At 71.6% G+C, this 56,322-nt stretch carries 53 protein-coding genes and 1 pseudogene (2 of these 54 only partly in view); 18 read left to right on the top strand and 36 right to left on the bottom strand.

Going from position 1 to position 56,322, the window contains the following annotated elements; translation table 11 throughout:
* A protein-coding gene (locus VKA29_RS20995) for an ABC transporter permease (protein ID WP_324787423.1) crosses the window boundary here: on the top strand, nucleotides 1–80 show its 3' portion. The gene continues 2,257 nt to the left of window position 1, outside the view; the window shows 80 of its 2,337 coding nt (coding positions 2,258–2,337); the start codon falls outside the window, past its left edge; it ends in the stop codon at nucleotides 78–80.
* A gap of 502 nt (nucleotides 81–582) precedes the next feature.
* Here VKA29_RS20995 and VKA29_RS20990 read toward each other — a convergent pair.
* Entirely contained in the window at nucleotides 583–1,587 is a 1,005-nt protein-coding gene (locus VKA29_RS20990; protein ID WP_324787422.1) for a LysR substrate-binding domain-containing protein, read from the bottom strand.
* 133 nt (nucleotides 1,588–1,720) lie between these two features.
* On the opposite strand from VKA29_RS20990, the gene VKA29_RS20985 reads away from it, so the two are divergent.
* Together VKA29_RS20985 and VKA29_RS20980 are read left to right on the top strand one after the other, a co-directional pair.
* Nucleotides 1,721–2,275, top strand: coding sequence for a peroxiredoxin (locus VKA29_RS20985; protein WP_324787421.1), 555 nt, complete (start codon nucleotides 1,721–1,723; stop codon nucleotides 2,273–2,275).
* Between the two features lie 6 nt (nucleotides 2,276–2,281).
* A complete protein-coding gene (locus VKA29_RS20980; RefSeq protein ID WP_324787420.1) occupies nucleotides 2,282–2,821 on the top strand; it encodes an alkyl hydroperoxide reductase in 540 nt (179 codons plus the stop codon).
* A gap of 34 nt (nucleotides 2,822–2,855) precedes the next feature.
* Here VKA29_RS20980 and VKA29_RS20975 read toward each other — a convergent pair whose 3' ends face one another.
* From VKA29_RS20975 to VKA29_RS20910, 14 genes and pseudogenes are all read right to left on the bottom strand, one after another.
* Complete coding sequence (locus VKA29_RS20975) at nucleotides 2,856–4,211, bottom strand: AI-2E family transporter (RefSeq protein WP_324787419.1); 1,356 nt, start codon at nucleotides 4,209–4,211, stop codon at nucleotides 2,856–2,858.
* 148 nt (nucleotides 4,212–4,359) lie between these two features.
* Complete coding sequence (locus VKA29_RS20970; protein WP_324787418.1) at nucleotides 4,360–5,070, bottom strand: transglycosylase SLT domain-containing protein; 711 nt, start codon at nucleotides 5,068–5,070, stop codon at nucleotides 4,360–4,362.
* 477 nt (nucleotides 5,071–5,547) lie between these two features.
* A complete protein-coding gene (locus VKA29_RS20965; RefSeq protein WP_324787417.1) occupies nucleotides 5,548–6,873 on the bottom strand; it encodes a PhoH family protein in 1,326 nt (441 codons plus the stop codon).
* Nucleotides 6,874–7,292: 419 nt separating this feature from the next.
* Nucleotides 7,293–8,066 carry an isoprenyl transferase gene (locus VKA29_RS20960; protein WP_324787416.1) on the bottom strand — a complete coding sequence of 258 codons (774 nt, stop codon included), beginning with the start codon at nucleotides 8,064–8,066 and terminating at the stop codon, nucleotides 7,293–7,295.
* Between the two features lie 1,141 nt (nucleotides 8,067–9,207).
* Nucleotides 9,208–10,032, bottom strand: coding sequence for a methyltransferase domain-containing protein (locus tag VKA29_RS20955; RefSeq protein ID WP_324787415.1), 825 nt, complete (start codon nucleotides 10,030–10,032; stop codon nucleotides 9,208–9,210).
* Nucleotides 10,033–10,220: 188 nt separating this feature from the next.
* Nucleotides 10,221–11,096 carry an LLM class flavin-dependent oxidoreductase gene (locus tag VKA29_RS20950; RefSeq protein ID WP_324787414.1) on the bottom strand — a complete coding sequence of 292 codons (876 nt, stop codon included), beginning with the start codon at nucleotides 11,094–11,096 and terminating at the stop codon, nucleotides 10,221–10,223.
* Between the two features lie 41 nt (nucleotides 11,097–11,137).
* A pseudogene (locus VKA29_RS20945) lies at nucleotides 11,138–11,565 on the bottom strand (dihydrofolate reductase family protein).
* A complete protein-coding gene (locus tag VKA29_RS20940; protein WP_324787413.1) occupies nucleotides 11,562–12,278 on the bottom strand; it encodes a hypothetical protein in 717 nt (238 codons plus the stop codon). The pseudogene VKA29_RS20945 and the gene VKA29_RS20940 overlap by 4 nt, the downstream one beginning before the upstream one ends.
* A complete protein-coding gene (locus tag VKA29_RS20935) occupies nucleotides 12,268–12,894 on the bottom strand; it encodes a hypothetical protein (protein WP_324787412.1) in 627 nt (208 codons plus the stop codon). The genes VKA29_RS20940 and VKA29_RS20935 overlap by 11 nt, the downstream gene beginning before the upstream one ends.
* 95 nt (nucleotides 12,895–12,989) lie before the next feature.
* Nucleotides 12,990–14,345 (bottom strand): hypothetical protein, encoded by a 1,356-nt coding sequence (locus tag VKA29_RS20930; RefSeq protein WP_324787411.1) that lies wholly within the window; start codon nucleotides 14,343–14,345, stop codon nucleotides 12,990–12,992.
* Nucleotides 14,342–14,659, bottom strand: coding sequence for a hypothetical protein (locus VKA29_RS20925; RefSeq protein ID WP_324787410.1), 318 nt, complete (start codon nucleotides 14,657–14,659; stop codon nucleotides 14,342–14,344). The genes VKA29_RS20930 and VKA29_RS20925 overlap by 4 nt, the downstream gene beginning before the upstream one ends.
* Nucleotides 14,660–14,806: 147 nt before the next feature.
* On the bottom strand, nucleotides 14,807–15,835 hold the full coding sequence (locus VKA29_RS20920; RefSeq protein WP_324787409.1) for a hypothetical protein: 1,029 nt from the start codon (nucleotides 15,833–15,835) through the stop codon (nucleotides 14,807–14,809).
* The gene (locus VKA29_RS20915; RefSeq protein WP_324787408.1) at nucleotides 15,823–16,482 is read right to left on the bottom strand and encodes a hypothetical protein; all 660 of its coding nucleotides are present in this window, start codon (nucleotides 16,480–16,482) and stop codon (nucleotides 15,823–15,825) included. Before VKA29_RS20915 ends, VKA29_RS20920 begins: the two co-directional genes overlap by 13 nt.
* A 142-nt stretch (nucleotides 16,483–16,624) precedes the next feature.
* Complete coding sequence (locus tag VKA29_RS20910; protein WP_324787407.1) at nucleotides 16,625–17,380, bottom strand: A24 family peptidase; 756 nt, start codon at nucleotides 17,378–17,380, stop codon at nucleotides 16,625–16,627.
* Nucleotides 17,381–17,508: 128 nt separating this feature from the next.
* Between VKA29_RS20910 and VKA29_RS20905 the strand changes: the two genes are divergently transcribed.
* On the top strand, nucleotides 17,509–17,892 hold the full coding sequence (locus VKA29_RS20905; RefSeq protein WP_324787406.1) for a DUF192 domain-containing protein: 384 nt from the start codon (nucleotides 17,509–17,511) through the stop codon (nucleotides 17,890–17,892).
* A gap of 30 nt (nucleotides 17,893–17,922) precedes the next feature.
* Here VKA29_RS20905 and VKA29_RS20900 read toward each other — a convergent pair whose 3' ends face one another.
* Nucleotides 17,923–18,813 (bottom strand): hypothetical protein, encoded by an 891-nt coding sequence (locus tag VKA29_RS20900; protein WP_324787405.1) that lies wholly within the window; start codon nucleotides 18,811–18,813, stop codon nucleotides 17,923–17,925.
* The gene (locus tag VKA29_RS20895; RefSeq protein ID WP_324787404.1) at nucleotides 18,810–20,897 is read right to left on the bottom strand and encodes a hypothetical protein; all 2,088 of its coding nucleotides are present in this window, start codon (nucleotides 20,895–20,897) and stop codon (nucleotides 18,810–18,812) included. The genes VKA29_RS20900 and VKA29_RS20895 overlap by 4 nt, the downstream gene beginning before the upstream one ends.
* Nucleotides 20,898–21,234: 337 nt before the next feature.
* Here VKA29_RS20895 and VKA29_RS20890 point away from each other — a divergent pair, with 337 nt between their 5' ends.
* The 3 genes from VKA29_RS20890 to VKA29_RS20880 all read left to right on the top strand — a co-directional run bounded on the left by VKA29_RS20890 (nucleotide 21,235) and on the right by VKA29_RS20880 (nucleotide 22,946).
* On the top strand, nucleotides 21,235–21,789 hold the full coding sequence (locus VKA29_RS20890) for a phosphatase PAP2 family protein (protein WP_324787403.1): 555 nt from the start codon (nucleotides 21,235–21,237) through the stop codon (nucleotides 21,787–21,789).
* 234 nt (nucleotides 21,790–22,023) lie between these two features.
* Entirely contained in the window at nucleotides 22,024–22,470 is a 447-nt protein-coding gene (locus VKA29_RS20885) for a phage holin family protein (RefSeq protein WP_420718535.1), read from the top strand.
* A complete protein-coding gene (locus VKA29_RS20880) occupies nucleotides 22,467–22,946 on the top strand; it encodes a DUF3618 domain-containing protein (protein WP_324787402.1) in 480 nt (159 codons plus the stop codon). Before VKA29_RS20885 ends, VKA29_RS20880 begins: the two co-directional genes overlap by 4 nt.
* Nucleotides 22,947–23,041: 95 nt before the next feature.
* Here VKA29_RS20880 and VKA29_RS20875 read toward each other — a convergent pair whose 3' ends face one another.
* The 14 genes from VKA29_RS20875 to VKA29_RS20810 all read right to left on the bottom strand — a co-directional run bounded on the left by VKA29_RS20875 (nucleotide 23,042) and on the right by VKA29_RS20810 (nucleotide 35,314).
* Nucleotides 23,042–23,689, bottom strand: coding sequence for an OmpA family protein (locus VKA29_RS20875; protein ID WP_324787401.1), 648 nt, complete (start codon nucleotides 23,687–23,689; stop codon nucleotides 23,042–23,044).
* Nucleotides 23,690–23,697: 8 nt separating this feature from the next.
* Nucleotides 23,698–24,273, bottom strand: a complete 576-nt coding sequence (locus VKA29_RS20870) for a hypothetical protein (RefSeq protein ID WP_324787400.1) — start codon at nucleotides 24,271–24,273, stop codon at nucleotides 23,698–23,700.
* Between the two features lie 34 nt (nucleotides 24,274–24,307).
* Nucleotides 24,308–24,904, bottom strand: coding sequence for a pilus assembly protein TadG-related protein (locus VKA29_RS20865; RefSeq protein WP_324787399.1), 597 nt, complete (start codon nucleotides 24,902–24,904; stop codon nucleotides 24,308–24,310).
* A complete protein-coding gene (locus VKA29_RS20860) occupies nucleotides 24,904–25,101 on the bottom strand; it encodes a hypothetical protein (protein WP_324787398.1) in 198 nt (65 codons plus the stop codon). The genes VKA29_RS20865 and VKA29_RS20860 overlap by 1 nt, the downstream gene beginning before the upstream one ends.
* A gap of 202 nt (nucleotides 25,102–25,303) precedes the next feature.
* Nucleotides 25,304–26,260: a response regulator transcription factor gene (locus VKA29_RS20855; RefSeq protein WP_324787397.1), complete on the bottom strand. Its 957-nt coding sequence runs from the start codon at nucleotides 26,258–26,260 to the stop codon at nucleotides 25,304–25,306.
* A gap of 61 nt (nucleotides 26,261–26,321) precedes the next feature.
* A complete protein-coding gene (locus tag VKA29_RS20850) occupies nucleotides 26,322–27,809 on the bottom strand; it encodes a sensor histidine kinase (protein ID WP_420718534.1) in 1,488 nt (495 codons plus the stop codon).
* Nucleotides 27,810–28,227: 418 nt separating this feature from the next.
* On the bottom strand, nucleotides 28,228–29,115 hold the full coding sequence (locus VKA29_RS20845; RefSeq protein WP_324787396.1) for a DUF5936 domain-containing protein: 888 nt from the start codon (nucleotides 29,113–29,115) through the stop codon (nucleotides 28,228–28,230).
* A 20-nt stretch (nucleotides 29,116–29,135) separates the two neighbouring features.
* Nucleotides 29,136–30,080, bottom strand: coding sequence for a type II secretion system F family protein (locus VKA29_RS20840; protein WP_324787395.1), 945 nt, complete (start codon nucleotides 30,078–30,080; stop codon nucleotides 29,136–29,138).
* 9 nt (nucleotides 30,081–30,089) lie between these two features.
* The gene (locus VKA29_RS20835; RefSeq protein WP_324787394.1) at nucleotides 30,090–31,427 is read right to left on the bottom strand and encodes a CpaF family protein; all 1,338 of its coding nucleotides are present in this window, start codon (nucleotides 31,425–31,427) and stop codon (nucleotides 30,090–30,092) included.
* A 28-nt stretch (nucleotides 31,428–31,455) separates the two neighbouring features.
* Nucleotides 31,456–31,833: a TadE/TadG family type IV pilus assembly protein gene (locus VKA29_RS20830; protein WP_324787393.1), complete on the bottom strand. Its 378-nt coding sequence runs from the start codon at nucleotides 31,831–31,833 to the stop codon at nucleotides 31,456–31,458.
* Nucleotide 31,834: 1 nt separating this feature from the next.
* Complete coding sequence (locus VKA29_RS20825; RefSeq protein ID WP_324787554.1) at nucleotides 31,835–32,161, bottom strand: pilus assembly protein; 327 nt, start codon at nucleotides 32,159–32,161, stop codon at nucleotides 31,835–31,837.
* A 248-nt stretch (nucleotides 32,162–32,409) separates the two neighbouring features.
* A complete protein-coding gene (locus VKA29_RS20820) occupies nucleotides 32,410–33,663 on the bottom strand; it encodes an AAA family ATPase (RefSeq protein ID WP_324787392.1) in 1,254 nt (417 codons plus the stop codon).
* A gap of 9 nt (nucleotides 33,664–33,672) precedes the next feature.
* Complete coding sequence (gene cpaB, locus VKA29_RS20815) at nucleotides 33,673–34,380, bottom strand: Flp pilus assembly protein CpaB (RefSeq protein WP_324787391.1); 708 nt, start codon at nucleotides 34,378–34,380, stop codon at nucleotides 33,673–33,675.
* Nucleotides 34,381–34,504: 124 nt separating this feature from the next.
* Complete coding sequence (locus VKA29_RS20810; protein WP_324787553.1) at nucleotides 34,505–35,314, bottom strand: hypothetical protein; 810 nt, start codon at nucleotides 35,312–35,314, stop codon at nucleotides 34,505–34,507.
* Nucleotides 35,315–35,700: 386 nt separating this feature from the next.
* Here VKA29_RS20810 and VKA29_RS20805 point away from each other — a divergent pair, with 386 nt between their 5' ends.
* Nucleotides 35,701–37,401, top strand: a complete 1,701-nt coding sequence (locus VKA29_RS20805; protein WP_324787390.1) for a glycoside hydrolase family 18 protein — start codon at nucleotides 35,701–35,703, stop codon at nucleotides 37,399–37,401.
* A 61-nt stretch (nucleotides 37,402–37,462) separates the two neighbouring features.
* On the opposite strand, the gene VKA29_RS20800 is transcribed toward VKA29_RS20805, so the two are convergent.
* Nucleotides 37,463–38,785, bottom strand: coding sequence for an Nramp family divalent metal transporter (locus VKA29_RS20800; protein ID WP_324787389.1), 1,323 nt, complete (start codon nucleotides 38,783–38,785; stop codon nucleotides 37,463–37,465).
* A 219-nt stretch (nucleotides 38,786–39,004) separates the two neighbouring features.
* On the opposite strand from VKA29_RS20800, the gene VKA29_RS20795 reads away from it, so the two are divergent.
* The gene (locus tag VKA29_RS20795) at nucleotides 39,005–40,342 is read left to right on the top strand and encodes a M14 family metallopeptidase (protein WP_324787388.1); all 1,338 of its coding nucleotides are present in this window, start codon (nucleotides 39,005–39,007) and stop codon (nucleotides 40,340–40,342) included.
* A 16-nt stretch (nucleotides 40,343–40,358) separates the two neighbouring features.
* On the opposite strand, the gene VKA29_RS20790 is transcribed toward VKA29_RS20795, so the two are convergent.
* A complete protein-coding gene (locus VKA29_RS20790) occupies nucleotides 40,359–40,928 on the bottom strand; it encodes a hypothetical protein (protein WP_324787387.1) in 570 nt (189 codons plus the stop codon).
* A 167-nt stretch (nucleotides 40,929–41,095) separates the two neighbouring features.
* On the opposite strand from VKA29_RS20790, the gene VKA29_RS20785 reads away from it, so the two are divergent.
* Both VKA29_RS20785 and VKA29_RS20780 read left to right on the top strand, forming a co-directional pair.
* Nucleotides 41,096–42,373 carry an amino acid deaminase gene (locus VKA29_RS20785; protein WP_324787386.1) on the top strand — a complete coding sequence of 426 codons (1,278 nt, stop codon included), beginning with the start codon at nucleotides 41,096–41,098 and terminating at the stop codon, nucleotides 42,371–42,373.
* A gap of 43 nt (nucleotides 42,374–42,416) precedes the next feature.
* Nucleotides 42,417–44,027 carry a D-aminoacylase gene (locus VKA29_RS20780; RefSeq protein WP_324787385.1) on the top strand — a complete coding sequence of 537 codons (1,611 nt, stop codon included), beginning with the start codon at nucleotides 42,417–42,419 and terminating at the stop codon, nucleotides 44,025–44,027.
* An 18-nt stretch (nucleotides 44,028–44,045) separates the two neighbouring features.
* Here the strand turns inward: VKA29_RS20780 and VKA29_RS20775 are convergent, their stop codons facing one another.
* A complete protein-coding gene (locus tag VKA29_RS20775) occupies nucleotides 44,046–44,891 on the bottom strand; it encodes a serine protease (RefSeq protein ID WP_324787384.1) in 846 nt (281 codons plus the stop codon).
* Nucleotides 44,892–45,997: 1,106 nt separating this feature from the next.
* A complete protein-coding gene (locus VKA29_RS20770; RefSeq protein WP_324787383.1) occupies nucleotides 45,998–46,864 on the bottom strand; it encodes a hypothetical protein in 867 nt (288 codons plus the stop codon).
* Nucleotides 46,865–46,991: 127 nt separating this feature from the next.
* On the opposite strand from VKA29_RS20770, the gene VKA29_RS20765 reads away from it, so the two are divergent.
* The 6 genes from VKA29_RS20765 (at nucleotide 46,992) to VKA29_RS20740 (ending at nucleotide 53,302) form a co-directional block, all read left to right on the top strand.
* A complete protein-coding gene (locus VKA29_RS20765) occupies nucleotides 46,992–48,203 on the top strand; it encodes a pyridoxal phosphate-dependent aminotransferase (protein WP_324787382.1) in 1,212 nt (403 codons plus the stop codon).
* 99 nt (nucleotides 48,204–48,302) lie between these two features.
* Complete coding sequence (locus VKA29_RS20760; RefSeq protein ID WP_324787381.1) at nucleotides 48,303–48,743, top strand: hypothetical protein; 441 nt, start codon at nucleotides 48,303–48,305, stop codon at nucleotides 48,741–48,743.
* A gap of 186 nt (nucleotides 48,744–48,929) precedes the next feature.
* On the top strand, nucleotides 48,930–50,003 hold the full coding sequence (locus tag VKA29_RS20755; RefSeq protein ID WP_324787380.1) for a substrate-binding domain-containing protein: 1,074 nt from the start codon (nucleotides 48,930–48,932) through the stop codon (nucleotides 50,001–50,003).
* Nucleotides 50,000–51,169: a toxic anion resistance protein gene (locus VKA29_RS20750; protein ID WP_324787379.1), complete on the top strand. Its 1,170-nt coding sequence runs from the start codon at nucleotides 50,000–50,002 to the stop codon at nucleotides 51,167–51,169. Before VKA29_RS20755 ends, VKA29_RS20750 begins: the two co-directional genes overlap by 4 nt.
* On the top strand, nucleotides 51,166–52,704 hold the full coding sequence (locus tag VKA29_RS20745) for a substrate-binding and VWA domain-containing protein (protein WP_324787378.1): 1,539 nt from the start codon (nucleotides 51,166–51,168) through the stop codon (nucleotides 52,702–52,704). Before VKA29_RS20750 ends, VKA29_RS20745 begins: the two co-directional genes overlap by 4 nt.
* The gene (locus tag VKA29_RS20740) at nucleotides 52,691–53,302 is read left to right on the top strand and encodes a hypothetical protein (protein ID WP_324787377.1); all 612 of its coding nucleotides are present in this window, start codon (nucleotides 52,691–52,693) and stop codon (nucleotides 53,300–53,302) included. Before VKA29_RS20745 ends, VKA29_RS20740 begins: the two co-directional genes overlap by 14 nt.
* Before the next feature lie 610 nt (nucleotides 53,303–53,912).
* Here VKA29_RS20740 and VKA29_RS20735 read toward each other — a convergent pair.
* The gene (locus VKA29_RS20735) at nucleotides 53,913–55,736 is read right to left on the bottom strand and encodes a phosphoenolpyruvate carboxykinase (GTP) (protein WP_324787376.1); all 1,824 of its coding nucleotides are present in this window, start codon (nucleotides 55,734–55,736) and stop codon (nucleotides 53,913–53,915) included.
* Nucleotides 55,737–56,072: 336 nt separating this feature from the next.
* On the opposite strand from VKA29_RS20735, the gene trhA reads away from it, so the two are divergent.
* Nucleotides 56,073–56,322: the 5' end (the start) of a PAQR family membrane homeostasis protein TrhA gene (gene trhA, locus VKA29_RS20730; protein ID WP_324787375.1), read on the top strand. Its footprint extends 497 nt past the window's final position; only the first 250 of its 747 coding nucleotides appear in the window; it begins with the start codon at nucleotides 56,073–56,075; the stop codon falls past the right edge of the window.

Below are 56,322 nucleotides of genomic sequence, written 5' to 3'. Positions count from 1 at the left end.
GGGTCGTCCTGCTGGTGACCCTGCTGAGCCTGCCCCCGCTGCTCAGGCTGATGCGCCCGGACGGCCTGCGCACCGAGTAGCCCCGGCACGGCACCGGCACCGTCCGGGCTCCCGGTCGGCCCCCCGTCGGCCCCCGTCGGGACTTCCGGTCGGCCTCCCGCCCGGACTTCCGGCCGGCTTGCCGTTCGGGCTTCCTGTCGGCCTCCCGCCCGGGCTCCCCGTCGGCCTCCCGCCCGGACTCCCGGTCGGCATGCCGTTCGGCGCCGCCCGGGCTTCCTGTCGGCTTGCCGTTCGGGCTTCCTGTCGGCCTCCCGTCCGGACTGCTGGTCGGCCTCCCGCCCGGGCTCCCCGTCGGCCTCCCGCCCGGACTGCCGGTCGGCCTCCCGCCCGGACTTCCGGCCGGCCTCCCCGTCGGCTCCCCGTCCGGGCCCGGTCGGCTTCCCGTCCGGGCCCGGTCGGCTTCCCGTCCGGGCCCGGTCGGCTTCCCGTCCGGGCCCGGTCGGCTTGCCGTCCGGGCTCCCGCCTGGCCTCCCGTCCGGCCTCGGCGGCCGGGTGTGCCCTTCGCGCCCGCGGGCGCGGGGCTCACCCGGTGGCGCCGAGGACCCGTACGGGAAGCGGGCGCAGCGCCTCGCGCAGGGCTGCCGCCAGTTCGGTGTACTCACCGCCGCGAGCGGCCCCGGCGCGCATGGCGAGGGCGACGCGGCGGGTGGGGGCGGGGTCGGCGAAGTACGCGGTGAGGAGCCGGCTGCTGCGGGTGGTCTCCACCTTCAGCGCGGTGCGCGGCAGCAGGGTGCAGCCGAGACCGCCGGCCACGAGCTGCACGAGGGTGGACAGCCCGGCCGCCGTCGTGGTCACCGGGGCGCCCTCCCGTCGCCCGCCACCACCCTCGGCCGAGGGGCTTCGCCCCGCCCCCTTGATTCCGCGGCCCGCCTCGCGGCAGATGTCGAGAGCCTGGTCGCGCAGGCAGTGGCCTTCGTCCAGGAGCAGCAGGTTGAGCTCCTTCAGGGCCTCGCGCGGGACGCCGTCACGGCCGCCGAGCCAGTGGTCGGACGGCGTGACGAGCACGAAGTCCTCGTCGAACAGCGGCAGTTCGACGATGCCGGGCACGCCGAGGGGCACCGCGAGCAGCAGCAGGTCGAGGCGGCCGCCGGTCAGGCCCTCCAGGAGGCTGGCGGTCTGCTCCTCGTGGACCTGGAGGTCGAGGTCCGGGTAGCGTTCGTGCACCAGGTTCAGGACGGTGGGCAGCAGGTAGGGCGCCACGGTCGGGATCACGCCGAGCCGCAGGGCTCCGGTGAACGGGGCCCGGACCGCCTCGGCCTCCTGCATGAGCGCCGCGACCTCGTCCAGCACCGCCCTGGCCCGCACCGCGAGCCGCTCGCCCGCGGGCGAGAGCAGCACCTTGCGGGTGGTGCGCTCCAGCAGGGTCACCCCGAGGGTGTCCTCCAGCGCCGACACGGCGCCGGAGAGGGCGGGCTGGCTCATGCCGATGACGGCGGCCGCGTCCCGGAAGTGCAGGTGCTCGGCCACCGCGGCGAAGGCGCGCAGTTGCGCCAGCGTGGGTTGCCGCCTCTTGTTGCCCACCGTCACTGATAGCCACCTCCGATCAACACGACCGAGTGTAGCTATTTCCGTAATCAATGCACCCTGTGCCAACATCAGCAGCGTCCAACCCATGGGAAACGCCGCCAAGAGCGGCGGTTCTTCGCTGCAAGGAGAGCACGTGCTCACTGTCGGTGACAAGTTCCCCGAGTTCGAACTGACCGCCTGCGTCTCGCTGGAGAAGGGCAAGGAGTTCGAGAAGATCGACCACAAGACCTACGAGGGCAAGTGGAAGGTGATCTTCGCCTGGCCCAAGGACTTCACCTTCGTGTGCCCGACCGAGATCGCCGCCTTCGGCAAGCTGAACGACGAGTTCGCCGACCGCGACGCCCAGGTCCTCGGCTTCTCCGGCGACTCGGAGTTCGTCCACCACGCCTGGCGCAAGGACCACGACGACCTGCGCGAGCTGCCGTTCCCGATGATGGCGGACTCCAAGCACGACCTCATGCGGGAGCTGGGCATCGAGGACGAGGAGGGCTTCGCCAAGCGCGCCGTCTTCATCGTCGACCAGAACAACGAGATCCAGTTCTCCATGGTGACCGCCGGCTCCGTCGGCCGTAACCCCAAGGAGGTCCTGCGGGTGCTGGACGCCCTGCAGACCGACGAGCTGTGCCCGTGCAACTGGTCCAAGGGCGACGAGACGCTCGACCCGGTCAAGCTGCTCGCCGGGGAGTGACCTGAGATGTCGCTCGACTCCCTGAAGTCGGCCGTTCCGGACTACGCCAAGGACCTCAAGCTCAACCTGGGCTCGGTCATCGGCAACTCCGACCTGCCGGCGCAGCAGTTGTGGGGCACGGTGCTGGCGACCGCGATCGCCTCGCGCTCCCCGATCGTGCTGCGCGAACTGGCGCCGGAGGCGAAGGCCAACCTGTCGCCGGAGGCGTACACCGCCGCCAAGGCCGCCGCGGCCGTCATGGCGATGAACAACGTCTTCTACCGCACCCGTCACCTGCTCTCGGACCACGAGTACGAGAACCTGCGCGCGGGCCTGCGGATGAACGTCATCGGCAACCCCGGCGTGGACAAGGTGGACTTCGAGCTCTGGTCGTTCGCGGTGTCCGCCGTCAACGGCTGCGGCGCGTGCCTCGACTCGCACGAGCAGGTGCTGCGCAAGGCGGGCATCGGCCGCGAGGTCGTCCAGGAGGCGTTCAAGATCGCCTCGGTGGTCCAGGCGGTCGCCGCGACCCTGGACGCCGAAGCGGTGCTGTCCGAGCTCGCGTGACTTCTGCGGACCGGCCGCCGTACGAGGGCCCCGCTCACCCCTGGTGGGCGGGGCCTTCCGCGTCCCCGCCGCCGTCCCCGGCCGCGAGCGGCGCGGTCCCGGCCGCCACGGCCGCTTCCTGGGGCACGGCGGCGGCCTGCCGGACCGGCTGGGCGCGCAGCACCGCCTGTTCGCGCGCGTACGACCGCAGGTAGCCGACCACCGTGTTCGTCACCGCCACCAGCGGTACGGCGACCACCGCGCCGCCGATGCCGGCCACCATGCCGCCCGCGGCCACCGACAGCACCACCGCCAGCGGGTGGACGCGCACCGCCCGGCCCAGGATGAACGGTTGCAGGATGTGCCCCTCGATCTGCTGCACCGCCAGCACGACCGCGAGCGTCATCACCGCCGTGAACACGCCCTGGGTGACCAGCGCGACCACCACCGCCAGCGCCCCGGAGGCCACGGCGCCCACCAGCGGGATGAAGGAGAACAGGAAGATGAACACGGCCAGCGGGACGGCCATCGGCACGTCGAGGAAGTAGATGCCCAGGCCGATGAAGATGGCGTCTATCAGCGCCACGAGCACCGTGCCGCGCACGTAGGCGGTCAGCGTGCGCCACGCCCGCGGTCCGGCGCCGGCGATGCCCGGCCGGGCCGCCGCCGGCACCAGCCGGAGCAGCCAGCGCCAGATGTTCTCGCCGTCGTAGAGCAGGAACAGCGTCGAGAAGAACGCCAGCAGGATGCCGGTCAGCGCCTCGACGACCACCGTCACGCCTTCGAGTCCCGCGGACGTGATCTGGTCGGTGTTGGCCCCGACGGCGTCCCGCAGGTTCTTGGCTATCTGGTTGACCTGCTTGTCGGTGACGTGGAAGGGGCTGTTGAGCAGCCACTTGCGCAACTCGTCGATGCCGTCCTGGATCTGGCTGGAGAGGTTGTCGATGTTCTCCATGACCTGCCAGGTCACGAACCACCCGATCAGCCCCATGACGACGAAGCCGAGGATCGCGGTCAGCGCGGTGGCCGGGCCGCGCGGCACCCCGTGCCGCCGCAGGCGGGCCACCGTGGGCTGCAGCAGCGCGGTGATGAGCACGGCGACCACGAAGGCCAGCACCACGAGCTGAACGGCGCTGATGACCCGCATCAGCACCCATACCGTGCCCGCCAGTACCAGCAGCCGCCAGCCGGCCTCGGCGGCGACGCGCACCCCCCACGGGACGGCCTGCGCGGGGTCGGGGCGGGCCGCGACGACGGTCACGTGGTCGGGGAGCGGGATCTGGTCCTCGGCGGGCGCCTGTTCCTCCTCGACCGACTCCCGCGCCACCTCGGCACGACGCTCGTCGAGCCGCTCACTCACCTCGGTCAGTCCGGCGCCGAGCCGGCCGAGCCACCCTGGCACTCGCGACATGATCCGTCCTCTTCCCCCGTCTGTCCCCATCACTCCCCCCTGGAGCCCCTGGAGCCGCCGTGTCCGACCGTACAGGGCGAAAGCCCCTCCCCCTAGGACGGGGAGGGGCTGCGCGAGGTTGAGGGACGAGGCCGCGGGCCTCGGCGGCTCAGTACCAGTGGTTGGCCTGCCAGAACGACCACGCGTCACACGGGCTGCCGTACCGGCTGTTCATGTAGTTCAGGCCCCACTTGATCTGGGTGGCCGGGTTGGTCTGCCAGTCGGCGCCGGCGGACGAGTACTTGGAGGCCGGCAGGGCCTGGAAGAGGCCGTAGGCGCCGGAGGACGCGTTGACCGCGTGGTAGTTCCAGCTGGACTCGTGGTCCACGATGTTGCTGAAGCACTGGAACTGGCCGCTCGGCACCATCTGCCGCGCCATCGCCTGGATCTCGCCGACGGAGTAGGAGCTCTGGACGGCGAAGGTGGAGGCGTCGCGGGTGGCGTCGCGGCTGGCCGCCGCCTTCGCCTCGGCGCGCTCCTTGGCCTCCTTGGCCGCCTTCTCGGCGGCTTCCTTCTTCGCGATCGCGGTCTCGGCGGCTGCCTTGCGGGCGGCCTCCTCGGCGTCCTTCTTGGCGGTGGCGTCGGCGGCGATGGCCTGCGCGTCGGCCTGCTGCGTCAGGGACGCGGTCTGCACCTGGGCCTGCTGGCCCGCCGGGATGTCCGCGAGAAGCGTCGCGTCTGCTGCCGCCTCTGCGTCGTTGGTCTGAGCGGTGCTGCCCGAGGCAACGCCGACGACGCTTCCGACAGCGGTGACCGCGGTGGCCGAGGCCACTGCGAATCCCCGGACCGAGATCCGGCTCACACGGTTTCCTTCCAGCATCGCCCGCTTCGGTGACCCTGGCGGACGCAATCGTGCCCCTGACGCTGGCCTCCCAACTGCGGGGTCACGGGAGGCACGGGCCCGGTGGGCAACTCCCGCGAGGGGAGCGCCGCGTGGTGCTCGGGCGGCATACGACGACGCTATGGAGTTGGCGGTGGCGCTTCGGTTGTGCCGTACCTCCCCCGGCTCCCGAAGGGGCTGGGGGCACCCACAGGGGGTACAGATACAGATGTGTCGTATGCGGGGCCTGACAGGAGTGAGACTCTGCCGCAAGCGGACGCCGGGTGGCAATTCCGCGTTGCGTGTGAAAGCTCACATCCGTTTTCACCCTCGGTATTTCGAGGAACGGCCACACACGAAGACGCCGCCCGGCTAGGCTCTCGACCTTTGCCGGGCGGCGCCGACTGACGCGCAATTACCCCTTACGGGTTATAGATCATCACATCCGTCAGACCTGTCATATCTGACATATAGCCGTCAGATCTGCCCTTCCTCCAGCATTTCGGTCACAAGGGCCGCGATCTGGGACCTCTCGGACCGGGTCAGAGTGACGTGCGCGAACAGCGGATGCCCCTTCAGCTTCTCCACGACGGCGACCACGCCGTCGTAGCGGCCCACCCGCAGGTTGTCGCGCTGCGCCACGTCATGGGTCAGCACGACCCGCGAGTTGGCGCCGATGCGGGACAGCACGGTCAGCAGAACGTTCCGCTCCAGCGACTGGGCCTCGTCCACGATCACGAACGCGTCGTGCAGGGAGCGTCCGCGGATGTGGGTGAGCGGGAGGACCTCCAGCATCCCGCGCGCGGTGACCTCTTCTATGACCTCGCGGCTGGTGACCGCCGAGAGCGTGTCGAAGACCGCCTGCGCCCAGGGGCTCATCTTCTCGGCCTCGGTGCCGGGCAGGTAGCCCAGCTCCTGACCGCCCACCGCGTACAGCGGACGGAAGACCATCACCTTCTGGTGCTGGCGCCGCTCCAGCACGGCCTCCAGGCCGGCGCACAGCGCGAGCGCCGACTTGCCGGTGCCGGCCCGTCCGCCCATCGACACGATCCCGACGTCCGGGTCGAGCAGCAGGTCCAGCGCGATGCGCTGTTCGGCGCTGCGGCCCTTGATGCCGAACGCCTCGCGGTCACCGCGCACGAGGCGGACGTTGCCGTCGGGTGCGACGCGGCCGAGGGCCTTGCCGCGCTCCGACTGGATCGTCAGGCCCGTGTGCACCGGGAGGTCGGCGGCCTCGGGGACGTAGACGTGCCCCTCCTCGAAGAGGATGTCCACCTGCTCGGCGGGCAGCGTCAGTTCGGACATCCCGGTCCAGCCGGAGGAGTCCGTGATGGCGAGTTCGGCCCGGTACTCCTCCGCCAGGAGCCCCACCGACGACGCCTTGATCCGCAGGGGCAGGTCCTTCGACACGACGGTGACGTCGAACCCCTCGGCCTGCAGGTTGCGGGCGACCGCGAGGATGCGGGAGTCGTTGTCCCCCAGGCGGTAGCCGCTGGGCAGCACGCTGGGGTCCGAGTGGTTGAGCTCGACCCGCACGGTCCCGCCGAGTTCCCCGATCGGTATGGGGGCGTCGAGGCGGCCGTACCTGACCCGGTAGTCGTCGAGCAGGCGCAGGGCCTGCCGGGCGAAGTAGCCGAGTTCGGGATGGTGCCGCTTCGCCTCCAGCTCCGTGACCACCACGATGGGGAGCACGACCTCGTGCTCGTCGAAGCGGCTCAGGGCGTTCGGGTCGGCCAGCAGGACGCTGGTGTCGAGAACGTAGGTGCGCCGGTCGGGCTTGTGGCGCTTTGTGCTGGTCACCACGGAAGGACGTACCCCCTCGGATGAGGTCGGGGAGCGACGAGAAGGAGCTGGACCGGTCGACGGCCGCGTTGCACAACGGGCCGAGAACCGGCCCTCCGCCGCTGCGTCAGTGCTGTGACCGCACGATCGGGCTGGTGCAAAGGGCCTCCCGGGCGGACGGCCCCGTGCCGCCCGCTGAGATCCGACACCCGTGGTTCGGGCGTCGACCTGCTTGCCTTATGCCCTCGATTTCACGCCGCCATGCCACGGCGCGCCACGGCGCCCTGGTGAACTCCTCGTTACTTCCGCCCCAGGAACGGCACTACGCGGCTCCCCCCGGGGGGCGTGGGGGGAGCCTGCCGGGAGAGCGCGGGAACCCCTCGGGAAACCCGTGGTGGGCCCGTGGTGGGCCCGTGGTGGGCCCGTGGTGGGCCCGTGCGTCAGCCGCCGTAACGGCGGTGGCGCATCGCGTAGTCGCGCAGGGCGCGCAGGAAGTCGACCTTGCGGAAGGCCGGCCAGAAGACTTCGCAGAAGTAGTACTCCGAATGGGCGGTCTGCCACAGCATGAATCCGGACAGCCGCTGCTCGCCGCTGGTGCGGATCACGAGGTCGGGGTCGGGCTGGGCGCGGGTGTAGAGGTGGCGGCCGATCATGTCGATGTCGACGGCCTCGGCGAGCTCCTCCATCGAGGTGCCCCGCTCCGCCGCGTTGAGGAGCATCGAGCGCACGGCGTCGGCGATCTCCTGGCGTCCGCCGTAGCCGATGGCGACGTTGACCAGTATCCCGTCGACGTTCGCGGTGGTCTCCTCGGCCTCCTTCAGGGTGCGCTGCATCCCCGCGGGCAGCAGGTCCAGCGCGCCGACGTGGTGGACGCGCCAGCGGCCGTCGGCGGCGAGGGAGCGGACGGTGTCCTCGATGATGCCGAGGAGGGGGACGAGTTCCTCCTGCGGCCGGCCGAAGTTGTCGGTGGAGAACAGCCAGAGGGTGACGACCTTGACGTCCGTCTCGGCGCACCAGCCGAGGAACTCCTCGATCTTGTCGGCGCCGGCCTGGTGACCCTGAGCGGTGGTGGAACCCGCGGCCTTCGCCCAGCGCCGGTTGCCGTCCATGATGACGCCGATGTGCTTGGGCACCTGGGCGTGGTCCAGGTGGCCTTCCACCCGGCGTGCGTAGACCCTGACCAGCAGGCCGCGCAGCTTGTCGCGCAGGTTCACGTGATTGTCAGCCCCTCCGTACTGATCGGACAGGCACGGCCCGGGCTCGGCGCTCGGCCGAGGGCGGGCCCTGTCCGCTGGCGGTCCGGGGGCTCCGCAGGGCGGTCCCCGGAGGCGAAGCCTACCCCCGCCGCGCCGGGTCTCGGCCAACGGGTGCGGGGCCCGAGGGCCCGTGGGACACGGGCTGTTGGCCCGTACGGGGGGTTGCGGAGGGCCGCGGGAGGGGCTGCGGCGGCCTTTCGGCGAGCCGGCGGGGCGGGGGGACGCCTGCCTCGCCTGCGCCCCCCGACCGGAAGGGGACCGTGTGTCCCGAGCGGGAGAGGCTGCGCCTGTCCGATCGAAAGGGGCTGCGCCCGTCCCGAGCGGAAGGGGCTGCGCCTCCTGACCGCCAGGGGACCGCTCCTCCCGAGCGGGAGGGGGCTGCGTCTGCCGACCGCGGGGGACTGCGTCTGCCGACCGCGGGGGACTGCGTCTGCCGACCGTGGGGCTGCGTCTCCCGGCTGCGGGGGATTGCGTCTCCCGCGGCGAGAGGGCGCGCCGACGCCGCACGCCGGAGTCCGTGACGGACGGGCGCTCACGGTCGTCGGTCGGGGCACAAAAAACGGGCCGGTCCGTGGGGGGGAGACGGACCGGCCCGAGGGGGGGCTTCCACCATAACCCTTCGTAAGTGCTCCTGCGTGCATCGGCGGCCCACAATTACTCTCCGAATTCGCGCGGCGACGCCGCGATGCCCGCGCGGTGGATCACGACGACGTCGCACGCCGACCTCGTCCAGCCCGCTCACCAGGGCAGATGCGGCACGACCGGCGGGAGACCCGGGTGGGATCCCCGGTTCTGCCGCACTCCGGGCGCCGTACGACGACTTGCCCCAGCGTCCCTCCGGCGGGTGAACGTCCGCCCGCACCCCGGCGCCCCGAGACGCCGGCCGGGTAACCCGGCACCGCGCAGCCCCCTCCACTGCGCGGTGCCGCCCGCGCAGCTTTGCTGGCGCGAATTACCTTGGTCTGAACTTACGCGAAGAAGGGGGACGGAGGCGAGTCGCCGTCGATAACAATGCGATCAACGCGCGTAGCCTGCGAAACTGCGGGCGCAAGATGTGTGCAATGCCCCGATTCGCCCGACGGTTCCTCGTCCCGCAGCCTCAGCCCCGCCCCAGCGGCTTCCGGGCCTCGATGAGGTGCCGGGTGCTGTGGGCGACGAAGGGGCCGTCGGACTCGATTCGCCGGTGCAGGGCGTGGAGCCGGGGCGCGTACGCCTCGGCGGTGAAACCGGGGACCATCCAGATCACCTTGCGCAGGAAGTGGACGACGGCGGCGATGTCGTGGAACTCCATGCGCAGCCGTTCGGCACGCAGGTCGACAACCTCCAGTCCGGCGGCCTCGGCCCCGGCGCGCTCGCGGTCGGGGTGGCGTGCGTTGCGGGAGGCGTCCGGCTGCGGCCCGAGGAAGTACTCGACGAGTTCGACGGCGCTGCCGGGTCCCACGTGCTGGGCGAAGTAGCTGCCGCCGGGCTCCAGGACACGGGCGATCTCCGCCCAGTGCGGCGTCACCGGATGACGGCTGCTGACGAGGTCGAAGGCGCCGTCCGCGAAGGGCAGCGGCGCGTCCTCGGGTGCGGCGACGACCACGGTGCCGCGCGGCCGGAGCCGGGCGGCGGCCTTCGCCACGTTCGGCGGCCACCCTTCGGTGGCGGCCGTGAGCAGCGGCGTTCTCCCGGCCCGGCCGAGGGCGAAGTCCAGCACCTCCCCTCCCCCGGTCTGCACGTCCAGCGCGGCGTTGGCCCGTGCGAGCCGCCCGGCCAGCGACACGGCGTACCCCCAGGAGGGCCGCTCCTCCGTGGCCCGCCCCTCGAACCAGGAGAAGTCCCAGCCCTCCGTCGGCACGGAGGCGCCCTCGGCCACGAGGTCGTCGAAGGCGCGGGAGGCGCGGGAGGTGTCGGAGGTGCTGGAACTGTCGTCGGCGGCCATGAGGCGATCGTCGCAGGACCAGGCGCGCGGGCGCCGCCGGTTTTCCCCGGGTACGGCGTACCGGGGTGCGGCGCGCCGACGGACGGCGGGCCGGCGTCCCGTCGGCACCGTCTCGCCGGTCGCGGCGGCACCGTCCCGTCCGTCGTGTCGGCGTCGGCGTCGGCGTCGGCGTCGGCGTCGGCGTCGGGCTACGGCACGAGCGGCCGGACCTCCTCGGCCACGAACCGGACGAAGCCCTCGGGGTCTGGTTCGTCGCCCGTCGGCTGGAGGATCACCCGGTCGGCCCCGGCGTCGGCGAGCCGCTGAACGGCCTCCGCGACGGCGCCGGCGGCTCCGGCGGCTCCGAGGTCCGGCACGGACTGCAGTCCCCCGGCGACGAGTTCGGCGTGCAGGCGTTCGGCGGCACCGGGCCCGGTGGCGGCGAGCAGATAGACGACGATCTCGTGCGGATCCGCCTGCCGCCCCGCCGACTCGCGCCCCTCCTCGATGAGCCGACGGGCGTGCCGCACCCCGTCGGGCGAGGTGGACGCCGTCAGCAGCGTGCCGTCCGCGGCCTCACCGGTGAGCCGCAGGGAACGCGGCCCGGTGGCTCCGGCGAGGACGGGCGCGGGACCGGCGGGCGGCCAGTCGAGTGCGACGTCGTCGAGGGTGACGTACCGTCCGCCGCGGGTGACCCGTTCTCCACGGAGCAGGGCACGCAGGGCGAGGAGATACTCCCGCAGCAGGGTGACGGGCGACTCCGCTCTGGCGCCCACCTGCCCCATCCAGTCCTGCACTCCGTGTCCGACGGCGAGGACGGGACGTCCGGGGAACATCCGGTGCAGGGTCGCGGCCTCCATCGCGGTGAGGGCGACGTTCCGCAGCGGCACGGGCAGCAGACCGACCCCGATGCGCACGCGCTCGGTCCAGGCGAGGGCCGCGGCGGCCGCCGAGATGCCGCCCTCCATGAAGCAGTCCTCCCACAGCCAGAGTTCTTCGAGCCCGCCGGCGTCCGCGACACGAGCGACGTCACGGAGTCTTTCGGGAGGCAGTTGGGGCCGGAAAACGGCGCCGAGTCCAGTCATGCGCCCTTCCTAACCCGGTCGGCGGCACAGCGACAACACGTTTACGACCGGGCGCCGCTGCCGCCGTGGAGGTCGGGGGCGTTGCGCTCGTAGTGCAGGAGCACGACGCCGTTGCCGAAGGTGCGGCTCTCCACGAGCCGGAGGGCGGCGCCGATCTCACCGCCCTCCGGGAAGAGGCGCCTGCCCCGCCCGAGGAGTACGGGGTGGACGTAGACCCGGTACTCGTCCACCAGATCCCGGCGAACTCGACGATCGCCGCGGGGGCGTCCGGATCGGCGTCGGCGGTGGGCCAGTACCCGGCCATGAGCTCGTAGGTGCGCCGCCCGCTGAGCAGCCCCCCGAACCGCCGGACGGTGTCGTTGAGGTGCCGGTGCAACTCGTCGTCGACGCGGTGCCAGGAGATGTCGTGCCCGGGCCCCTCGAAGTAACCGTCGAGGGAGACGGACATCATCAACACGATCTTCCTCATGACTGACCTCTCCCGGTACCTGTTCGGTGTTCGCTCTCCGCCCCGAACTCCAGAGGATTGTCGAAGCTGACCGTCTCGGCGATCACGCGGAGGATCGCCCGGTACTGCCGACGACGGGCCACGGCCGTCGTGCTGAGCGTGAGGACGGCGAGACGTCGGCAGTCCGGGTGGGGCAGGTGTGTGTGAATCTGCAGGAGCGCCTGCCGCGGCAGGCCACTGCCCGCCGACGGCGTGAGGATGCTCTCACTGAACGTCGCCGGCCCGCAGGGAAGTTCGGCGTATTCGACACCGGTGTGTCCCTGTGCCGACGTAACCGCGCGCGCTGCTGTGACCCCACGCGGGGCCACAGCCGTGTCGCGCCAGGTAATGGTGAAGAAGGAAAACAGCGCCTGACGGTTGGCCGTGCCCCCTCCCTCCGTGTCGTCCCGGTGCAGACCGACGGCGCAGTGGACGGTGCCGACCACACACAGCGCGGCGAGCAGTTGCTGCGCTCTCGCGTAATCGGCGACGAGCCGCGCGCGGATCAGGTCGCTGGGTGCGGCCTCCAGGAATGGGGTGACCGCGGACCGCAGGGTGTCGGCAGCGGGAGTTCCGACCTCCGGAAGCAAGGCGTCGTGGGGAAGGCTCGTGAAGCCGTCCGGCACGGCGAACCAGATGTCCGCTTCGGGATCCCTGACCGATTCGTCAACGATGAAGCGCGTTTCAGTGTTCATGGAGTTCCTGTCCGGTGTCGGGGGCAGATACCGAATCCGGAATCCGGGCGCCCGCACGGCGGGCACGTTCCAGCGCAGCGGGGCCGGCGTTCCGGTCGCGGGGAGGAATCCGACGGTCCAGGGCCGGACGCTGGTAGAGGAGGTGCAGCCGCTGGGGCGCACGGCCGTCCCGTGCCGGTGCCGCGATCACGGCGAGAAAGCGCGGGTCTCCCGCGAACCACAGGGGCTCGATGCGCGCCTTCACCTCGGGCTTGGTGCGAGGTCCCCCGATTCTCCTCAGCCACCAATACGTGCGCATCGAGCGAAGGAAGATCAGCGGAATGCGCTCCGCGGGATCCTCCGGATTGGCGAACTCGAACCACATACCGTCTTCTTGAGCCTCCGGGTGCCGAGCCAGACCTCGCGGCACACCGGGCAGCACTTGCCAGGGGTACTGCTGCAGAACCCGCCGCATGCGCAGCGACGAGGGAAAGCAGAAGAACTGCAGGAAGGCGCGGAAGAACGCGTACACCAGGAGCGGGAAGAAGATCCAGCCGATCCCGACCGGAGTGGCCACGATGAGGAAGAGAAGGCCGAACGCGGCGGCTGCCCAGCCGATCAGCCGGAGAACGGTCATGGCGACGTGCTGAATCCAGACCCGACGGGTGCGCGGATGTTCCCAAGCGGTTGCGCAGTCACGGACAGACACAGGCTCTTCCCGGTTCGTCACGATCAGGAACGGAGGTGCTGGACGAGTTCGAAGACGGCACCCAGGTCGACAGCGGACCGAGCGCCGTCGATACCCGCCACCGTGCCGTCCTTGATGCCGTCATCGTCGGCGTCCAAAAGGCTATCGGCCAGGCCGAAACCGGCGGTGCCGACGCCGAGGGACGCGGAACCCACCTCGATCGTCCTGATGGACGGTGCCGCCCGCGCGCCTCGGACAGTGAAGGTGAGCAGTGCATTGTCCAGTGTGGCGACGGCACGGGCCTGTTCCCAGCCGGCGGCTCCGAACCGCGTCGCCAGCCGGCCCAGGGTGAGGGCTTCTTCGGCCTGGCTGGCTGCCCGGAGGGTTTCCATGCCTCCTTTCCAGACGGCCCCGAGTCCTGGCAGCATCCCGAGCACGTCACCACCCACCGTGACGAGATTGCTCCAGAAGTCCGTATCGAATTCGTGTCTGGAGAATCCGTCCCACAACGAGGCGCGCAGTTCCGCGTCGCCGAACACCCGTAGCGCCAGGGCCCCCGCACTCAGCGCTGATGCGGTGAGCATCAGCCCGGCCACCATGGCGAGTCCAAGAGGTCCGGAGAAGACGATTGCCACCAGCCCGATGACACCCGCCACGGCGCTGAGGATGTCCGGAAGGTTCTCCCCCAGCCAGTCGAGTGCGTTGTCGAACCACCCGGGCTCGTGCGGTGCGAGTTTCTTCGTCGCGTCGCGGATCCTGACTGCCCGCTGCAGCGCCCGGCTCTCGTGTTCCTCCGCGAGTCGCTTGGCCTTCGCGATGACCTTGTCGAGGTCGGCCTGGGCATCCTCGACAGCCCTGTCCGCGCGGCTCGGGGCTTTCCGGGCAATCCCGCGATGGCCGCCCTCACCGTTCGGATCGCAGTTGTCGCGGGTCTTGCTCGCCCGGCCCTTCGCCGCGTCGATGGCGGCCTGCGCGTCCTCCGCCATCTTCTCCAGTCCCCTGGCACGACGCTGGAAGTCGTCGAGTTCGTCTTCCCAGCGGCCGAGTTGCTTCGCTGCCTTCCGAAGTGAATGCGCGGCGTTCTTCAGGTTCAAGGGGAGGGGGCCGCCATCAAGCTGTTCACGGAAGGCGACGGCGGCGTCGCCCTCCCAATAGCTGCCGTGGAGCAGTCGGGTGACCAATCCGTGTGTGTCCTCGAGGATCTTGGCGCAGCCACTGAGCTTCTTATGCAGTGCTCGGACGGTCTCCGTGTCGCCGGGCACTGGGTTGAATCCCAGATGGGGATAACCGGGGTTCGGGACGTGCGGGGCCGACTTCAGAGCCTGCGGCTGGTCGAGATCTGCCCGGGACAGGGGACCGAGAGCCGCACCGGTACGCTCGGCCGAAGGAGTGACGCTCACTTCCGGCTCCCGCCGCTGTCGTGCCCGGCTTTCCTCAGCGCCTCCTCCAGCGCCCTGTCGACTTCCCGATAGCTGTCCCGGCTCTTTCCGATGATCTCGGCCAGGTCCTCCGTCTGCTTGCCGATCTCGTCGGTGCCGTACCGCCAGTGGTCCTGGAAGCCCTCACAGGCGCTGTCGAGGTCGTCGGTGCCCAGTCCGGCGACGTTCGCGTCCAGCAGCGCCCTGCGGATGCCTACGAGCGCGGTCCTCGACCTCCGCAGCTGTTTCATGAAATGCGCCAGTTCGCCGCCGTCCACAGCCAGTCGATCCGCCATGCGGCGCCTCCTCCCGGTCCATCAGCCCCATTGGGGAAAACGACACGGCCGGACTTTCGTGACGCACACGAAGGCGCTCCCTCCTTCCGGGGGGAGCGCCTCAGCGGGCAGCGGGTGACGAAGACAGTGAAGACGTGGAGCGAATCGTCAGCGGTTGACGGCCTGGATCTCCTGGACGACGACGTCCTGCGTCGCGCCGAAGGTGCCGTCGGGAAGGTCGCCGCCCGCACCGCCGGAGCCGGTCCAGTGGATCTTCCAGGTGACGGTGGCCTTGAGCGGGTACGAACCGTCGCCCGAGGAGCGCAGGTACCTCACCCCACAGGGCGGGGTCTGGTCGGCCTTGCCCCTCGCGTAGGGCTCACCGATACGGCCGTCGTGCATCTCGCACACGCCGGAGGCCGGGTACGTGTCCGCGTCCGCAGTGCCTGGCTCGATCTGGAGAGAGACCGGCTCCGCCGTCGCGGTCGCCTCGATCCCGAGGACAGGCACGGAGGCAGTGACGGAGACCGGCTTGAAGTCGGCGCTGTCCAGCCACACCCACGTGGGGAGATTCACCTTCGTCGTGTGCGCCGGAGCCAGTTCCACTTTTGTGCCCGGAACGCGGATCTCGGCATACGCAAGCTCGGCCAGGACTTCCGGAGTAACGGCGTTCTTGATGTCCGCGGGGGGCTGGTCGCCCTTGTCCACCCAGAAGATGGGTTCATCGCAGGAGTCCCACCCTGGGGGGAAGCCTTCGTTGACGTACGAGTCCCACCAATATCCGTCTCCAGCCTTGTCCTTGTTGAAGTCCTTGTAAGGATGGCCGTTGACATAGCGGTCTCGTTGCTGGGAGTCCCAGTCGGCGCCGGTCGAGCCGGCCTCCCAGATCGGCTTCAGGTAACTCTCGAGCTGCTCGGGCGTATACCTGGGCGCGTACCAGCAGGCCGGCGGCGTCCACGATGTCCTCGACGTCACCGCCCCGGCAGCACTCCCACTGCCGTTCTTCGAACGATCGAAGACGACGCCGCCGACCGTCACCGAAACCGTTCCATCATGGTCGGTTTCTGCGTGCTGCTCCGTATCGCCGTTGTTTCCGTGCTTGCCACGGCCCGCGAATGCTGTCTGAGAAGGGAAGAAGCAGACACACACAACCGCCAGAACCGTTGCAGTCCTTACCGAGTTCCTCACGGCTGGCACTCCTTGGCACCCCTCTTCGATACAATGGCGGTGGTCTGCCAGATGCCGTGAGTGTTCTTGGCGAGCTTAGTGTTGTACAACACGTAGCTGTCCGAATCCGCCGGCGACTTGTCGACCTTCTTGGTCTTCCTGTTCTTGATGAAGGATTTACTCTCGTCGGAGCAGTAGGACACGTATGCCTGTCCGTCTCCGGAGAGCGTCACCTTGCGGTCGAAGTACCGGGTCACCCCGATCCACGTGTCACCGCTGTCGATATACCGCTGCACGTATGTGATCGACGAGCTCAAAGCCTTGTCCGTGTTGTAGAAGCCGAGAGCCTTCGTACTGGTGCTCCCCTTGAAGATGGCCTCATCGACAGAGTTGACGCTGAGTGCGCTGTCCGCGAGAATCGCGTCCTTCGTCGCATCTCCCGTCTTTGCGCCCTCGAAGACGTTCTTGGCACCCGAGGGGAAAGTGATCTCCGGGCGGCCTGCGACGCCCAACTCGCTCGGGCTAGGAGAAGCTGACGCTTCGCCACTCGTGTCGGCTCCCGCGATCTTGTCGTTGGCCTTGTTCTTGGAGCTGTCGTCGCTCCCGCACGCGGACAACGACAGGGCCGCAGCGGCGGTCAGAGCGATCGCTGCGAGCAGGGTTGGGCGGGGGTTCACAGTCGGCTCCCGGTGAGGCGAGGCTTCTCTCGAGCGAACCAACGCTATCCGGGGGGAGGGGGTGACACCAGCGCGGCTGAGGGGAACTGACGTTGTGTCGGATCACAAGTGCCTTTCTCGCCGCGGTACTTGGTGGAAGTTGTCATGAGGCGGCCGCGATGCCGCCGAGCATCAGTCCGGTCAGTGTGCCGGTCAGCATGAACGGGCCCAGGGGGATGGATGACTTGCGGGTGGCTCGGTGGGTCGCGAGCATGGTCGCGCCGTACAGGGCGCCGTAGAGGAGGCCGGTGAGGGCGCCGGTCAGGAGGGTCGGCCAGCCGTACCAGCCGAGGGCCGTGCCGAGGGGCAGGGCGAGTTTGACGTCGCCGAAGCCCATGCCGGACGGGTTGGCGAGGAAGAGGACGAAGTAGGCGGCGCACAGGGCGAGGCCGCCGAGGAGGGCCGTCGGCCAGGAGCCTGCCGCGGCGGGGAGCAGGGCCGCGACGGCCAGGAGGAGCGTGGTCGTGGCGGCGAGCGGCAGTGTCAGGACGTCGGGGAGTCGGTGAACCCGGATGTCGATCAGCGCGAGCAGGATCGCCACCGGGGTGAGCAGGAGCCAGACCGCCGTCTCCGGGCGGGGGCCCGACGCGGTGGCCAGCGCCGCGCAGACCAGGGCGGTCGCCGTGGACGTGGTGGGGGTGTGCGGGCCGTACGCGCCGCAGGGGCCGTTCGGTTCGAGGGTGGGGCAGGTCGCCCGGCCCAGCCAGCCGCCGTACGCGCCGGTGATCGGGTGACCGGCGGGGCAGCGGGAGTTCCAGGGCTCGTCCGGTTCGACGGAGAAGCGGTGGGCGGCGCGGGGCAGTACGAGACCCGTGCCCGCTCCCCAGAGGGTGGCCGCGACGATCAGGAGTACGCGCACGGCGGGGACACTACGGGCCCGGCAGTCGGCAGCGCATGGGTCCGTGGGCCCATGCGGGGCCTACTCGGGCGCGGACGGGGCGGATAGGTTCGGTCGGCGGACGTGGTGGTGGCGGGAGGGGGCCTGGCATGGGGCGGCGTTGGCGGGACGGGCGGGGCAGGCTGGTCGTGCACCGGGAGGGCGGCGCGGGGGCCCCGCTCACCGTGCCGCTGGAGATCGCCACCTCCTATCGGGCCCGTACCAAGGGGTTGTTGGGGCGGGACTCCGTCGACGGGGCGATCCTGCTGTCGCCCGCCAGCGGCGTGCACACCTTCCGCATGCGCATCCCCATCGATGTCGCCTACCTGGACCGCCGCCTGCGGGTCGTCGCGGTGCGCACCATGAGGCCGGGGCGGCTGGGATTGCCCCGGCCGCGTTCACGGCACGTGCTGGAGGCTGAGGCCGGGGCGATGACCGGGTGGGGGCTTCGGGTCGGCGTGCGGATCGAGGTGGTGGAGGAGGAAGCGGGGTGAGGCGCGCGGCGCGTGGTCGGAGGCGGGGTGTCAACCGGCCGGCTGCTCGTCGTCGGTGGGCCAGGGGGTGCGCCTCGGGCGTCTGTGCCACCACCAGCGTTCGGGGTCCTCGGTGGCGGTGGGCTCGGTTCGGTCCAGGAAGGTCCGGTCCAGGAGTGTCAGCGCTGAGCGCAGGGCGTCCGCGTGTGCCTCGTCGATCCGGGTGAGCAGCCGGCCCAGTTCGTTCCGGGATTCCAGGTCCCTGCGGAACAGGTCCTCCCGGTAACGCCCCGAGGGGCCCCAGTCGGCTTCGAGGCGGCGGACCAGCCTCTCCCATACCCGCAGGCTGTAGTGCACACGCCCTTCCATGCTCGCCGTCGTACCCCTCGGGTACCCGGTGAGGAAGGCGTCGGCCACGGGTGTGGGGACGGGCTCCCGGTCCAGGACCTCCGGCAGGGACTCGACCCGTGCGCGTGGCAGGTCCGGCACCGGTTCCTCCACCGCGTCGACCCGGTACGCCGTGCCGTCGGCGGCCTCCGTGTCGACGGCCTCGGTGTCGACGGCCTCCAGGCGGCAGCGGACCGCGCGCCCGTCCGGTACGGCGACCCAGTACGCGCTCGGCAGATCGAGGTCCGCGGGGTCGGCCGGGTACAGGACGGAGCCGTCCAGGCCGGCCGCGAGGCCGTGCGCCAGTCGCGGCTCCGTCAGGTCGCCGGCCGTCTCGCCGGCCACGGTGACGGTGACGTCCAGTTCGAGGGCGAGATCGCCCGGGGGCAGCCGGCGGTAGGTGCACAGCACCGGCGCGTCCCAGTGACGTCCTTCCTGGTCACCGTCCGCGTCGGCCACGTCGACCGACCCCTCCGGGAGCCCGAGCAGGTCCGCCAGGGCCCGCCGGAGACGCGCCGGGTCGCCGTCCGCGACGGTGAAGAGGTTCGCCATCATTTGTACGTCCCGTCGTAGATCTCCTTGGCCTTCTGGACCTTCGCGGGATTGTTGACGAACTTGGGGTCGCGCTGCAATTGCTGCGATTTGCTCAGGTCGCCCTTGTTCCGGGCGATCTCCTTCAGCGCGGCGTACTCGATGCGGTCCAGTTCGACCAGGCCGGGACCGGACTTGGGGAAGACCGTACCGTTGCCTTCCACCTCGTACGTACGGCCGTTGATCTCATACGTGTTGCCGTCGGCCGACAGGGTGGCGCGGCCGTCGGCGATGCCCTCGATGTCGGAGCGGACCAGGTCCTCGTTGCCCCGCAGGATGATGGTGTTGCGCTCCTTGACCTGGCCGCCCGCCGCTCCGCTGACGGTGTGACGCTTGTTCGGAAACTTCAGGGTCTTCCCGCGGGCCGGGCCGGGGATGTCGTCCCGCGCCTTCCACTCGTTCGCCGGCCTGTTCTTCCCGGCGGCGTCCTCGGCGGCCTGCTCGGCCTCGTCGGCCTGCTTGCGGGCCTCCTGGGCCTGCTGCTTGGCCTCCTCGTCGCAGCCCTCCTCGGCGAGGACGACGTAGGGGGAGTCCGCGGGGCCGGCGGCGAGCACGGTCGTGCCGGCGCCGGGTCCGCCCGCGTACGGCACTCCGCCCGCGTACGGCACCCTGCGGGCCGGTGCGGCGATGGTGCAGCCGGACTCGCGTGCCTTGCGTTCGGCCTCGTCCGCGGCCTCGTCGGCCTTCTTCGCCGCCTTCTCGGCGCCCTCGACGTCGCCCGCCTTCGCGGCGCGCTTCGCGTCCTCGGCCGCCTCGCCCGCCTTCTCCGCGAGCCTGCCCAGCTTGCCGAGTTTGCCGAGCACCCCGACCTTCTCGGCGACCTTGCCGATGTCGTAGCCGGGGATGAAGAGGGAGCCGACGTTCCAGAGGACGGTCGTGACGGCACGGGTCTTGTTGCCCTTGTTCCACTGGTCGGCCACGTCGTCGCCGATGAACATGTCGTACAGGACCGTGCCGCCGGTCTTCAGGGACGCGCCGCCCCAGTTCCAGAGGGCGCCGAGGTAGTCGCCCTTGGACCACTTGCCGGAGGCGCCCTCGGAGTTCTTCAGCCAGTCGTCGCCGAGCTGCTTGCCGTAGTCGGCGAGGCCGCTGAAGGTGTCGCCCGGGTGGCGGACCATGTCCCAGATGCCGGTGAGGTCGCCCCAGATGCCGTCGACGAAGAGGCCTTGACCGACCTGTTTGACCTGGTCGCCGGCGCAGCTCAGGAAGGCGCCGAAGCCGCTGAAGCAGCCGTCGTCCTTCTTCTTCTCGTCGCCCTTCTTCTTCTCGTCGCCCTTCTTCTTCTCGTCGTCGGGCTGGTTGTCGTCGTTGCCGTCGTTGTCGGTGCCGTCGCTGTGGTCCGCGGGGTCGTCGTTTCCGGTGCCGGCCGTGGTACCGGTGTTGCTTCCGTCGGCGCCTTCCGTCGTGCCGCCTGTGGACTCCCGGGGGTTGCCGTTGTCGTCCCCCGCCCGGACGTCCGTGCCGCCGCCGTCGGTGGGGGCCGGGCAGGCCGAGCCCGTGACCTCGCAGACCTTCGCGCGGATGCCGCCGTATATCTGGGTGCCGAGGCCGCTGACCAGCAGCGCGACGGTGATCGCGGCGACGATGGCGACGAGCCCGGCGTACTCCACCGTCGTCTGTCCCTCGTCGCGGCGCCAGCGGATCATGCGGGCCAGGGAGAAGGGGCGGCGTTCGGCGCGCTCCAGACCGGGGGTCTCGTACCACCGGCGGCTCTCCCCGCGGAGCAGGAAGACGAGGACGAGGACCGGCAGGACGAGCTGCACGCCACCGCGGGCCGACCCGGCGACGAGGTTGGCGAGGCCGGTGAGGATCAGCCAGACCTGTACGGCGATCAGACCGCGCCGGACCCGCGGCCCGCCCTCCCAGCTGCGCCGGGCCAGCCACCAGCCGAGGGCGCCGGGCGCGGCGGCGTAGACGAGCAGGGCCAGGACGCCGCCGTCGAAGGCGTCGTAGGAGGCCGCGGTGAGCAGCAGGCCCAGGCCGCCGACGACCGTGATCGCGAACAGGGCGTGGACGATGACGAGGGCGGCCGACAACGGTGCGGGCATGCTCCGGCGCCCGCTCCCCGGCTCCCCCGACGGCCACACGGCTGCCCCGCCTTCCGGCACTCCCCCGATCGACGACATGTCCTCCCCCTCGTCAACTCCGCCGGTTCGGGGGTGTGTTCACGCGCCCGCGGACAGTGTCGCCCGGATCCCCGCCGCTCCCCCGCCGCCGGTCCACGACATGGGTCGACGGTAGGGAGGGGACGGCTGGGCCGCATGGGCCCGTGGGCCCAAATCGGCACCCAACGCCGCCGCGTCGGCCGCACGGTCCCGGTGATCGCGCCGACGACGTGGTCCGGGTCGTGGGTGTGACCGGTGATCCGGCGGATACCGGCACGTCATGGGCTGGTTGGCTGAGGTGTACGAGACAGACCGCCGTGTGACGCAGGGACTGGCGGCGCGGGTGCCGTCCGGGTTGCACAAGGTGCTGTCCGCGGTGGAGGAGACGGCGGAGAGCGGCAAGTTGTGGTTCGGCGCCGCCGCCGTGATGGCGTGGTCGGGCGGCCTGCGCGGGCGGAAGGCCGCGGCCGCGGGCCTGGCTGCCCTGGCCGTGGCACAACTCGCCTGCAACGGCGTCGGGAAGCAGCTGACCGGGCGTCCCCGGCCGCCGAAGGACTGGGTGCCGCACGACGAGGCCGACGAGCGTCCCGACTCGTCGTCGTTCCCTTCCGGGCACACCGCGGCGGCGGTCGCCTTCACGGCGGCGGTCGCTCCGTCGTGGCCGTCGGCCGGCGTCGTGTGCGCTGTGCCGGCCGCGTTGGTGGCCGTGGAGCGGGTGCAGAGCGGCGCCCACTATCCCAGTGACGTCGTCAGCGGGGCCGCCGTCGGGCTGCTCGGCGCCTGGCTCGTGCGGGCGGCGCCCGGACTGCTGCCGCGGTACCTGCGGTGGCGGTAGGGAGCGCAGGAACCGCTCGCCGTGAAGTGTCCTGAACTCGCAGGACGGGGTACTCGCGCCTCCATCGGATCCAGCGGATCCAGCGGATCCAACGGATCCAACGGATCCAACGGATCGGACGCATCCGACGGACCGGGCCGACCGGGGACGGGCCCCGCCCACCCGCCAGGACCAGGACCAGGAAAACGAACAGACGCAGGAACAGGAACAGGAACAGGAACAGGTAGACGGGAGGTGATCGTCGTGTCGAGTACGCAACCGCACTCCGTTCCTCGCGGCGGGGAGCCGGACGGTTCCGGCGCGGAACCGGTCAGTGAACTGGTGCAGCGGGCATCGCACCAGCTGACGGAGCTGCTGCGCGGCGAACTGAGGCTGGCGCAGACGGAGATGAAGGAGAAGGGCAAACGGTACGGGAAGGGCGGCGGGCTGTTCGGCGGCGCCGGCGTCGTCGGCTTTCTGACTCTGCAGGCCCTCGTGGCCACCGCCGTCGCCGCGCTCGCGGTGCCGTTGCCGGTGTGGGCCGCGGCGCTGATCGTCACGGCTGTGCTGGGGCTGATCACCGGGCTCATGGCACTGAGCGGGAGGAAGCAGATCCGCGAGGGCGCGCCACCGGCCCCCGAACAAGCCATCGCCGGCGTGAAGTCCGACATGACCGAGATCAAGGAGCGTGCACACCGATGACCCAGCCGCCTCACGACGAGCAGACCGCCGCGAGCACGGAGGAACTGCGCGAGCAGGTCGAGGAGACCCGCAAGGAACTCGGGCAGACGGTGGAGGCGCTGGCGGCCAAGACCGACGTCAGGGCACGGGCGCAGGAGAAGGCCGCTGACGTCAGGGCGCAGGCCCAGGAGAGGGCGGCGGACGTCAGGGCACAGGCCGCCGCCAAGGCCGGGGAGTTGCGGGCCAAGGCGTCCGATGTCGCGCACCAGGTGCAGGAACGGCTGCCCGACCCGGTGAAGGACAAGGCGCTCCAGGCCGCCGAGCAGGCCCGGGCCAAGGCCGTGCAGGCCGGACATCTCCTCCAGGAGAAGGCACCCGAGCCGGTGCGCCAGAAGGCGGCCGAGGGGGCGCGGGCGGCGCGGGACAACCGCGCGCTGCTGCTGGCGGTGACCGCGGGCGCCGTGCTGGCGTGGATGGCGTACCGACGCGGGCGGTGACGGGAGCGGCCCCTTGAGCAGCCGAGCAGCCGTCGGCCCGTCCCTGTCGTCGATCGTTGGGGTCGGGACGGGCCTGCCTCAGGAGTTCGGCTCGCTCAGCCCTCCGAGCGGGGGAAGGACACCTCAACTCGGCGGTTCTTCTTGCGGCCGGCCTCCGTCGAGTTGTCGGCGATCGGGTACTGCTCGCCGTAACCGCGCACCTCGAAGGTGATGCCGGGGTCGTTCAGTTCCTCGTCCAGGACCTCCTGTACGGCGTTGGCACGCTGCCGGGACAGGACGTCGCCGTGCGCGGACGAGCCCAGGTTGTCCGTGAAGCCGAAGACGCGGATCCTCGTCGCGTTCTGATTCTTGATCTCGTCGGCGATCGAGGCGATGCGGGACTTGGCGTCGGCGCTGAGTTTGGCGCTGTCCTTGCTGAACAGCACCTCCGCCTGCAGGGCGAACTTCACGTCGCTGTTGGTGTCCTCGCGCCGTTCGTCGCCGCTCTCGTCCTCGACGACCGACTTGATGTCCAGCACCTTGGGCTCGGCGAGGGTGGCGCCCTCGGGAAGCTTGAGGTCGGGGTCGTTCGGGTCGACCTTGACGGGAGCGGAGGCGGAGGGTTCGGTGCCCGGCGGAACGCTGGGGTTGTCGTCGGCACGGGCCCCTACGGCGCCGACGATGTTGGCGGCGACCATGAGGGATACCGCGGTGAGGGTCACCGCGAGGCGGGGGGCCGCCGTTCGGGTCCGGGTGTGGGTCATGATCGGCCTCACCCGGAGATCTTGATGGTCGCCGAGGCGAAGGTCGGCAACTGGAGGGTGACGTCGGCCGTGCTGGAGGGGGGCGCGGGGAACTGCATGAATACGGGGATGGAGTCGCCAGCCTTGATCCTCGGCATGTCCGTCGTGGTCAGTGGGCGGCCGTCGGTGTCACGCAGGACGTAGTACCGCTTCTTGGTCGAGGAATCAACGAGTGTCGCGCCGCCCAGCGATGACCCATGCCTGATGATTTCGGTTTCGTCGCCCTGTGCACGAATGGGGATCCGGGTCGCCTCGGAGCCGTCGTTCTTGACCTCGCCGTTGACGGTGACGAATCCCCCGGAGTCCCTCGTGGCAGAGGTGATCTTGAGGATAAGGCCTGACTCGCCTTTGAGCTCCGCCAAAGGCTCATCCGTCCCCTCCTGAGGACTCGGGTCAGATCCCCCAGCATTGGAAGCGGAAGCCGACGCTTCGGGCTTCTTGTCGTCACCCCCACCACCGCAGCCGGCCACGCCGAGGGCCAGACCGGCCGCAACGGTCAGCGCGACCACTCTCCTGCGGGCCTTCGCAGTGAACCGAATGCTCATGCCTCTGCTTCCTTCGTCACTCGTCGTTCGCTTGTCAGTCGGCCAGGTGGACGTCGAAGAGGTCCTCGGGTCCCGGCAGGTCGGTGAGGTCTTTCGGGTCCAGCTCCCAGTCCCGGTCCTTGCATGTGAGCTTCGGCAAGGTGTCCTTCCCGGCTTCCTCGCCGGGAAGTCGGAACGTGCAGAGCGGTTCGATCACGGCGGTTGCGGAAGCCGTCGCGTACTTGTTCTCCGTGCCGGGCACGATGGTGTCCCCCACCGGTTTGTCGGTCTCGACGTCGACCGTGAAGCCCAGAAGGCCCTTTGGTGTGCACTTCTCGACGTGGGCGCCGTTCCGCCCGGCAAGGGCGTCGGCTCGCCAGCACGACGGTTCGAGCCCGATCAGGTTCCCGTCGAAGACGTCCTGCCACTTCGTAGGGTCGAGCACGTCCTCCACCCACTTGCCGGCGAGCTTGTCGCGAAGGTCCTGCGCCGCCGCGAGGGCAGCAGCGTCGGCTGCCGTCTGGGCACCGTTCCGGGTTGCCGCGGCCTGGCCGACCGCAAGGTAGGCGAACGCGAGAAAGAGCAGGCCCGCCACCACCGTGATGTAGATGGGGAAGGCCTGCCCTGCGTCGCCGTTCCTACGCAGCCTCATCAGCCGCCGATGACCTCGTCCACCTTGTTCGTGATGGCCTCGAAGATCGACTGCCCGATGTCCGTACCCGTGATGGCCAGCACGATCGCCACGACCACCGCGATGATGCCGAGGTACTCCACGGCCGTCTGGCCCTTGTCGTTGCGGGCGGCGCGGGTCTGCAGGTACGCGACGGTGGTGTTGATCCAGTTGCTCATGGTGTTCCCCTCCCGGTACGGCCGGCCGGGCACCGGCCGACGGCTGCGTCTCTGGGTCGTGGACGTAACCGGCTTCCTCCCCGCCGGTGCCGCTCGCGACACGAGAACCGTACGGTGGGACTTCCCGTCCGTCGGAGGGTCCCAGGACCCAATCCCGGGCCCAATGCGAGACCCGCGCGCTCCCCCGTGATGTCATCACGCCTCACCCCACCCCTCGGCCTGAACCCGGCGCCGTACCAAGCCACTTGGCGGCGGCTTCGGAACGGCTGGTGCTGTGGAGCTTGGCGAAGATGCGGTTGATGTGGTTCTTGACCGTCTTCTCGCTGATGAAGCAGGTGGCGGCGATCTGCTGGTTGTTCATGCCGGACGCGATGAGGTCCATGATCTCCGCCTCCCTCGTGCTCAGTTGGTACCGCGACCTGTCGGGAGCGGCCGGTCGGCCGTTCGTCCATGCTGACGACGACTGTCCCACATCCGGTTGCAGTTGCGAAAGGTTTTCTGAAGAAATAGCCGGAGAGGGAGCGTTGACGGGCGGGAAGTCTCCGAGCGGGTAACGGGGTTGGGTTGATCGGTTGACAGCGGGTGTCGCAGAACCGTCGTGTGCATTCGCATCCGCCCCGCCCAGACCTTCGGGCAGCGGTGCCGCGTTCCGGCTTCCGTCCCGGCGCAGTTGTTCCAGCAGCGCTCCCGCCGCCGTCGGCGTGAAGTGGGCCCGCCCTTCCTTGATGTCCCGTACCGCCGAAACCAGTTGGTCCGCCGTGAACTCGCCGTACACCAGGTAACCGCCCGCACCCCGGCGCAGGGCCTCCTGGACGATCTCCGACTCGCGGCTGTAGGTCAGCATCACCACCGGGGCGATCCGCACCAGGTACGGAAGCGCCGAGATGCCGTCCACGCCGGGCATGCGGACGTCCAGGAGGACGACGTCGGGACGGTGCTGCTGGGCAGCCTCCCAGGCCTGACGGCCGTCCACGGCCTCCGCGACCACGGTGATGTCCTCGCGGCCGGACAGGAGGGCCGTGAGACCCGCGCGCACCACGGGGTTGTCGTCCGCGACCACGACCCTGAGCGGCGCGGGGGGCGGAGCGGACGGGAAGCCGTCGAACGGGTGGGGCGGCGGCTGCGGAGGGCCGGGAGGCGGTGTCGTCGGGTCCGGCATCGGGCGGCCTCCTCTCGTGTCGTCGGGGTTCGGGCGGGACGGCGGTTCAGGGACTCTTGCCTCATGTGTTTGCTGTCGCGACGGCTGCCAGGGGCAGCTCCAGGCGGACTTCCGTGCCCCGGGGATGTCCGCCGCGGCCGATGCGGATGCGGGCGCCCACCGAGGCGGCACGCTCGACCATGCCGACCAGGCCGAAGTGCCCCGCCCTGCGCAGCTGTTCGAGGTTCGTGCCGGGGGGCAGGCCGCGGCCGTCGTCGTACACGCTGATGCGCAGCAGGTCGCCGTGCACGCCGGCGCGTACGTCGACCCGGGTCGGGTCCGCGTGGCGGTGGGCGTTCTCCATGGCCTCCGAGGCGATGGTCAGGAGTTGGCGGGCCACCGCCGGGGGGACCGGCGGCACCGCGTGCTCGCCGGTCGGCCGGTAGTCGGCGCTCAGGCCGGTGCGGGCGCTGAAGTCGTTCGTGCGGGCGGCCAGTTCGACCAGTACGTCGGTGCCCTGGCCGGGGTCCGACTCGCGGCGCAGGTCCGCGAGGAGTTCGCGGGACTCGGCCGCGGCGCGGCGGGCCGAGCGGGCGACCAGTTCGGCCTGCTGCCTGACCAGCAGCGGGTCCATCCGGGCCGCGCCCGCGGAGCCGGCCAGGCCGTCCGCGGCCAGTGCCACGCCGTGCAGGGTCTTGGCGACCGAGTCGTGCATCTCCCGTGCCAGCCGGGCCCGTTCGGCGCTCACCGCCTCCGTGACCGCCAGCCGGGCCTGCACCGTGGTCAGCGCCTGGGTGGCGGCGCCGAAGCGGAGCAGCAGGTTGCGCAGCGCCGAGCCGACCGCGCCCGCGACGACGCAGAGGCCGGGCAGCAGCAGGGACTCGGCGGGGCCGGTGTGCAGGTCCTTCGCGGTCTGGTGGACCAGCAGGAGGATCAGGGACTGGAGGGAGGCGAAGACGGCCGCGCCCCGCCAGCCGTAGACGATGCCGGCGAGGAGGGGGGTGCAGACGCTGACGTAGGCCAGGGTGGTGTCGGGGCCCGCGGAGATGAGCAGCAGCGAGCCGAAGAGGGTGTCCACCGCCAGGAGGGTGGGGTGGCGCAGGAGCAGCGGGCCGAAGCGCTCCCAGTCGCGGAACAGGACGTACGAGCCCATGAACGTGACGACCACCGCCGCGCCCACCAGGCGGGTCGCCAGGCCCGGGGAGGCGTTGAGCAGGGCGGAGGGGGCGGCCAGGGCGATCATGGCGAGGCGGAAGCCGAAGACCTGCCGGCACATCGCCTGGAGGGCGTTGATCTGGATGGGGATGGTGGCCGAGGCCGGATCGGCGGGTGTCAGGGCGGACGCGGCGGAGGCAACTGGGGCGGCGGAGGGAGTCCGGGGGGAACGGTCGGGGTGGGCGGCTTCCGCGCGCGGCGTCGGAGCCGTTGAGGCCGTCGGAGGCGTTGAGGCCGTCGGAGGCGTTGAGGCCGTCGGAGGCGTCGGAGCCGCCGGGGCCGTCCCCTCAGGTCCGCCGCCCGCTACCCGGCGCCGCTCCTGCGGTGACTCCGGCCACGGCGACCCGGGCTGCACCGACCCCGACCGCACCGACCCCGACCGCGGAGCCGACGACCGCAGAGCCGGTGACCGAGGAGCCGACGACTGCCGAGCCCCTGGCTGCCGAGCCCCCGACCGCGGAGCCCCCGACTGCCGAACCCCCGACTGCGCCGGAACCGCGGACACGTCAGGGCCCGAGGCGTCCGTGGGCGCCCCAGCCCGAGGCACCGCCACCGCCCCGGCGCCCCCCGCCCGAGCCCCGTCCGCCCGTTCCCACCCCGGTGGCAGGGCCGGGGTCACCGAGGTCACCGGGATGTCGGGGGCGCCCGTGCGGACGTGGGCCGGGAGGACCGTGCCCGCCGGAGGGGTGGTGATCTCCGGTGTCTGCGGGCGGCGCCGCCGTAAACCGAGGCGTTCCTTCGTCGTCGTCATCGCCAGTACACCCACCCGCCGTCTACTTGCCCGTGATCGAGCCGAAGTCCGTGCCGGAGCCGAGGATCAGGCCGGCACCGAGGAGGATCATGGTGGCCGGGACCATGAAGGTCGTGATCATCATGGTGGCCTTGGGGACCGCGCGGGCCGCCTTGCGGCGGGCGTTCTGCGCGTCCGTGCGCCGCATGTCCTTCGCCAGGGCCACCAGGGTGTCCACGATCGGCGCGCCCAGTTCCTCGCCCTGCTGGAGTGCCGTGACGAACATGGCGACCTGCTCCGACTCGTTGCGCCGGCGCAGTTCCGCGAACGCCTGGCGGCGGCTCATGCCCAGGTCCATCTGGCGCAGGGTGATGCGCAGTTCGTCGGCCCACGGGCCCTCGTACTTGGCGGCGACACGGTCCAGGGCCTGGCGGAAGCCGAGGCCCGCGCTGACCACGACGGCCAGCACGTCCAGGAAGTCCGGCAGCGTCCGCTCGATGACGTCCTTGCGTATGCGGATCGCGGACCAGATGCCGACCTCCGTCCAGAACGCGCCGAAGGCGAACAGGACGACGGCCAGGATGAAGTCGCCCTTCATCAGGAACACCAGGCCGCCGACGCCGCCCAGGAAGCCGTAGACCGCGCGGCGGGCGGCGTACCGGTCGATGGTCAGGCCGCCCGGGTTGCCCGCCAGGTCGATCTTGCGGCGGTACTTGGCGACCATCTTGGGGCCCATCAGGCGCAGGATCGCGGGTGCGTAGCGCATGCCGAGGCGGTCCACCACCGAGTCGACCGCGCCGGTGCGGGTGGCGCCCACCTCCAGCGCCAGGGCCAGGTCGCCGGGGAGCTTGGCGTCCGCGCGGTACATGCGGATGCCGGCGAAGACGCCGTACACGCTGAGGCCCGTCACCAGTGCGAGCAGAAGTGCCATGGTCGTCCTCCCTCCGGGTCTCAGACGTCGATGCGGGACAGGCGGCGGATGAGGACGAAGCCGACGGCGTAGAGCGCGAAGGCGACGATCACCGCGCCCTGGCCGACCGGTGAGCCCGTCATACGGTCCAGTGCTCCGTCCTTGACGCCGTTCATGAGGAACAACGAGCCGATGCCCAGGACCGGAACGGCGTACGACGTCATGTTCACCTGGGAGAGCTGGGTGCGGACCTCACGCCGGGTCTCCTTGCGCTCCTCCAGCGTCTCGGTGAGGTTGCGCAGCGCGCTGACGACCTGGCCGCCCGCCCGGTTCGACAGGACCAGCGTGGTGACCAGGACGACCAGTTCGCGGGAGGGGAGCCGGTCCGCCATCTCGCCGAGGGCGTCGTCCATGGACGCGCCGAGGGCCAACTGGTTGGCGACCTTGCCGAGTTCCTCGCCGGCCGGGGCCTCCAGCTCCTCGGCGGCCATGCCGATGGCGGTGCGCAGCGCCAGTCCGGCCTGGGTGGCGTTGGCCAGGATGCGGGACATCTCCGGGAGCTGGTTGATGAACTTCTCGATGCGCTTCTGGCGCTGCCAGTTGAGGAACTGGACCGCCAGCCAGATGCCGAGCAGCCCGGCGAGCGGGCCGAAGAAGGGCGCCAGGGCGGCCTGTCCGACCAGCCACAGCCCGGCGACCACGGCGAGCATGGTGGCGAAGAACTCGCCCGGGGTGACGTCCAGGCCGGTGGCCGCCAGGCGCAGTTCCAGCTTCCTGCCCAGTTTGGTGCGGCGCAGGCGGCGGTCCAGGCCGGGGAAGTGGCGCCGACGGCCGGCCACCGGGATCTGGCCGGTCGCCGACAGGCGGTCGACGAGCGCCTGTCGCTGCGCCTTGCCGGTGGCGTAGGCGTGCAGGCCCGCGACGGCCAGGACGCAGGTCAGCAGGGTGATCCCGGTGGTGAGCGTGATGAGCGTGTGCAGATCCATCGGTCGGTCCTACCTGGCTTCTCGGGTGGCTAGCTGGTCTGCGGACTGGGCGACGCCGAAGGCCTGGGGGACGGGCTGGCTCGCCATGTAGAGGCGGTCGGCGGTGCGGCGCGGGAGCGGGAAGTACTCGAACGCGCCGTAGATGCGGCCGTCGGCGGCCATGGGCCGGGCGTGGAAACGGGCCACCGTCGCCAGGCGGTACGGGTCGCTGCCCTGGCTGTCGAGGATCGCGATCTCGGTGATGCGGCGGGCGCCGTCGGCGAAGCGGGTCAGCTGGATGATCACGTCGATGGCGCTGTTGATCTGGTCGTGCAGTGCCTCGAAGGGGATCTCCACCTCGGACATCGACGCCAGCGTCTTCATGCGCATCAGGGCGTCCTCGGCGCTGTTGGCGTGCACCGTGGCGAGGGAGCCGTCGTGGCCGGTCGACATCGCCTGGAGCATGTCCAGGGACTCGCCGCCGCGGACCTCGCCGACGACGATGCGGTCGGGGCGCATCCGCAGCGAGTTGCGGACCAGGTCGCGGATGGTGACCTGGCCCTTGCCCTCGACGTTCGGCGGGCGGGACTCCAGGCGGATGACGTGGGCCTGCTGGAGCTGGAGCTCGGCGGAGTCCTCGATGGTGATGATGCGCTCGCCCTCGGGGATCAGGCCGGAGAGGGCGTTGAGCAGCGTCGTCTTTCCGGTGCCGGTCGCGCCGGAGACGATCACGTTGAACTTCGCCTGCACCAGGCCCGCCAGCAGGTACAGCATGTGCTCGTCCAGCGAGCCGAAGCCGATCATCTCCTGGAGCGTGAAGGAGCGGGGGAAGCGGCGGATGGTGAGCGTCGCGCCGGTCAGGGACAGCGGCGGGATGATCACGTTGACGCGCTCGCCGGACGGCAGGCGCGCGTCCACCATCGGGTTGGACTCGTCCACCCGGCGGTTGACGGTGGAGACGATGCGCTCGATCGTCTGCATCAGCTGGTCGTGGGAGGGGAAACGCAGCGGGAGCTGCTCGACCCGGCCGCCGCGCTCCACGAAGATCGCGTCGGGGCCGTTCACCATGATCTCGGTGATCGACGCGTCCTCCAGCAGCGGCTCCAGGATGCCGAGGCCGAGCGCCTCGTCGACCACCCTGCGGATCAGCTGTGAGCGCTCGACCGTCGACAGCACCGGGCCCTCGCGGCTGATGATGTGCCCGAGGACGCGTTCCAGGCGGGCGCGGCGCTCCGCCGCGGCCAGCGACGACATCTCCGCGAGGTCGATCTCCTCCAGCAGCTTGGCCCGGTAGGAGGCGACGAGGTGGCCGTCCTCGCCCCGGTGGCCGTTCTCCTCGGGGGAGTTGATGCGTGCCCGCAGGCTCATGGTCGGGTGCTCCTCGCGCTGTCCTCGTTCAGTGGTCGAGCGGCATGGTGGCGGTCTTGTGGGCCGGGCCGAAGTCCCAGCCGGGGACGATCGACGGGATGTGCACGGTGGCGGTGACGGTGACCTCGTCGCCGCCGAAGGCGGACGCGCAGCTGGTGTCGTCGGCCAGGAAACCGCTGACGGCCTGGTCGCAGGCCGCGTCGGCGCCCCGGTCGAGGGAGGCGCTGCGCGCCCCCGCCCGCGCGGCGGTTCCCGCCTGCTGGGCGGTGTAGGCGATCAGGCCGAGCTGCACGACCGCCATGCCGACGATGAGCAGGACGGGCAGGAAGCCCAGGTATTCGAGAGCGACCTGGCCGCGGTCGCGGGTGGTGCGACGGCGCGGCGTTCTCGTGGACCGGTACGGCATCTCAGTGCGTCGCCTCCTCGACCGCGCCCGCGTGCCCCTTCACGGTGAACGGGAAGCTGACCGTGCCCGGGAAGAGGATGGGGACCTCGATACGGACGTCCGCGGTGACAAAGCCGCCCCCGGCACCGCACCGCACGTCCGCACCCCCCTGCCACGCGCCCGACAGGTCCTTCAGGCCCGCCTCGGCGCACCTGGCCTGCATGTCCCCCTCGGCGGCGGTCCCCGCCCGTACCGCTTCGTCGGCAGCATTCCCCGCGAGCGTCCACGTGTACCCCACCAGCACGAGCTGCCACAGCACCACCAGTGTGATCACGATCGTCGGGGTCATGCCGAGGAACTCGATGGTGACCTGGCCGCCGTCCCGTCGTCCCCGGGCCCGGGCCCGGGCCCGGCCCCACTCCTGGTCCCGCTCCCGGTCCGGCCCCAGGCCCGACCCTCGGCCCCACTCCCGGTCCGGCCCCAGGCCCGGCCCTCGGCCCCACTCCCGGTCCGGCCCCAGGCCCGGCCCGCGGCCCCACTCCGGGTCCCGCTCCCGGTCGCTTCTCCTGTCCTTTCCCCGCGGATCCGTCCGCATCCTCATCCCCCTGCCTCCCTGCGGCGCCGGAAGCTCACCGATCCGCGGTCGCCCCGCAGCCGTCCGCCCTTCTGGGCGCCCTCCGCGGGCTTGACCAGGCCCAGTTCGCCGGCCAGGCCCCACAGTGCCTGCTTGACCGCGCCCTTGCTGTCCAGCTCGTGGATGCGGCCCGCGTCCACCGCGCCCTGGAGTTCCTTGAAGTTGGCGGGGATCGCGATCCCGGCGACCGCCGTGCCGGTGATCTTCTGGATCAGCGGCGGCTGGATCTCCGTGGCGCGGGTGTGCCGGTTGACGACCACCGTCGTCTCCTCCGCCTTGCGGATCTGCAGCCGGTCCCACATCCGCACCGTCCGCTTGGCGCCGCGCACGGCGACCACGTCCGGGGTGGTGACGAGCAGCGCCCGGTCGGCCATCTCCACCGCGGCCGCGCCGGCGCCGCCCAGTTGGGCGCCGCAGTCGATGACGACGACCTCGTAGCGGGAGCGCAGCGCGCTGACGATCTGGCGGGCGGCGCGGTCGGTGACCTCCTCGCCGCGTTCGCCCTCGCCGGGGGCGAGCAGCAGCGCGACGCCCGTGTCGTGGCGGAAGACGGCGTCCGCCAGCACCCGCGGCGAGATGTCGGTGATGGCGGCCAGGTCCACCACCGACCGGCGGAACTGCACGTCCAGGTACGACGCCACGTCCCCGGTCTGCAGATCCATGTCCACCAGCACGGTGCCGCGTCCCGACGCCTGTGCCGCGAGCGCCAGCTGGATCGCCACGAGCGTCGCCCCGACGCCGCCCTTGGCGCCGCTGACGGTGACGACCGTGCCGCCGACGCCGGTGAACACGTCGCCGCCGCTGCCCAGATGGCGCCGTACGCCGACCGACCACTGGGCCACCGCCTGCACCCGGCTCGCCAGTTCCTCGTAGCTGAGCGGGAGGGCGACCAGACCGCGCGCGCCGTAGTCCATGGCCGCCTGGAACAGGCCGGGGCTCGCGTCGGAGGTGACCAGGATGACGCCCACCGCGGGGAAGCGCAGCGCCACTTCGCGGATGAGTTCGAGGGCCGGGACGGGGCCGATCCGCTCGTGCACGACCACGACCTCGGGCAGTTCGTCGATCGACTCGGCGGCCAGCCGGGCGAGGGTGTCGACGAGCTGGGTGGAGTCGACGACCGGGGCCACCGGCTCGGCGTCCGGGAGCTGGCTGAGCAGGGTCGTGATGGACCGGACGGCGTCCGCGTCGCCGGCTGCCGGGAGGATCCTCGTGGGCATGCGGGCCTCTCACTTGTCCTTCGCGAGCTGGTACGTGCGGTCCCGGTCGGGGACCGTCGTGTCGCCGCCGGGCGCGACCAGCGCGAGCCGGACCCGCTGGGCGAACGACTCGGCGTAGGTGATGCGCTGGGCGTCGAGGGTGGAGAGCGCGAAGGTGATCGGGACGGCGTCGGTGGTCTGCCGGTTCTTGCTGCTCTCGGTGGGGTCGAGCGCGGTGATCCGGCCGACGTCCAGGACCTTGGCGTTCGTTACGATGATCTTGGACTGTGCGGGGTCGCCCTCCCGCTCGCCCGCGAAGGTGGCGTACACGTTGACCGTCGAACCAGGCGTGATCTTCCCCGCCACGCCGGTCGCCGCGTCGATCATGATGGCGACCTCCTGCTGCCCCGGCTGCAGGGCGGGCTGGTCCACGATCATGTCCCGCTGGAGCAGGGAGCCCGCGCGCAGGGTCGTCACGGCGATCTTGCCGCGGATGTCGCGCAGGTCGGTCACCGCGGTGTCGGACAGCCAGCGTTCGGGCATCTTGATCTTCTCGAACTGGCCCTCGCTCAACCGGGTGTAGGGCGCCACGTTCGACTTGACCTGGTAGGCCGTGACCTCGGGGCCGACCTTGGACTTCACGTCGCTGATGACGGACAGGACACCGGCGAACGCGCCGAGGGCGCAGACGACCGACAGGAGCAGGAGCAGCACGCCGCGGCGCTGACGGGAGTTCATGAACCGTACAACCTCATCGGGGATATCGGTCGAGCGGAATCGAATGACGTGCGGGGTGTGAGCGGCTGGTCCGGGAGCGGGCGGTCGGGACGCGAGTCCCGTGCGGCGCCCCCGTGTTCCGCCCTCATCCGGCGGGGATCTGGTTCTCGTGGTACGGCGATGTGGCGGAGCAGAAGACGCACCGGTCGCCGATGACGTCGATCCCGCACCAGTGGCAGGTGCTCTGCCGCACCGACGTGACCAGCTGGTACAGCACCGACAGGTCGGGCAGGTAGGCGGCGAACTCGATCAGCTTGCCGGTCCCCCACCAGACCGCGGACTCGGCCGGCGCGGCGGTCTCCCTGAGTCCTTGGACGTTCCAGTCCTTGGCGAGGGTTCCGGCGACCCAGTCGGACTGGAGCTGGCCCTTGGCGACGAGCATCCAGGTGCCGAACTCCGGTCCGGACAGGGTGGCTCCGGGGCCGATCTTCACCAGCTGCGGCTCCGGATGGGCCAGCACGCCGAACTGGCTGCCCGGCACCCAGGACTTGGCGTGCGACTTCAGACCGACGGGGACGCGGTCGAGCCGGGCGACGGAACCGAGCAGCGCCCCGGCGTGGATGTAGTGGGTGAGCAGCCGGCCCGCCGAGGCGAGCACTCCGGGGCTGAGGTCGCAGGACGCCAGCTGCCGTAACTGGCGGGCCAGGACCGCGAGTCCGAGCGGCGGCAGGTCGGGCCGGAACAGGGCGATGCGGTCGCTCTCGAGGAGGGAGCGGATGGTGTGCAGCCGTCGCTCCACGCCGCGGGAGACGGCCTGCGAGCACACGACGACGACGTGCCCGTGCTGGTCGACCAGGCTCTGCACCCCGGCCAGCGCCTGCTCCAGCGGCTGCCGGTCCAGGTCCTCCAGGACGACGGCGGGCAAGGTCCGTTCGTCCTGCGGTGGCAGCGCCATGTCGGCACTGGTCACGGCAATGGCAGTTGGCACGCGCAGCTCCCCGTGTTACGCCTGTCGATCCACCGGGGTTACGCCGGTACACCGAGATGACTTCACTGCGTGACTACCTCAGCACTGTATCCACGCCTCCGTGGCCGGAGAACAGCGATTCCGTAGCTGACGGGCAACTGTCTTTTCACAAGACACGTCAAACCAGGGCAGGTTGAGCATCTCGCCGGTCCCCTCGCGCCGCCGGGTCCCGGATTTGGGTCCGCATTTGGGCCCCCGGGCCCATGCGCCGGGCCCACCCCGTGGGCCCACGCGGTGGACCCGCATGCCGCCAGGAGCGAGGGATTTGGTCTGGACCTATTGACAGCCGGATTGGTCTGGACCAGCTTGTTGTCATGTCCCCATACATCACATCGGCACGATCGCCACGGTTCTGGTCAGCAGCCGTCACCGCCGCCCTCGCCCTGTGCCTGGCCGGCGCCGGCCAGGCGTCCGCGGCGGACGTGAACAACGTCAAGAACTCCGGGTTCGAGTCCGGCCTGGGCGGCTGGACCTGTTCGGCGGGGAGCGGGACCACCGTCTCCTCGCCGGTCCACGGCGGCTCCGCCGCGCTCAAGGCGACGCCTGCCGGGCTGGACAACGCCCGGTGCGCCCAGACGGTGGCCGTGCAGCCGGGCGCGACGTACACACTGAGCGCCTGGGTCCAGGGCGGGTACGCCTACCTGGGCGTCACCGGCACCGGCAGCACGGACGTGTCGACGTGGACGCCGGACTCGGCGAGCTGGAAGCAGCTGTCCACGACCTTCACCACGGGCTCCTCGACCACCTCGGTGACGGTGTACACGCACGGGTGGTACGGGCAGGCGGCCTACTACGCGGACGACGTGTCGGTGTACGGCCCGGACGGGGGCGGTGGCGGCGACCCGGCCCCGACGGTCCCGGCGGCGCCGGGCGGCCTCGCGGTCTCCGGCACCACGTCCTCCTCCGTCTCCCTGGCCTGGAACGCCGTGTCGGGCGCGACCGGGTACAACGTCTACCGGGACGGCACGAAGGTGACGGCGGTGACCGGCACGTCGGCGACGGTGACCGGCCTGGCGGCCTCCACCTCGTACTCCTTCCAGGTCACCGCGACCAACGCGGCGGGCGAGTCGGCCAAGTCCGGCGCGGTCACCGGGACGACGGCGGCGTCGACCGGCACCGGCGGCGGCACCCTGCCCAAGCACGCGGTCACGGGCTACTGGCAGAACTTCGACAACGGCGCGACCGTCCAGAAGATCTCGGACGTGCCGTCCCAGTACGACATCATCGCGGTGGCCTTCGCGGACGCCACGACGACGCCGGGCGCCGTGACCTTCACCCTGGACTCGGCCGGCCTCGGCGGCTACACGGTCGACCAGTTCAAGGCGGACATCAAGGCCAAGCAGGCGGCCGGCAAGAAGGTCATCGTGTCCGTGGGCGGCCAGAACGGCACGGTGTCGGTGCGCGACGCGGCCTCGGCGGCGAACTTCGCGGACTCGGTGTACTCGCTGATGCAGACGTACGGCTTCGACGGCGTGGACATCGACCTGGAGAACGGGCTCGACGCCACCTACATGACGCAGGCGCTCAGGGCGCTGTCGGCGAAGGCCGGTCCGTCGATGATCCTCACGATGGCCCCGCAGACCATCGACATGCAGTCGACGTCGAACGCGTACTTCCAGACGGCGCTGAACGTCAAGGACATCCTCACCGTCGTCAACATGCAGTACTACAACAGCGGTTCGATGCTCGGCTGCGACGGCAAGGTCTACAGCCAGGGCTCGGTGGACTTCCTCACCGCGCTGGCCTGCATCCAGCTCGAGGGCGGTCTCGCCCCCTCCCAGGTGGGTCTCGGCCTGCCGGCCTCCACGCGCGGCGCGGGCAGCGGTTACGTGTCGCCGACGGTGGTGAACAACGCGCTGGACTGCCTGACGAAGCTGACCAACTGCGGCTCCTTCAAGCCGTCGAAGGCGTATCCCGACCTGCGGGGCGCGATGACCTGGTCGACGAACTGGGACGCGGCGAGCGGGAACGCGTGGTCCGGCGCGGTGGGCCCGCACGTGCACGCGCTGCCGTAGGGCCGGCCGAAGACACCGACGGTCGATGACCCTGATGTGGCCGACCGGCCGACCGGAGCGACTAGAAGAACTCCGACCACGGCTGGTCCCAGACCTGCTTCCCGCACAGGACCAGGAACAGCAGTCCCGCGACGGCCAGCGCGGTGTTGCTCAGCGGGCCGTTGCGCCACTGCCGCGGCGTGCGGGAGGAGTTGAGCAGCCACATCAGGGTCAGCGCCAGGAACGGCAGGAAGGCCGCGCCCAGGACGCCGTAGAGGACGACCAGGCGGAAGGGCTGCCCCTGGAAGAGCAGCACGATCGGCGGGAACGTGAGCCACAGCAGGTAGGCGCGGAACGGCCAGGAGCGCTCGCGGGCGCCGGAGGCGACCTCCTCGCCGCTCGCCGCGCCGGTCCGGCGGGAGCGCGCGACGAAGTCCGCGAACATCAGGCTGACCCCGTGCCAGACACCGATCAGCGAGGTGAAGGAGGTGGCGAAGAAGCCGATCAGGAAGAACCTGGCCGTCGCGGTGCCGTATTCGGCCGCGAGGATGTCGCCGAGCTGGATCAGGCCCTTGTCGCCGCTCGCGACGGCCACGTGCGCGGAGTGCAGCAGCTCCGCCCCGACGAACAGCATGGCGACGACGAAGACCCCCGTGGTGGCGTAGGCCACGCGGTTGTCCAGCCGCATGACCTTCATCCAGCCGGTGCCCGTCCACCCCTTGGCGTTGACCCAGTAGCCGTACGCGGCGAGCGTGATGGTGCCGCCCACGCCGCCGATCAGGCCGAGGGTGTTCAGGACGGAGTCCTTCTCGTCGGGCAGGACCGGCAGCAGGCCCGCGAAGGCGTCGGCCAGGTTCGGGGTGACCCTGACCGCCAGGTACACCGTCACCAGGAACATGACGCCCACCAGGACCGTCATCACCTTCTCGAACACGGCGTACTTGTTGAACCAGACGAAGACCAGGCCCACCAGCCCGCAGCCGACCGCCCACCACTCCAGGTCCGCCACGCCGGGGAAGAGCGCCTGCAGCGGCAGCGCGCTGGACGACATCGCCGCCGCGCCGTAGACGAAGCCCCAGACGACGGCGTAGACGGCGAAGAAGTACGTCGTCCAGCGGCCCAGGCTCGCCCAGCCGTCGAAGAGGGTGCGGCCGGTCGCCAGGTGCCAGCGGCCCGCCGCCTCGGCGAGGGAGATCTTCACCAGGCAGCCGACGACCGCCGCCCACAGCAGGGTGTAGCCGAAGTTGCCGCCGGCGATGAGCGTGGCCACCAGGTCACCGGCGCCGACGCCGGTCGCGGCGACGACGATGCCCGGGCCGATGAGCCGTCGGCGCGAAGTGCGGGGGACGGGGGCGGGGGCGCCGGCCGTCCGGGTCTCCTCGGTGTTTCCCGTGGTGTCCGCCATGAAGGTCAAGAAAGCCCAGAGCGGGCGGGCGGACAAGAGGGCGTGCGAGGCACGGCCGGATCGCGCGGGGTCCGCCGCACCACCCCTTGAGCCACTATTGACCTGTCCATGCCATTCATTGACGATGGCGCCACCCGCACAGCACGTCGCTGAACCACCCCCCGGCTCCACTCCCCACGTCCGGCGACCCCGGACCCCCCGGAGAACCAAGGAGATGTCATGCGACTACGTGTACGAGGCACCGGCGCCCGCGGCGGCAGACGCACCGCCGCACTCGCCGGCCTGCTGGCCCTCGCCCTCGCCGCACCCGTCTCGGCGACCGCCGACAGCGTGCACCGGAGGGCCCCCTCGGCCGGCGACGTCCGCCAGTACGAGATCCACGTCGACCACAGCACGCCGGTCACCCGCACCGCCATCGCGGCGGCCGGCGTGACCGTGGACGAGGCGGACGAGGAGACGGTCGTCGTCTCCGGGCGGTCCGACCAGATCCGCACGCTGCGGGCGGCGGGGTACGACGTCGCGCCCGTGGGCGCCGTTCCGGACAGGTCCCGGGGCGAGGCGCGGCTGTACGACTTCCCCTCGGCCGACTCGAAGTACCACAACTACGCCGAGGCGAACGCCGAGATCGACCAGCGGCTCGCGGCCTACCCGGCCATCATGAGCCGGCGGGTGATCGGCACGTCGTACCAGGGCCGGGACATCGTCGCCATCAAGGTCAGCGACAACGCGGCCACCGACGAGAACGAGCCGGAGGTGCTGTTCACCTTCCACCAGCACGCGCGCGAGCACCTGACCGTGGAGATGGCGCTGTACCTGCTGCGCGAACTGGGGGCGGGCTACGGCAGCGACTCCCGGATCACGGACATGGTGAACAGCCGGGAGATCTGGATCGTCCCGGACCTCAACCCGGACGGCGGCGAGTACGACATCGCGACGGGTTCCTACCGCTCCTGGCGCAAGAACCGCCAGCCCAACTCCGGTTCCTCCTACGTCGGCACCGACCTGAACCGGAACTGGAACTACAAGTGGGGCTGCTGCGGCGGGTCTTCCGGCTCCACGTCGTCGGAGACGTACCGGGGCGCAGCCGCCGAGTCGGCGCCCGAGGTGAAGGTGGTCGCCGACTTCGTGCGCAGCCGGGCCGTCGGAGGCAAGCAGCAGATCACCGCCGGGATCGACTTCCACACCTACAGCGAGCTGGTGCTGTGGCCGTTCGGGTACACGTACTCCGACACCACGACCGGGATGACGGCGGACGACTACAACGCCTTCAGGACGGTCGGGCAGAAGATGGCCGCCAGCAACGGCTACACCGCCGAGCAGTCCAGCGACCTGTACATCACCGACGGGTCCATCGACGACTACCTGTGGGGCGTGCACAGGATCTTCTCGTACACCTTCGAGATGTACCCCACGTCGTCCTCCGGCGGCGGCTTCTACCCGCCCGACGAGGTGATCGAGCGGGAGACCTCACGCAACCGGGACGCGGTGCTGCAACTGCTGGAGAACGCCGACTGCATGTACCGGTCGATCGGCAAACAGGCACAGTACTGCGGCTAGTCGGGCATCCGGCCGCTCAGTCGCCCGGCGCGTGCTCGGCGTCCTCCTCGAAGTAGGCGTCGAGGACCGCGTCCAGCCGCTCGTCCCACTCCTTGAAACGGCTCCTGGCCGGCGCCTCGATCTCGATCGGGTACCAGCGCCGGTCAGGGGTGTGCACCGTGATGGTGAGCCGTTTGCCGAAGCGGGGGACCGTGGTCTCCACCGCGCCGATCTCGTCCCAGCGGAACTCGCACTCCTGGTCGTCCAGGACCAGGCGGACTCCCTTGCGGTCGGCGACGATCCGGGCCCGGCGGTCGGCGGCCTCGAAGAGCGGGCCGTCGGCGGGCTCGTCCTCGTCCTCGTCCGCGGTGTCGTCTGCGGCGGCCTCCCGCTCGGCCGCTCCGGGCTCCACGGGCGTCTCGGCCGCATCGGGCTCCGCCGTCTCCTCGACGGCTTCGGCTTCGACGTCGGTCTCCCGGTCCTCGGCCTCCTCCGGCTCGCCGGTCGCGGGCGAGGTGAGCCCGGGGATGAAGGCCGGGTCGAACCCGGCGCCCGTCACGGGCTCGCCCTTCAGGGGCTGGCTGCTCGAACCTATGCGCTGCTCCACAGCGGGCAGTATGGTCGACGATCCTGTGCCGGGGACAGTCAGCCCCGACTTCGTTATCAGACGCCTACACGAAACCGCTCAGCACCGCCGCCACCGCGAACCACGCGTCCGACAGCACCGTTTCGAGCGCCGCCCCCGTCCGGGTGGCGACCGATCAGGGAGGCTCCATGACCGCCGGCAGTCCCTCCGGAGCGCTCGCGCGCCTGGCCGGGGAACGCGTCGACCACCGTTTCAAGGGCCTCCCGCCGGACGCCGACGGCCTGACCGTCGGCGAGCTGGCCGCCCAGCGCCGCAACCTGTTCACCGGCGGTTTCACCACGCCCGTGCTCGCCCTGTCCGCCGAGCGCCTGGAGCACAACCTGGCGCTGATGGAGGCGTACGCGGCCCGCCACGGCCTCGCCTTCGCCCCGCACGGCAAGACGTCCATGGCGCCCCAGCTGTTCCACCGGCAGACCGAGCGCGGCGCGTGGGGCATCACGCTGGCGGTGCCGCACCAGGTGCGTGTGGCGCGGGCGTTCGGCGTGCGGCGGGCCTTCCTCGCCAACGAGGTCGTCGACCCGGCCGCCCTGCGCTGGATCGCGGCCGAGCGGGACGCCGACCCGGACTTCCGGCTGATCTGCTACGTCGACTCCGTGCGCGGGGTGGAGCTGATGGACGCCGCCCTGCGCGGGGCGGCCCGCCCGCTGGAGGTGGTGGTCGAGCTGGCGGCCGGTGCCGACGCGCGCACCGGCGTGCGGACGGAGGCGGAGTGCGCGGCGGTCGCCGACGCGGTGGCGGCGACGCGGACCCTGCGGCTGGCCGGGGTCGCCGGGTACGAGGGCGAGGTGCCGCGGGCCGACCCGGAGCGGGTGCGCGGGTGGCTGCGGCGGCTGGTCGCGCTCGCCGTCGGCTTCGACCGGGCGGGGCGCTTCGCCGGGCGCGACGAGATCGTCGTCAGCGCGGGCGGCAGCGCCTGGTTCGACGCGGTGGCCGAGGTGTTCGCGGAGATCCCAGGGCTGTCCGCGCCGGTGCTGAAGCTGCTGCGCTCGGGGGCCTACGTCACGCACGACGACGGCCGGTACCGCAGGCTCACCCCCTTCAACCGGGTGCCCGAGGAGGGCGCGCTGGAGCCGGCGTTCCGCCTGTGGACGCAGGTCGTCTCGCGTCCCTCGCCCGACCAGGCGTTCGTCAACGCGGGCAAGCGCGACGCCGCCCACGACCTGGACCTGCCCGTCGCCCAGGTGGTACGCCGGGACGGGACCGAGCGCCCGGCCGCCGGGATCTCGGTGACCGCGCTGTCCGACCAGCACGCCTGGCTGCGCACGACCGCCGAGGCGGACCTCGAGGTCGGGGACTGGCTGGGCCTGGGCCTGTCCCACCCGTGCACGTCGTTCGACAAGTGGCCGCTGATCCCGGTGGCCGAGGCGGACGGCACGGTCGTCGAGTACATCCGTACGTTCTTCTGAGGCGTACGGGAAGTCCTGCGAGAGTCCGAGGAGGGAGCCGACCGTGGAGGACCTCGTCGTCCGGGACGCGGACGTGGTGGACGGCAGCGGTGAACCGTCGTACCGCGCGGACGTGGTGATCGCCGACGGCAGGATCGTGTCGATCGTCAAGGAGGCCGCGGCCGCCGGCTGCCAACGCCCCAGTGCCGTGCGGGAACTGGACGCCGAGGGCCTGGTGCTGTCCCCCGGCTTCATCGACATGCACGCGCACAGCGACCTCGCCCTGCTGCGCGACCCCGACCACAGCGCGAAGGCCGCGCAGGGCGTGACCCTGGAGGTGATCGGCCAGGACGGGCTGTCGTACGCCCCCGTCGACGACCGCACGCTCGCCGAGGTGCGCGACGCGATCGCCGGCTGGAACGGCCACGGCGACGACGTCGACTTCGACTGGCGCTCCGTCGGCGAGTACCTGGACCGTCTCGACCGCGGGATCGCCGTCAACGCCGCCTACCTGGTTCCGCAGGGGACGGTGCGCGCGCTCGCCGTCGGCTGGGAGGACCGCGAGGCCACGCCGGAGGAGCTGGACCGGATGCGGCGGCTGGTCGCGGAGGGCCTGGAGCAGGGCGCGGTCGGCATGTCGTCGGGGCTGACCTACCCGCCCGGCGGGTACGCGAGCGACGCCGAACTGACCGAGCTGTGCCGGGTGGTGGCCTCCCACGGCGGCTACTTCTGCCCGCACCACCGCTCCTACGGGGCGGGCGCGCTGGAGGCGTACGCGGAGATGGTGGCCGTGGCCCGGGAGGCGGGCTGCCCGCTGCACCTGGCGCACGCCACCATGAACTTCGGGGTCAACGAGGGCCGGGCGCCCGAACTGCTGGCCCTGCTGGACGAGGCGCTGGACGCCGGGGCCGACATCAGCCTCGACAGCTACCCCTACACCCCGGGCTGCACGACCCTCGCGGCGCTGCTGCCGGGCTGGGCGGGCGAGGGCGGTCCGCGCGAGACCCTGAAGCGGCTGGCGGACGAGGAGACGGCCGAGCGCATCCGGCACCGGCTGGAGGACGTCGGCTCGGACGGCTGCCACGGCGTGCCCGTCGACTGGGACACGGTCGAGGTCTCCGGGGTGCGCGACCCGCGGCTGGCGGACCACGTGGGCCGCACGGTGCGACAGTCGGCCGACGCGCGCGGCGAGGCCCCCTGGGCGACCGCCCGCCGCCTGCTGCTGGCGGACGGCCTCGGTACGACCGTCCTGCTCCACGTCGGCCACGAGGAGAACGTGCGGGCCGTCCTGCGCCACCGCGCGCACACCGGCGGCTCCGACGGCCTCCTGCACGGCGCCCGGCCGCACCCGCGCGCCTACGGCACCTTCCCGCGCTACCTCGGCCACTACGTGCGGGAGTCGGGCCTGCTGTCGCTGGAGGAGTGCGTGGCCCACCTCACCTCGCGCCCGGCGGCCCGGCTGCGGCTGCCGGACCGGGGGCTGGTCCGCGAGGGGTTCCGGGCCGACCTGGTCCTGTTCGACCCGCGGACGGTGGCGGCGGGCGCCACCTTCGAGGAGCCGCGCAGGCTGCCGACGGGCATTCCGTACGTGCTGGTCGACGGGCGGTTCGTGATCGAGGACGGCCGGCGCACGGACGTGCTCGCGGGGCGGGCGGTCCGCCGGACTCCGGTGTGACCGCCCGCCGTCGACGTGCTACGGCTTGGGCAGCGTGCAGCCGACCGCGCTCAGGTTGAGCTTGTTGCCGGCGCCGAAGCAGGCCGGGATCTGGTAGGTCTCCTGGGCGTAGTTGATGCCCTGACGGACGGTCACGTTGCCGCTCTCGTCGACCTCGCAGGGGTTGTTCACGGTGCAGGTCTCGCCGTTCTCGTTGCCGGTGTTGTTGACGGCGACGACCTTGCCGGTGGCGTTGTCGACGACGGGCGATCCGGACGTGCCGCCGATGGTGTTGCAGGCGGAGGTGTAGCGGACGGAGTCCTTCCAGGTCCAGTCGCCTTCCTTGAGGCGGTAGACGAAGCCGTCGATGTTGCAGGCGTAGGTCTTCTTCCAGTAGCCGGAGACGACCGTGATGGCGGTGCCGGCGACCGGGTGGGTGTCGTTCAGCGTCAGCGCGCTGATCCCGTACGTGCTCCTGATCTGCGCGTACGTGGTGGTGAGCTGGTAGATCGTGACGTCCGTGTCGGTCATCGTCGAGTACGCGACCTTGCTGGCGCGCAGCGTGCCGACCCGGGTGGCGGAGGCGTTGAGCAGGCCGAACGAGCGGCTGGACGCCTGGTCGACGATGACCTGGCCGGGCGCCGGGAACCCGGTCTCCAGGCAGTGGCCGTTGGTGAGCACGAGCGCCGGGTCGGTGTCCGCGGAGTTCGGGAAGCGGACGACCGAGCCGGAGCAGTTGCTGAGCGAGACGGTGCCGGCGAAGTTGACGGCCTGGAGGGTGGGCGCGGCGGCGCGCTCGGTGGGCGCCGGTGCCGCGACCGCGGGTGCCGCGCCCGCCCCGGCGATCACCAGGGCGAAGAGCGCGGCGCCGAGAGGCTTCTTCATGTGGGGTCCCCTCTTGCGACGGGGCGACCGGAGATCCTCCGGCCGCCCACGAATTTGTCATGTGCATTGTGAGGGGTGAGGGGTGGATGGGCAAGAAGGTGTTTCCGGCCGCGGCGCGGACGGCCGCGGCGCCCCTCGGAGCACTCCCCGGGGCGCCCCTCGGGGCGCCCGACGGTCGCCGGGACTCGCGGCGGGCGCCAGGACTCGCGGCGGACGCAAGGGCTCCCGGCGGGCCTACGGTGACCCGGCCCGCGCCCGGCGCGTCGTCGGCGTACCGGTCGAGCAGCGCCTCGCGGCTGACGGAGACGCGGCTGGAAAAGGACACTGCCGCCCCGAGGTGCCGCTCGCGCCCGCGCCGGCCGTGCAGGCCCTTGACGCCCGCGCCCCGGCCGAGTCCGCGTCGCGACTCGGAGACCGGCGGGTCGGCCCGGACCGGGTCCAGCACCCGCTCGGCCCGCTGCCGGCCCTGGGCCCGCCGCACGCGCGAAGCCCAGGGCTTCCAGCCGCCCGGCGAGTTCGGTGTTGCGGGCCGTCCTCGGCCGGCGCCTCCACCAGGGGCGCCGGGCCGGACGACGAACCCCTGTCGAGGAAGCCGACGTCGACCGGCCAGGCGTCAAGGCGTTGCACGCCTGCCGCAGCGCCCACGCAAGTTGACGCCGACGCCCCACACCCGGCCCGGGCTGATCACCGTCCCACCGCGCGGTTCCGCGGCGACTGCCGCGACGACGCCTCCGCCGCATGGGGACGGCGTCGGAGCGCCGCGGACGGCTGACCGGCAGGACCGTCACCGCCGACCGGACCGCGGTCGGGCACGACCGTCCGGCACAGCGCCACGGTCGGACCGCCGCCCTCCGTGCGGGACCGACACGCCGGCCCGGAACGGGCGGCCCGCTCCGGCGGCCGTGCCGATCCCGCACGGGCGTGCCGTCGGAACCGCCGGGAGCGTTGGGGCGGTGCCGGCGGCTCGGCGCAGACGTGCCGCCGGAGCGACCGGGCCGCTGAGGGCGGGTTCGCCGGCTGGGAGCCGGCGCACCGGCTCGGGCACCGGCGCGCCGGCTCCGGGGGCGGGGCGAGGCCGGAGGGACGGGCGGGGGCCGGGAGGGGGCTCACCTGGGGCCCTTGGTGGCCCCCCTGCCGCGGCCCGGGTTGCCTCCGTTGCCACGGGCCGGCTCGGTCGTGGCGGCGGCGGACGTGGCCGCGGGCGCCGTGGTGGCGTCCGCGGTGCCGCCACCCGCGGCGGCGGTCGGGGAGGCGGACTTCTCAGCGGCGGTGGGCGACGGGCTCGCGGACGGGTGCGCGTCGCCGGAGCCGGTCGATTCGGCGCCGCCGGACGGCGGCGAGACGGGCGCGACGGACACCCCGTCCTTCTTCTTCGCCCCCTCCTCCTGGCCCCCCGTCCCCGGCCGCGGTCCGTCGCCCGAGCCGGAGCCGAGGAGACCGGCGACGACGGCGACGAGCAGCACGCACGCTCCGCCCACGGCCACCGGGACCCGGCGCGTCGGCCGTCCGTGCCGCCGCGAGCCGCCGGCGACCGCCGGCCCGTCGTCCGCCGCGGGCTCACCGGGCCGCGCCGGGTCGCCGTAGCCCACGTACTGCTCGTACTGCTCGAGCACGCCCGGACCGGCCGAATGCCCGTCCGGCGGATACGTGTCCGCCGCGTACCCCTCCGGCGGGAACGCGTCCGCCGAGTGCCCGTCAGACGGGTACACGTCCGGCGGATACGCGTCCGCCGGGGCGGCGATCACGGGCAGTTCCGCCGTCCGGTCGAACGCGTTCTGCCAGCCGTGGGCGGCCGCCGGATCGGCGTACTCCTCGTAGCGGGGGGCCGAATGGGGAATCGGCTGGTACACGTTCGGCGGCACCTGGGGCTCGTCCATGGCCGGATACGCGCCGTCGCCGCCGTGCGCACCGGTCGCGCCGTTCGCGGCTTGTGCGCCGTGCGCCCCGTTTTCTTGCTGAGGGTGCCAGGACATGGCCGCGCATTGTAGGGACAGGTGGGGCCCCTGGGACAGCCGTGGGCGATAACCGCACAAACCACCGCGTCTCACGTGGCGGAAAACACGGCCCAAAAGGCGTTACCGGGCCGTAAGCTCAACTGTCATGCAGGTGATCCAGTCGACCAAACTCGCCAACGTCTGTTACGAGATCCGGGGCCCGGTTCTCGAGGAGGCGATGCGCCTGGAGGCGGCCGGCCACCGCATCCTCAAGCTCAACACGGGCAACCCGGCCGCGTTCGGCTTCGAGTGCCCGCCGGAGATCCTGGAGGACATCCTCCGCAACGTCTCCACCGCCCACGGCTACGGCGACGCCAAGGGCCTGCTGGCGGCCCGCCGCGCGGTCGTCATGCACAACCAGACCCTGGGCATCGAGACGGACGTCGAGCACGTCTTCATCGGCAACGGCGTCTCCGAGCTGATCGTGATGGCGATGCAGGGCCTGCTGGACGACGGCGACGAGGTGCTCGTACCCGCACCCGACTACCCGCTGTGGACGGCCGCGGTCTCGCTCGCCGGCGGCACGGCCGTGCACTACCGCTGCGACGAGCAGTCCGACTGGATGCCCGACCTCGCCGACGTGGAGCGGAAGGTCACCGACCGCACCAAGGCGATCGTCATCATCAACCCGAACAACCCGACGGGCGCGGTCTACGAAGAGGCGATGCTCAAGGGCCTGACGGACATCGCCCGCCGCCACAACCTGCTGGTCTGCTCGGACGAGATCTACGACAAGATCCTGTACGACGGCGCCACCCACACGCCCACCGCGAAGATCGCCCCGGATCTGCTCACCCTCACCTTCAACGGCATGTCCAAGGCCTACCGGGTGGCCGGCTACCGGGTCGGCTGGATGGCGATCTCCGGTCCGCGCGCGCACGCCGAGTCCTACATCGAGGGCCTGACGATCCTGGCGAACATGCGCCTGTGCGCGAACATGCCGGGCCAGCACGGGGTCGTGGCCGCCCTCAGCGGGCGCCAGACGATCAACGAGCTGGTGCTGCCGGGCGGGCGGCTGAAGGAGCAGCGGGACACGGCGTACGAGCTGCTGACGCAGATCCCGGGGGTGAGCTGCGTGCGGCCGAAGGGCGCGCTGTACCTCTTCCCGCGCCTCGACCCCAAGGTGTTCAAGATCAAGGACGACCGGCGGATGGTGCTGGACCTGCTGCGCCAGGAGAAGATCATGGTCGTCCAGGGCACCGGGTTCAACTGGCCGGAGCAGGACCACTTCCGGGTCGTGACCCTGCCCACGGTGGGTGACCTGCGGGACGCGGTCGGCCGGATCGGCACCTTCCTGGACGGCTACAGCCAGCCCTGAGGCCGCGCAAGAGGACGAACGGCCCCGTCTCCCGAACGGCGCCACTTTAGACGAAATCCAAGCTAGGATGGCTTCCTGTCAGCGCACAGGAGGCCATCCATGTACGAACCGATCCGCACTGCTCCGTCCAGTCGGTCCGTCCACGGCGCGATGGCCGGCACGAACACGAAGACGAACACCGACTTCCCGCACCGCTCCCGCGAGGAGGAGCTGGACATCCAGCTCGCCGGCCATCTGGCGGCCCTGCTCGCCGTCACGGACGAACTGCGGGCGCTGAGTCCCTGCTCCGCCTGGGACGAGGCGGCCGAGCGGGTCGCCGGCCAGGTGGCCCGGCTGCGCGGCGGCCGGCCGCCGGCCCGCACGTCCGCGGCGCCCGCCGACACCGATCCCACCGCCCTGCACCGACGGGCGCACGCCCTGGCCGGCCGCGCCCTGGTGGTGGCGGCCTCCCGCGCCGACACGGGGGCCGCGATCCTGGCCGCCGAGCAGATGGACGCCCACGCGGCGGCCCTGGAACCGCGCGAACTCGCGTCCCGCTGAGCCCCCGAGGGCTCCCCCGAACGGCCCCGGTCCGCGTGCACCCGCAGCGACGCGCGGACCGGGCGCCACGAAGACGACGGCGGGAAAGTGACGACGGCCGTTCCGGTTGCGTACCGGGACGGCCACTTCACTCCCCGTTCACCCCCGCGGCCCGGGAACGTCCCCTTCCGCGCACACGATCAGCCTGTGAGACGCATCGCGGGAATCGTCCTCGCGGTCCTGCTGATCGGCGGCGTGGTGGCAGCCGTCGTGGCGGGCCGGAAGGCTGAGGACACGAGCACGGCAGCGAAGACCGTGCGCATGGTGATCGGATCGGAGAAGGCGGACTACTTCGCCGATCCCGACGTGGTGAAGGCCCTGGCCGCCAAGGGTTACACCGTGCAGGCCGAGACCTCCGGGTCCTGGGCCATGGAGGGGCTCGACCTCAAGGGCTACGACCTGGCGTTCCCGTCCAGCCAGGCGCCCGCCGCCCAGCTGGCGGCCCGGTACAAGGTGCACGGCAGCCTGCCGCGGCCCTTCTACTCGCCGCTCGTCGTGGTCGCTCACCGCGGCGCCGCCGAGGTGCTGGCGGCGAACGGCCTGGCGACCCTCGACACCGCCCACCGCGGCACCCTGGACATGGCCGCCTACCTCGACGCCGCCCGCCACGACCGCACCTGGCAGCAGCTCAAGGGCGCCGGCGCGTACGGCGAGCTGGGCGGGACCCTCTTCGTCGCCAGCACCGACCCGGAGACGTCCAACTCCGGCGCCCTCTACCTCGCCGCCGCCTCCTACGTGGCCAACGACGGCCGGGTGGTCGCGAGTGACGCCGACCTGGACCGCACCGCGCCGCTGCTGCGCAGACTCGTCAGCGTCCAGGGGGCCCAGCAGGCCGGCAGCGACGCGCTGTTCCGCGACTTCGTCAGCGGCGCCGGCAACCCTCTGGTGCTGGTCTACGAGTCGCAGGTCGCCTCTCTCCTGGCGGACGGTCAGCGGCCCGACGACCTCGTCGTGCTCTACCCGGACACCACCGTCGACAGCGACCACACCGTCGTACCGCTCACCGAGGACGGCCGGGCCCTCGCACAACTGCTGTCCGCCGACCCTCTGTTGCGCAAGCTCGCGGTGCGGCACGGGTTCCGCCCGCAGGGGGCGGCCGCCGGATTCGGCACCTCCGAGACCTATCTGAAGAAGGAACTGACCGGCGTCCGGCAGGCGCCCGTGCCCACCTCCGCGGTGCTGCACGAGATGGCGCGCCGGGCCAGGGGGGACGACAAGTGACCGACAACGGAAACGACTTCACCCTCACTCCGCCCGAGGCCGTCACGCCCGTGCCGGCCGAGAAGGCCGGCGGGCTGGTACCCGTGGCGGACGACGTCCGCACCGCGATGGCCGAGAAGGCCGCCGCCTACGTCCAGGGGCTGGCCGCCCTCGACGCCCGCTCCCCCGAGTTCGCCGGCAAGGTCGGCGAGATCACCGCCCTCGGCTCCGGCGAGATGCGGGCCGCCGCCGCGCAGTCCAACCGGATGCTGGAGCGCACGGTGCGCAGCCTGCCGTCCAAGGGCGGGGACGCGAGCGCGAAGGTGGCCGGCTCGCTCGTCGAACTCAGGCGGGTGGTCGAGGACCTGGACCCGCGCGACCAGCCGGCCGGCCGCGGCCGCAGGCTGCTGTCCCGGCTGCCCGGCGGCAACCGGCTGCGCGACCACGTCGCCAAGTACGCCTCCGCGCAGGGGACGTTGCACGCCATCGTGGGCTCCCTGCGCGGCGGGCAGGACGAACTGCGGCGCGACAACGCCGCGTTGCAGACCGAGCGGATCCGCCTGTGGGAGACCATGGGCAAGCTGCAGGAGTACGTGGTGCTGACCGAGGCGCTGGACGCGGCCGTCGAACGGCACCTCGACGCGACCGCGGATCCGCAGGCGGCCGACTCGCTGCGGGCCGACGTGCTCTTCCCCGTCCGGCAGAAGCACCAGGACCTGCTCACCCAGCTCGCCGTGTGCGCCCAGGGCTACCTCGCCATGGACGTCGTACGCCGCAACAACGAGGAGCTGATCAAGGGCGTGGACCGCGCGGCCACCACCACGGTGTCCGCGCTGCGCATCTCCGTGATGCTGGCCTCCGCGCTCGACCACCAGAAGAAGGTCGCCGACCAGGTGGACGCCCTGCGCGGCACCACGGAGGACCTGATCCGCGGCAACGCCGAGATGCTGGCCACGCAGAGCGGGGACATCCAGCGGATCGCCGCCGACCCGGCCGTCGGCGCCGAGACCCTGCGGTCGGCGTTCCAGCAGATCTACCGCACCCTCGACGCGATCGACAGCTACAAGGTGCAGGCGACGGAGGCGATGGCCGCGACGGTGGAGTCGCTCAGCGCCGAACTGCGGCAGGCGAGCGCCCACCTGGACCGCAGCCGGTCGCAGGGCGCGCTGGACGGAGGGCTCGCATGAGACGCCCGCTGGCCGCCGTCCTCGCCGCCGTCGCCCTGCTCACCGCCTGCTCCGCGCCACGGGACGAGGACCGGGGCGACCCCGGCGCCGCCGAAGCCGGCACGCTGCGCGTCCTGGCCTCCAGCGAGCTCGGCGACATGACCCCGGTCCTCGACCGGGTCCGCCGGGACACCGGCATCCGGGTCCGGCCCACCTACATGGGCACGCTCGACGCGGTGAACCTGCTCGCGGAGGGCAAGGCGGACGGGCGGTACGACGCGCTGTGGCTGTCGTCGAACGACTACCTGCGGCTGCGGCCCGAGGCGGCCCGCCGGGTGGTCTCCGAGACGCCGGTCATGTCCAGCCCGGTCGCCGTCGGCGTCCGGACGGCCACCGTCAAGGCGCTCGGCTGGCGCCCGGACGACGTCACCTGGTCCCAGGTGGAAAAGGCCGTCCAGGACGGCAGGCTCACCTACGGCATGACCGACCCGGCCCGCTCCAACTCCGGCTTCGCCACGCTCGTCTCGGTCGCCTCCGCCCTCTCCGGGGCCCAGTCCGCGCTCACCGACGCGGACGTCGGGAAGGCCACCCCGCGGCTGAAGGAGTTCTTCGCCGGGCAGAAGCTCACGTCGGGTTCGTCGGGCTGGCTGGCGACCGCCTACCGGCGGCGCGGCACCGTCGACGCCCTGCTCAACTACGAGTCCGTGCTGAAGTCCCTGCCGGGCCTGACCGTGATCCGCCCCCGGGACGGCGTCGTCACCGCCGACTACCCGCTCTCCTCGCTCCGTCCGGCGTCCGCGGCGGCCCGCGGGGACGTCCGCCGACTGACCGAGGCGCTGCGCGCGCCGGCTGTCCAGCGGCTGATCACCGAGCGCACGCACCGCCGCCCGGTCGTGACCTCCGTACGGCCCGCGGCCGGCCTCGACCCCGGCCGGCGGCGGGAACTGCCCTTCCCGGGCAGCCGGTCGGTGGCCGACGGGCTGCTCGACGCGTACGAGAACGAACTGCGCCGCCCCTCGCGCACGGTGTACGTGCTCGACACCTCCGGCTCGATGGACGGCGACCGGCTGACCCGGCTGAAGACGGCGCTGCGCGACCTCACCGGCGACTTCCGCGACCGCGAGGAGGTCACCCTGATGCCGTTCGGGTCGGACGTGAAGAGCGTGCGCACCCATGTGGTCGACCCGGCCGATCCGCGGGCGGGGCTGGACGCGATCCGCGAGGACACCGCACGGCTGTCCGCCGACGGCGACACCGCGATCTACACGTCGCTGGAGAAGGCGTACGAGCACCTGGGCGCCGGCGAGGACACGTTCACGTCGATCGTGCTGATGACGGACGGCGAGAACACCACGGGCGCGAAGGCCGGCGCGTTCGACGCCTTCTACCGCTCGCTCACCCCGGCGCGGCGGCAGACCCCCGTCTTCCCGATCCTCTTCGGCGACTCCGACCGCGGCGAGCTGGCGCACATCGCCGACCTGACCGGCGGCCGCCTCTTCGACGCCCGGGAGGGCTCGCTGGACGGCGCCTTCGAGGAGATCCGTGGCTACCAGTAGATCCCTGGGGAGATACCTGGAGTCCCGCAAGAACATCGCCGGCAGCGTGTGCGGGCTCGCCGGGCTCGGGCTCACCTTCGCCGGGGCGGCGGGCCCGTACTGGCCGGTCGTGGTGGCCGGTCTGTACGGCGCGGGCGCGCTGATCGCGCCGCCGGAGCGTCCGGCGCCGCCCGACTTCCCCGATCCGTCCGCCCGGCTGGAGGCGGTGCGGGACGACTTCGAGCAGCTCGGCGGCTACCTGGCGGACATCGAGCTGCCGCCCGCGGCCGCCGGCCGGCTGACCGAGCTGACGCGGTTGCTGGCCGGGCTGCTGGACCCGGGGTGGGCCGCCGAGGTGCTCGCCCAGGACCCGGAGGGCGTGCACGTGCTGTCCCGGACGGTACGGCAGGACCTCCCCGAGGCCGTCGACGCGTTCGTACGGACCCGGTGGTGGACGCGGCTGGCGCCCGGACAGGAGCCCCCCGAGCGCCATCTGGAGCGGCAGCTCACGCTGCTGCAGGAGGAGGCGGAACGGCTCGCCGCGTCCCTGCGCGAGGCGGAGGCACGCCGCCAGGAGTCGCACACGCGCTACCTGGAAGACCGAGGCGGAACCCCCTGAGCCGAACGCGGACAGCCGCCGGACGCGGATGACCCGCCAAGCGCAGGCAGCGCACCGGCCCGCAGGCAACACACCAGGCGCGGACAGCCCGCCGGACGCGGACGGCGCAGTGGGCGCGGACAAGCACGCGCCGCACGCGGCACGCGGCAGGCCACCGGGAGCCGACGGCACGCCCGGCGGGGAGGCGCGCTGCGGCGGAGGGCAGGCGAAGAGCCCGCCACGCTGGTGAGCGGAGCCTCGCCGCCTTGTGGCCGCGGCCGGCCGCGCGCCGGAGCAGGGCGCGGCCTGAGCCGACGCACGAGCAGCGCACCGGGCGCGGACAGCCCGCCCGACGCAGGCGGCGCGTCGGGGCGCGGGCGAGCACACACGCCGCACGCGGCACGCGGCAGGACACCGGGGCCGACGGCATGCCGGGTGGGGCGGCGTGCCGCGGCGGAGAACAGGCGAGGGCCCGCCGTCGCGTCTGCCGTCGGGGCGGACGGGAGACGGGACGGCGGGCCCGGGGCCCCTCACGCCGTTGTGCGGGGCCTCGCCGGCTTGTCACCGCGGCCGGCCGTGACGATCACTGGTCAGGGCAGATCGGACCGGCCGCGGAGCTTGATGCCCGGGCTCAGCCCAGGCGCTCCACCAGGGCGTGGTACTGGTCCCACAGCTCCTTGGGCGTGTGGTCGCCGAAGGTGTTCAGGTGCCCGGGCACCAGGGACGCCTCCTCGCGCCAGACCTCCTTGTCGACCGTGAGCAGGAAGTCCAGGTCGGACTCCGACAGCTCCAGGCCGTTCGTGTCGAGGGCCTCCTTCGTCGGCAGGACGCCGATCGGGGTCTCGACGCCGTCGGCCTTGCCGTCCAGGCGCTCCACGATCCACTTCAGGACGCGGCTGTTCTCGCCGAAGCCGGGCCAGACGAACTTGCCCTCGTCGTTCTTGCGGAACCAGTTGACGTAGTAGATCTTCGGCAGCTTGGACTGGTCCTTGTCCTTGGCCACGTTGATCCAGTGGGCCATGTAGTCGCCCATGTTGTAGCCGCAGAAGGGGAGCATGGCGAAGGGGTCGCGGCGCAGCTCGCCGACCTTGCCCTCGGCGGCGGCGGTCTTCTCGCTCGCCACGTTGGCGCCGAGGAACACGCCGTGGTTCCAGTCGAAGGACTCGGTCACCAGCGGCACGGCGCTGGCGCGGCGGCCGCCGAAGAGGATCGCCGAGATCGGCACGCCCTTGGGGTCCTCCCACTCGGGCGCGATGATCGGGCACTGCGAGGCCGGCACGGTGAAGCGGGCGTTGGGGTGGGCGGCGGGCTCGGCGGAGTCCGGGGTCCAGTCGCGGCCCTTCCAGTCCGTGAGGTGGGCCGGGGTCTCCTGGGTCATGCCCTCCCACCACACGTCGCCGTCGTCGGTGAGGGCGACGTTGGTGAAGACGGAGTTGCCCCACAGGGTCTTCATCGCGTTGGCGTTGGTGTGCTCACCGGTGCCGGGCGCGACGCCGAAGAAGCCGGCCTCGGGGTTGATGGCGTACAGGCGGCCGTCCTCGCCGAAGCGCATCCAGGCGATGTCGTCGCCGATCGTCTCGACCGTCCAGCCGGAGACCGTGGGCTCCAGCATGGCGAGGTTGGTCTTGCCGCAGGCGCTCGGGAAGGCGGCGGCGACGTACTTGGCCTCGCCGGTGGGCGGGGTCAGCTTCAGGATGAGCATGTGCTCGGCCAGCCAGCCCTCGTCGCGCGCCATGACGGAGGCGATGCGCAGGGCGTAGCACTTCTTGCCGAGCAGGGCGTTGCCGCCGTAGCCGGAGCCGTAGGACCAGATCTCGCGGGCCTCGGGGAAGTGGGAGATGTACTTGGTCCCGTTGCAGGGCCACGGAACGTCCTGCTCGCCCTCTTCCAGCGGGGCGCCGAGGGAGTGGACGGCCTTCACGAAGAAGCCGTCGGAGCCCAGCTCGTCCAGGACCGGCTGCCCCATGCGCGTCATCGTGCGCATGGACACGGCGACGTAGGCGGAGTCGGTGATCTCGACGCCGATGGCGGACAGGTCCGAGCCGAGCGGTCCCATGCAGAACGGGACGACGTACATCGTGCGGCCCCGCATCGAGCCGCGGAACAGGCCGTTCTCGCCCTGGAATATCTCCCGCATCTCCGCGGGGGCCTTCCAGTGGTTGGTCGGGCCCGCGTCCTGCTCCTGCTCGGAGCAGATGAAGGTCCGGTCCTCGACGCGCGCGACGTCGGTCGGGTCGGATGCGGCGTAGTAGGAGTTGGGGCGCTTGATCGGGTCGAGTTTCTTGAAGGTGCCCTTCGCTACGAGCTCCCCGCACAGTCGCTCGTACTCGGCCTCGGATCCGTCACACCAGACCACGCTGTCCGGCTGGGTCAGTTCGGCGATCTCGTTCACCCATGAGATCAGTTCCTGGTGGTTGGTGGGGACGACGGGGGGAGCCGCGATGTCGCGCGCCACGATTGCTCCTAAATGAGGGATTTTTTGTTGGAGGCCCCGTGGGGGCTGCGACCCGGATGCTTCGTGGCTGGATCTTCAGCGCTCATCCGGTGCCGACCACACTCATTTGATCATCCGATCATACCGCCCATATGTCCAGAGGACCTCACAGGTGAGCGGAGTGAGGATCGCCACGTCCGTTTCGTGTTCACCGCGTTTATTTGCCGGTACGTAGCGTTCACCTGAAGGTTCTTTTGCGTAACGCACCTCCGGCCGCGTGAGAGGATGGCGGCTCCCGGCCCGGTCAACGAGCGGGCCAGCCCCTCAACTTACGGTTGCGTAGGTACGATGGCCCGTATGACTGCGTCCGCCCCCGACGCGGCCACGGACTCGCCGGCCGACGGCCGTGGTCCCGCCGCGCACTCCGTGCCCCGCCAGATCAAGCAGCACGCCCAGCACCTCGCCGAGCCGCTCAAGCCGAAACTGCGCGGCTGGCTGCACCTGGGCATGTTCCCGGCCGCGCTGATCTCCGGCCTGATACTCACCGCCCTCGCCGACTCCGCCCGGGGCCGCATCGCCTGCGGGATCTACGCCCTCACCGCCTGCC

Origin of the sequence: Streptomyces sp. H51 (assembly GCF_035656535.1) — a bacterium.
Lineage (GTDB): Bacteria > Actinomycetota > Actinomycetes > Streptomycetales > Streptomycetaceae > Streptomyces.
This window is presented reverse-complemented; position numbering and strand designations above follow the sequence as displayed.

Coding starts and splice junctions, on each gene's coding strand:
- VKA29_RS20980 (WP_324787420.1), top strand. CDS start 2,282: ATGTCGCTCGACTCCCTGAAGTCGGCCGTTCCGGACTACGCCAAGGAC.
- VKA29_RS20975 (WP_324787419.1), bottom strand. CDS start 4,211: ATGTCGCGAGTGCCAGGGTGGCTCGGCCGGCTCGGCGCCGGACTGACC.
- VKA29_RS20970 (WP_324787418.1), bottom strand. CDS start 5,070: ATGCTGGAAGGAAACCGTGTGAGCCGGATCTCGGTCCGGGGATTCGCA.
- VKA29_RS20955 (WP_324787415.1), bottom strand. CDS start 10,032: ATGGCCGCCGACGACAGTTCCAGCACCTCCGACACCTCCCGCGCCTCC.
- VKA29_RS20950 (WP_324787414.1), bottom strand. CDS start 11,096: ATGACTGGACTCGGCGCCGTTTTCCGGCCCCAACTGCCTCCCGAAAGA.
- VKA29_RS20940 (WP_324787413.1), bottom strand. CDS start 12,278: ATGAACACTGAAACGCGCTTCATCGTTGACGAATCGGTCAGGGATCCC.
- VKA29_RS20935 (WP_324787412.1), bottom strand. CDS start 12,894: ATGACCGTTCTCCGGCTGATCGGCTGGGCAGCCGCCGCGTTCGGCCTT.
- VKA29_RS20925 (WP_324787410.1), bottom strand. CDS start 14,659: ATGGCGGATCGACTGGCTGTGGACGGCGGCGAACTGGCGCATTTCATG.
- VKA29_RS20905 (WP_324787406.1), top strand. CDS start 17,509: ATGGGGCGGCGTTGGCGGGACGGGCGGGGCAGGCTGGTCGTGCACCGG.
- VKA29_RS20900 (WP_324787405.1), bottom strand. CDS start 18,813: ATGATGGCGAACCTCTTCACCGTCGCGGACGGCGACCCGGCGCGTCTC.
- VKA29_RS20895 (WP_324787404.1), bottom strand. CDS start 20,897: ATGCCCGCACCGTTGTCGGCCGCCCTCGTCATCGTCCACGCCCTGTTC.
- VKA29_RS20890 (WP_324787403.1), top strand. CDS start 21,235: ATGGGCTGGTTGGCTGAGGTGTACGAGACAGACCGCCGTGTGACGCAG.
- VKA29_RS20880 (WP_324787402.1), top strand. CDS start 22,467: ATGACCCAGCCGCCTCACGACGAGCAGACCGCCGCGAGCACGGAGGAA.
- VKA29_RS20875 (WP_324787401.1), bottom strand. CDS start 23,689: ATGACCCACACCCGGACCCGAACGGCGGCCCCCCGCCTCGCGGTGACC.
- VKA29_RS20870 (WP_324787400.1), bottom strand. CDS start 24,273: ATGAGCATTCGGTTCACTGCGAAGGCCCGCAGGAGAGTGGTCGCGCTG.
- VKA29_RS20865 (WP_324787399.1), bottom strand. CDS start 24,904: ATGAGGCTGCGTAGGAACGGCGACGCAGGGCAGGCCTTCCCCATCTAC.
- VKA29_RS20860 (WP_324787398.1), bottom strand. CDS start 25,101: ATGAGCAACTGGATCAACACCACCGTCGCGTACCTGCAGACCCGCGCC.
- VKA29_RS20855 (WP_324787397.1), bottom strand. CDS start 26,260: ATGCCGGACCCGACGACACCGCCTCCCGGCCCTCCGCAGCCGCCGCCC.
- VKA29_RS20845 (WP_324787396.1), bottom strand. CDS start 29,115: ATGGCACTTCTGCTCGCACTGGTGACGGGCCTCAGCGTGTACGGCGTC.
- VKA29_RS20840 (WP_324787395.1), bottom strand. CDS start 30,080: ATGGATCTGCACACGCTCATCACGCTCACCACCGGGATCACCCTGCTG.
- VKA29_RS20835 (WP_324787394.1), bottom strand. CDS start 31,427: ATGAGCCTGCGGGCACGCATCAACTCCCCCGAGGAGAACGGCCACCGG.
- VKA29_RS20830 (WP_324787393.1), bottom strand. CDS start 31,833: ATGCCGTACCGGTCCACGAGAACGCCGCGCCGTCGCACCACCCGCGAC.
- VKA29_RS20825 (WP_324787554.1), bottom strand. CDS start 32,161: ATGACCCCGACGATCGTGATCACACTGGTGGTGCTGTGGCAGCTCGTG.
- VKA29_RS20820 (WP_324787392.1), bottom strand. CDS start 33,663: ATGCCCACGAGGATCCTCCCGGCAGCCGGCGACGCGGACGCCGTCCGG.
- cpaB (WP_324787391.1), bottom strand. CDS start 34,380: ATGAACTCCCGTCAGCGCCGCGGCGTGCTGCTCCTGCTCCTGTCGGTC.
- VKA29_RS20810 (WP_324787553.1), bottom strand. CDS start 35,314: ATGGCGCTGCCACCGCAGGACGAACGGACCTTGCCCGCCGTCGTCCTG.
- VKA29_RS20805 (WP_324787390.1), top strand. CDS start 35,701: ATGTCCCCATACATCACATCGGCACGATCGCCACGGTTCTGGTCAGCA.
- VKA29_RS20800 (WP_324787389.1), bottom strand. CDS start 38,785: ATGGCGGACACCACGGGAAACACCGAGGAGACCCGGACGGCCGGCGCC.
- VKA29_RS20795 (WP_324787388.1), top strand. CDS start 39,005: ATGCGACTACGTGTACGAGGCACCGGCGCCCGCGGCGGCAGACGCACC.
- VKA29_RS20785 (WP_324787386.1), top strand. CDS start 41,096: ATGACCGCCGGCAGTCCCTCCGGAGCGCTCGCGCGCCTGGCCGGGGAA.
- VKA29_RS20775 (WP_324787384.1), bottom strand. CDS start 44,891: ATGAAGAAGCCTCTCGGCGCCGCGCTCTTCGCCCTGGTGATCGCCGGG.
- VKA29_RS20770 (WP_324787383.1), bottom strand. CDS start 46,864: ATGTCCTGGCACCCTCAGCAAGAAAACGGGGCGCACGGCGCACAAGCC.
- VKA29_RS20765 (WP_324787382.1), top strand. CDS start 46,992: ATGCAGGTGATCCAGTCGACCAAACTCGCCAACGTCTGTTACGAGATC.
- VKA29_RS20760 (WP_324787381.1), top strand. CDS start 48,303: ATGTACGAACCGATCCGCACTGCTCCGTCCAGTCGGTCCGTCCACGGC.
- VKA29_RS20745 (WP_324787378.1), top strand. CDS start 51,166: ATGAGACGCCCGCTGGCCGCCGTCCTCGCCGCCGTCGCCCTGCTCACC.